This window comes from Prevotella pectinovora (assembly GCF_000834015.1).
Classification (GTDB): Bacteria; Bacteroidota; Bacteroidia; order Bacteroidales; family Bacteroidaceae; genus Prevotella; species Prevotella pectinovora.
Window position 1 is genome coordinate 115,344 of sequence record NZ_JXQI01000088.1, and the last position, 42,315, is coordinate 157,658.

Sequence of the window (42,315 nt, forward strand, 5' to 3'; positions counted from 1 at the left end):
ACTCCCACGTGGAAGCCAAGGGCTCTTCGGGTTCCATCTGCGATATCGCCGACCTTGTGCTTGACTACTGTTCCATCAAACAACCCGACGGTGCTTGGTTCAGTACACTGAATAATGCCGTGGTATTGAACGGTGAGATGGTCACCGACAAGGTGGTGATTGAGCCTTACTATGGCATCAAGATTGCCGACGTGGATGTGACAAAGAAGAACTGCAAGGACCTCAGCGTCATTGACGGTGTGGATGGAAAGATGAGCTACGATCCCGAGACTAAGACTCTTACTATGGAGGATGTTACTATTAACATAACTGGCGAAAAAGTTGGAATTTGGAATAGAGATGTAAAAGGCTTGAAGATTAATTTAGTCGGCAATAACACTATTACGACAAATGATGCATGTATTACGATATGGCAACCATCAACCATTAGTGGTTCTGGAACTCTCAGACTGAAGAGCAGTGATAATTGTGGATTATTTCTGCCCTCTTCGCTCACAGTTGAAGGCGTCACGATATATGCGGAAGGAGAATGGGGGATCTCCGGACAAATATTTCAGACATCAGGTAATGAGCTCACTATTTGCAACGCATACGTTGAGGCAACTGGCAGCTCAGGCTCAATCTGCGACCTTCAAAACCTCGTGCTTGACGGCTGCGCTATCACCCAGCCAGTGGGTGCTTCCTTCGATGCAAACAGTTACGCTGTGGTGCTCAACGACAAGTTGGTCACCGACAAGGTGGTGATTGAGCCAGACAGCTATGGCATCTATATCGCCGATAAGCCGGTGACAACACTCAACTGCAAAGACCTCACAAGCATCTACGGAGTGAGCGGTAACGCCTCTTACGACCCCGACACAAGAACTCTCACTCTTGACAACGCCACCATCGAAAGAAACACTACCGATGGAACGGGCATTGTGAACAAGCTTGTCTCCGACTTCACCGTCAAGCTGATAGGCAAGAACACCGTTACAGCCGACATGGCAAGCTTGGTATTGAATCAGACGTCTACCATCACCGGCGACGGTTCGCTCCATCTCACGAGCAAGCGATTCTGCGGTCTAGACATGGAGAGCGCTTCCGTAACCATCGACAACACCAGTCTGTTTGTCAAGGGTGGCTATGGCATAGCTGGTTATATTGGAGCAGAGACGGAGGTGCTCATCGTGCGCAACTCTTACGTAGAGGCAGAAGGCTTCGGCAGCGGATCTATCTCACTCATCGGCAAGCTCATCCTGGAGGACTGCGCCATCACACAACCCGACGGTGCTGAGTTCGACGCACAGATAAGGGCTGTGGTATTGAACGGCGAGGTGCTTAAGACAAAGGTGGTGATTGAGCCTGTCACCAACGGCATTAGCGACATCACAGTGGACGCATCAGCCAACGCAAAGGGTATCTATAGCGTGACGGGCGTGAAGCAGACCCAGCAATGGAACGAACTCCCTGCCGGCATCTACATCGTGGACGGCGTGAAGAGAGTGAAGAAATAGAAAGGTGTGTCATAACTCCATTATTATCAGCCCCCCAACCGGTGATTGTGCCGGTTGGGGGGTTACGTTTTTTTTTCTTATATAAAAGTTGTTACTTTGCCTCTGACTTCAGCCCCCACCTAGCCTCCCCCGTAGGGGAGGGACAGATACCATTGGTTACATGATTATCGTTTGTAGTTATCTGATTATCAATCGTTTATCAATAGTAATAGTAACTGTCCCTCCCCTACGGGGGAGGTTAGGTGGGGGCTGATATGATTGGCGGAAGTTAGTTGCAGAGTAACCAGTTCCTTCCCTTGGGGAAGGTTAGGATGGGTTGCCCTTTGGGAAGGTTAGGATGGGTTATCCTTTGGGAAGGTTAGGATGGGTTATCCTTTGGGAAGGTTAGGATGGGTTATCCTTTGGGAAGGTCAGGATGGGTTATCCTTTGGGAAGGTCAGGATGGGTTATCCTTTGGGAAGGTTAGGATGGGTTATCCTTTGGGAAGGTTAGGATGGGTTATCCTTTGGGGAAGGTCTGTATGGATTAAACTTAATCTTTGTCTTTTCAACTATTTTGTTTACTTTTGCATTCCGATAATTCTATATACATACACACCATATTATATATAAATACAGACGCACTATGCGAAACGATAAACTCCTACCCATGATAGTGACCCTCGTGTCACTCCTGCTCACGACGATGCTTCCGGCAGAGGCACGCAACAACGGTTCGGCAAAGATACCATATCCCGGAGGCAAGCATTATATGTACAGACTCACGCTCACCGACAAGCTGCCATCGATTCACATGATGAGCAATCCACTGTCGTTCCTCTCGGCAAAGGCACTGGAGAGACGCCGCCGACAGGGAATCAGCGTGGATACGCTCGATGTGCCCGTGGCGCAGCAGTATGTGGACGAGGTGGAGAAGCTGCCGGGGATGAAGGTGGTGAGCCGCAGCCGCTGGAGCAACACCATTGTGGTGCGCACGAAGGACGGCGAAGCCACCGGGCGCCTCTCCCTGCTGCCCTTCGTCAGCGATGTCAGGATGGTGTGGGTGTCGCCGGATTCCATCGTGCCTACACCGCCGCGCCCCAAATACCACACCGAGATAGAGCAGCGCGACACCTCGATACACGCTTCCCACGGAGTGGCGCAGCCGCAGCTGGAGATGGTGGGTGGAGTGAAGCTCCATGAGAGGGGATTCCGCGGACAGGGAATGACGATTGCAGTGATGGATGCCGGTTTTCTGAATGCCGACCTCATTCCGGCGTTCAGGGATATAAACCTCGTAGGCTATGCCGACTTTGTGGTGCCACAGTCGCGGAGCATCTTTGCCGAGATGGAGCATGGCGCCAACGTGCTCTCCATCCTGGCGATAAACAAACCGGGGGTGTATGTGGGAGCCGCTCCCGATGCCGCCTATTGGCTGCTGCGCTGCGAAGACCAGCAGTCGGAGCAGCCAGTGGAAGAGGACTACTGGGCTGCGGCGGCAGAGTTTGCCGACAGTGCGGGAGTCGACGTGATAAGCTGTTCGCTCGGTTTCAACATCTACGACAAGCCCTTCACCAACTATTACTCCTACTGGCAGCAGGACGGCAGGACGGCACTCATCTCGCGTATGGCGTCGACGGTGGCGAGCCGCGGCATGGTGCTCGTGAACAGTGCCGGCAACAACGGTCAGGACCCATGGAAGAAGATCGGGTTCCCTGCCGACGCCCGTGATATGCTGTGTGTGGGAGCCGTCACTCCGGAGCGCCGCAACGCCTCGTTCAGCAGCGTGGGACCCTCTGCCGACGGCAGGGTGAAGCCCGACGTGATGGCGCAGGGCAGTCCGACGAACATACTCTCGGAGCGCGGCACACTGACGTCGGTGATGGGAACCTCCTTCTCCTGTCCCATCGTGGCAGGTCTCACGGCATGTCTGTGGCAGGAGCACCGCGAGATGACGGCGCTGCAGATAATAGACCTCGTGCGCAGTCTCGGCGACAACTTCAGCCATCCTGACAACGTGTATGGATATGGCGTGCCGGATTTCTCGAAATGAGGTCCCGCTGGAGGTTGGATTCGTCTTGGGTGGTGTCGGGTAGTAGCACTGTTTGCTGATTTATCAATAAACATTTTGCCCGCTTATTTGTCATCTGATACCGCCGGGAAAGGGAGTGTCCCGGCACTCCCTTTTCCTGTCGATATGGAAAAAATAGAGTGATGACCATATTTAATATATTCGTAAACAAATAATCAAGTAATTTTTAGGATTGTTTAGATTTTTTCATTACATTTGCCGACGCAAGCAAGACAAGACATCTGAACAGACCCTTTGCCTAAAGAGGCTACTATGAGTCGGTCTGCCTATAGACACCATATCCACACTGGCAAACACAGAAGCGAAGCTATGCGGACAGAGGTGTGGCAAGTAAAATGAAAACTAATTAAAAAAAAACAATACTATTTATGAAAAGAACAAGATTCTCTCTTCTCGTCGCACTCATCGCGATGAGTCTTTCTGCTACGGCACAGACCGCTAGCCAAGTACTCCGAAGTCTTACATTCGATGCCCCCAAGGCACTCTATCACCCCAAAGGAAACTCTGCAAACATGAGGCAAACTCCAAGCACCAAAGCAAGGAAAGTGGCAGTATACAAAAGCTACGACCAGGGCTGGTGGCTGCCCAACGCACAAATCGTTGCCGACGAGGGCGACAACCCTGACTGGGTGAAGGCCAATGTGGAAGGTAAAACCGTTTACATGAGCAAGTCTGTGATGACAAAAGTGGTGCCGGAGCCGTTTATGGTGAACAAATGTCAGAACACGCCATATGTATGGACGACAACCGACGACCCCGACGCCACGGCAGGATGGATGGCACAGGCCATGAGCTGGCGCATAGGTAAGGTGAAAGGACAGTCGGGACTCTACGTTGCCGAGGTTACCGACTACGACGGTGCCACATCGCTGCGCCTGGGAAAGATGGTGGACAACGTGCTCGTGTTCAAATACAAAGTGTTCTTTGCAGGCGGCTCCGATTATGAGCGACTCGAAGGCGTAGGGAAATGGGTGGCAGAGAAGGAAGCCTGCCAGGACTTCCCATACAACGGAGCCAAGGTGTGCTACTTCAGATGGAGCAACGACATGCTCTATAAGGCAGATATTGACTTCGAAGACGGCGGAGGCATGATATATGAGGCCCTCGATCTTACAAAGCTCACCGAGCCGATGGTATACACTATCTTCAAAGACGAGATAGATAACGGAAGGATAAACTACTTCTATCTTACATCCTTTAACTTCACCGGCAAATGGGGACGCACATTCATGTAGGCACAGCCAACCGCCGCAACGCCTTAGCCCTACTCCTCCTTGCCCTCGCTATGCTGTTCAATACGGCAGTGCTCAAAGTGGCACTTCCCGGCACTCAACGGCAAGAAACCCATAGGCTGCAAATAGCGCCACCCGTACAAGGCAGACAGGATACACTCTTCTGAAAAGAGAAAATCCAGACGAACGCTGATGACCGATCAGGGATAACCTCAGTCCTCGCCCCCGGCACGATATGACCGGAGGCGGGGATTATTTTTTTTTATTCCGGGCGGATGGAAAGAGAAAAATCTGTAACTTTGCAGAAATACACACATATACCAGATATGCACTACACACTCTTTGAACTCAACAACCTCGTGAGGCAGACCATCGAACAGACCCTCTCGGAGGAATACTGGGTGGAAGCCGAGCTGAGCGAGGCACGCCAGGTGAACGGCCACTGCTATATGGAACTCGTGGAGAAAGACGACCTCCACAACACCCCCGTGGCTAAGGCATCGGCAAAATGCTGGCGCGGCACGTGGAGCAGGATCCTGCCCAAGTTCATGACCGTGACGGGAGCACAGCCAAGGGCAGGCATGAAGGTGCTGATGAAGGTGTATCCGCAGTTTCATGAAGCCTACGGGTTCTCATGGATAGTGACCGACATCGACCCCACATACACCCTCGGCGACATGGCGCGCCGCCGCCAGGAGATAGTGAGGCGGCTGAAAGAAGAAGGGGTGTTCGACCTCAACAAACAGCTCCCCCTGCCGCTCTTCGCCCAGCGCATCGCCGTGGTGTCGAGCCAGACGGCGGCAGGACTCGGCGACTTCTGCCATCAGCTCACACACAACGGATATGGCTTCGCCTTCACCATAGAACTCTTCACTGCCACGATGCAGGGCGAGGGAGTGGAGCAGAGCGTTGTGGCTGCCCTAAACGACATCTACGGCAGGGCAGACCGGTTTGACTGCGTGGTGATAATCCGTGGCGGAGGAGCCACAAGCGACCTCTCCGGCTTCGACTCGCTGATGCTCGCCGAGAATATCGCCAACTTCCCCCTGCCCGTGATAACCGGAATCGGACACGACCGCGACGAGACCGTTGCCGACATGGTGGCACACACCAGGGTGAAGACGCCGACGGCAGCCGCCGCACTGCTCATCGACAATCTGAAAGCCGTTGCCGACCGCATCGACACGGCGGCACGCCGCATCCACGACAACACCCGGCTGCTGATGCAGCGCGAGACGCAGCGGCTCGACCGCATCACGCATCTCATACCCACATATCTCTCGCTCGTCACCACACGGCAGACGTCGCGTCTCGACACCCTCTCCTCGCGCCTCGCCACGGCAGCCACTGCGGCAGTGGAGCGGCAGAGCGTGAGGCTGCAGATGGCAGAAGGACGTATCCGGCCGGCAGTAGACCGCCGCATGACGGCGGAGCGCCACAGGATGGAGATGATGAGTCAGCGCCTTGCCGCCCTCGATCCCCAGCTGCTGCTCAGCCGAGGATATTCGATAACGACGCACAACGGCAAGGCGGTGACCGACAGCTGCCAGCTCTCTCCCGGCGACGTGGTGGAGACGAGGCTCGCAAAGGGTAGGGTGGAGGCGAAGGCAGTGGCGGTATACCCATCCTAGCCTTCCCCAAGGACAACCCATCCTAACCTTCCCCAAGGGAAGGAACAGGTTACTCTGGATACTGCCATCAGCCCCCACCTATCCTCCCCCGTAGGATAACCCATCCTAGCCTTCCCCAAGGGAAGGGACAAGTTACTTTGGCGACTGATTTCAGTCAATCACATTAGCCCCCTCTCGTTCTCCCCCGTAGGGGAGAAGCTGGTTACCATTGTTAATGATAAACCACTGACAATCTAGTAGCTACAGACAATAATCAAAAGCCAATGGCATCTGTCCCTCCCCTACGGGGGAGGCTAGGTGGGGGCTGATGTCATTGGCTGAAATCAGTTGCAGAGTTACCTGTTCCTTCCCTTTGGGAAGGTTAGGATGGGTTGCCCTTGGGGAAGGTTAGGATGGGTTTGAGAATGAGAGGGGGCTGATGTGATTGGCAGAAATCATAGGCAGAGTAATTTGTCATGATATATATGAACCGCCTTCATGCCATCATCCCAACAAAAATAATAGTCATTTATAAATAAAAAAACATCATGTCAGAGAAGAAATTCAACTACGAAGAAGCTGTCACCCAGCTCGAAACAATAGTTCGCAAGATGGAAAGCGGAGAACTCGACATCGACTCCCTCTGCGACCAGCTCAAGACCGCCAAGCAACTGATAGAGAAATGCAAGGCGAAGCTCCAGAAGACCGACGCCGAGATAAAGAAACTGCTCGACGAATGACAGTGGGCACCGCTCCGTATGTTCAGCCGACAGCCCCCTGTACCCGTTGCAGTCAGTATATCAGATTCGCTTCCATCTGCCTTGACTTTTATCTGCCTACAGTACCCGTCCCGTTGCATTCCACAATCAGCCGGCCCTGATGCCCGATATTGATGCAAAACGGCAATTCTGTGCCCTTTGGCGAGGGTGATTTTGCAGAAAAAAAGAAATTCCCTCGATTTTTATTGCAGAGAATGAATATTCTTACTAAATTTGCGGCAGATTAACTTTAAAACGATTACAATATGAAAGATTTGGATTGGTCTAATTTAGGCTTTGGTTACAGAAAGACAGACTATAACGTGCGTTGCTACTATCGCGACGGCAAATGGGGCGAGATTGAAGTCTGCTCCAGTGAATACGTTAATCTGCATATGGCAGCTACCTGTCTGCACTACGGACAGGAGGCATTCGAGGGACTCAAGGCATTCCGCTGCCCGGACGGTAAGGTGCGCGTGTTCCGCATGGACGAGAACGCAGCCCGTCTGCAGTCTACATGCCGTGGCATCATGATGCCTGAGGTGTCTACAGAGCTCTTCGAGGAGATGGTGGCAAAGGTGGTACGCCTCAACCAGGAGTACATCCCAACATACGAGAGCGGAGCATCGCTCTATATCCGTCCGCTGCTCATCGGAACAAGCGCCCAGGTAGGTGTTCACCCTGCAACAGAGTATGTGTTCATCATCTTCGTCACACCGGTAGGTCCATACTTCAAGGGCGGTTTCTCTACCAACCCATACGTCATCGTACGCGAGTACGACCGTTCAGCTCCTCTCGGCACCGGTAAGTACAAGGTGGGTGGAAACTATGCAGCTTCTATGCAGGCCAACCATCTGGCACACGAGAAGGGCTACGCTTGTGAGTTCTATCTCGACGCCAAGGAGAAGAAATACATGGACGAGTGTGGTGCTGCCAACTTCTTCGGTATCAAGAACAACACCTACGTTACTCCTAAGTCAACATCTATCCTCCCTTCAATCACCAACAAGAGCCTCATGCAGCTCGCTGAGGACTTCGGTCTGAAGGTAGAGCGTCGCCCTATCCCGGAAGAGGAGCTGGAGACCTTCGAGGAGGCAGGAGCATGCGGAACAGCAGCCGTTATCAGCCCTATCTCTTATATCGACGACCTCGACACCGGCAAGCGCTACACATTCAGCAAGGATGGCAAGCCAGGTCCTATCTCACACAAGCTCTACACACATCTGCGCAACATCCAGTATGGTATCGAGCCTGACACACACGGATGGACTAAGGTGATTATCGACTAAGATAAAGTATAGATAATTCGATATACTCTCAAGGCAAAAATACATGAGGCAGGAATTTGGTAGATGGTTCTTGGATGTGGCGAAATATATTTTGACTGCATTGTTGTTATCTTCTTTCTTCGGAGAGATGAACAATATATACTACACAATTCTCGCTTTTTGTATTTTTGCCTTGTGTTTATTAGTAGGGGCTTTGTTGTTAAACCCAAATCTTTCATTAGGGCTTGCTTGGATTTTGTTTTTTAGAAGAGTGGATTTAGTTTGACTTTTAATGAGTAATAGCGAGCTATTGCGAATTAAAAACAAGCAAAAGACGCCTTATAAAAATCAAAAGACAACAAGCAGTAATTAAAAACCAAACTAAACGTCCTAATGATAGTTTTGGGTTAACGGAAAAGATTATGATAAAACTATTGACAGTAGGTCTGATGGTCGTTTTCGCAATAATAGTGGCCCTCGTCACAATAAAAAAAGAAGAAAAGGACCAAACGCGGACAAAGCGTTGAACACTGAACCACGTACAACATCATAAATGAGTAAAGGAAAACTACAGAAATTCGCAGAGATGGAGACATTCAAGAATGTCTTCCAGTATCCATATTCAGTAATCGAAAACGTGCCCTTTGAGATGAAGGGCAAATGGCGCGAGGAATATTTCCACAACCAGAACCCCATTGTCCTGGAGCTGGGCTGTGGCAAGGGAGAATACACCGTGGGACTGGCACGCATGTTCCCCGACGTAAATTTCATCGGAGTCGACATCAAGGGAGCGCGCATGCACACCGGAGCAAAGCAGGCTCTGGAGGAAGGACTCCAAAATGCCGCTTTCCTGCGCACCAACATCGAGATAATCGACCGCTTCTTCGCCCCGGGCGAGGTGCAGGAGATATGGCTCACCTTCAGCGACCCGCAGATGAAGAATCCGCGCAAGCGTCTCTCCAGCACATACTTCATGGAGAGATACCGCCGCTTCCTCGTAGACGGAGGACTCGTGCATCTGAAGACAGACTCCAACTTCCTTTTCACATACACCAGACTCATGGTGGAGAAAAACGCACTGCCGGTATTGATGCAGACCGAAGACCTCTACCACGACCAGTCGCTCGACGACGACACCCGTTCTATCCTCTCCATCCACACATATTATGAAAACCAGTGGATAGACCGCGGACTGAACATCAAATACCTCAAATTCCGTCTGCCGGCCGCCGGCACTCTCGAAGAGTCTGACGTGGAAATCCCGCTCGACGAATACCGCAGCTACAAGCGCACGAAGCGTAGCGGAAAGGATTCGGCAAAGTGACCCATCTATATTTTGCAGGATAAATAAAAAAACGCTAACTTTGCAGTGACGTCTGTGAGGTTGGCGCTTTTTCGTATGGCGACAGTCTGCGGCGCCTGCCGTTTCGCGGCATTCCCGGCGTGGCATCCCCGTTTAGTGTGGGGCGTGTCAGCGGCGCGGTCAGTCTGCTATGCGGTTATCTTCAATGAAAATAAATTCAAGACAGAAATGACATTATATCCTAAACTCATTACCGATGCGTTGCAGACCGTGACGTATCCAGGCACCAAGAAGAATCTCATCGAGAGCGAGATGCTCGCCGACGACGTGCGTATCGCCGGCAGCAGCGTGTCGTTCACGCTCATCTTCCCCCGCGACACCGACCCGTTCCTGAAATCCACAGTCAAGGCTGCCGAGGCTGCCATCCGTTATGCTGTGAGCCAGCACGAAGGCGACGACTCCGGCAAGGAGATGACCATCGACATCAAACTGGAATATAAGTCCAAGCCGCGCCCTGAAGTGGGCAAGCTGCTCCCGGAGGTGAAAAACGTCATCGCCGTAAGCTCCGGAAAGGGCGGAGTGGGCAAGAGCACCGTGTCGGCAAACCTCGCCATCTCGCTCGCCCGTCTGGGCTACAAGGTGGGACTGCTCGACACCGACATCTTCGGTCCGTCGATGCCAAAGATGTTTGATGTTGAGGACGAGCGTCCGTATGCCGTGCCGGTGGACGGCCGCCAACTCATCCAGCCGATAGAGAAATATGGAGTGAAGCTCCTGAGCATCGGATTCTTCGTGAATCCCGACACCGCAACGCTGTGGCGAGGCGGTATGGCATCCAATGCCCTGAAGCAGCTCATCGCCGACGCCAACTGGGGCGACCTCGACTATTTCGTCCTCGACACGCCGCCGGGCACCAGCGACATCCATCTCACTCTGCTCCAGACCCTCGCCATCACGGGAGCCGTGATTGTGAGCACTCCGCAGAGCGTTGCCCTCGCCGACGCCCGCAAGGGTATCGACATGTATCGCAACGACAAGGTGAACGTGCCCATCCTCGGAATGGTGGAGAACATGGCATGGTTTACTCCTGCCGAACTGCCAGAAAACAAATACTACATCTTCGGCAAGGAGGGCTGCAAGAAATTGGCTGAAGAGCTCAATATCCCGCTGCTCGCACAGATTCCTCTCGTGCAGAGCATCTGTGAGGACGGCGACAAGGGAATGCCGGCGGCTTGCCATCCGGAGAGCATCACCGGACAGGCGTTCCTCAATCTCGCACAGGCAGTGGTGACAATGGTAAACCGCCGCAACCGCGAGCAGCCCAAGACCAAGATCGTGCCCGTGAAGGAGTGACGGCTTCCCCACCCGGTATGCCTCGGGGCAGAAGGGAGGGGAAGTGGAATGAGAACTGAAATACTGTGCAGACAGTAATGAAAACCCGATATGCGGTCTGATGACCGTTCTATAATCAAGCAGGGAGGATACGAGATCATGACCCAAAGAAGATATCCCATAGGAATACAGACGTTCAGCAAAATCAGAGAGAACGATATGTTGTATATAGACAAGACGGAGTATATATACAACATGGCACATGCTGCCGGAACGTATTATTTCCTCAGCCGTCCGCGACGCTTCGGCAAGTCGCTTCTCGTATCCACCATGCAGAGCTATTTCGAGGGAAGGCGAGACCTCTTCAGAGGACTGGCGATAGAGAAGCTGGAAAAGGAATGGACGGAATATCCCGTTGTCCTTCTCAGCATGGCAGGGGCCAAACACATGGATGTGGAGGGACTGCAGGAGTATCTGCTATATATACTGAAGGTGAATGAGGAACGCTTCGGAGTGGAATTCCATTCCGCGGCGCCCAATCTCAGGCTGACAAACCTCATCATGGCTGTTTATGAGAAGACCGGGCGACAGGTGGTGGTGCTTATCGACGAATACGACGCCCCGCTCCTCGATGTGGCGCATGAAGAGTCACAACTCGTGGCGATGCGCGACATCATGCGCAATTTCTACAGTCCGCTCAAAGACTGCGACCCATATCTGCGCTTCGTCTTCCTCACCGGCATCACGAAATTCTCGCAGCTCAGCATCTTCAGCGAACTGAACAATATCAGCAACATCTCCATGAAGGATGACTATGCCGGCATTTGCGGCATAACGGAAACGGAACTGTTGGACGACATGCAGGACGGCATCGACGGTCTGGCTCAGGCCAACGAGCTGACGCCGCGGCAGGTGGTGGCAAAGCTGAAGGAGAATTACGACGGCTACCATTTCTCGGCGCATTCGCCGGGAGTGTTCAATCCCTTCAGCCTGCTCAGCAGCCTCGCCAACAAAGACTTCGATTCCTACTGGTTCGCATCGGGCACACCCACATATCTCGTCAATATGTTGCAGAGATTCAATGTGCAGCCGGCGAGCCTGCAGCGGATGTGTGCCAAGTCGTCGGCTTTCGACTCGCCGACGGAAACCATGAAGACCATCACGCCGCTGCTCTATCAGAGCGGCTATATCACCATCAAGGGCTACGACAAGATAAGCCAGCTATACACCCTCGACCTGCCTAACAAGGAGGTGAAGGTGGGGCTCTTCGAGAGTCTGCTGCCCAACTATCTCGACGGCTCGTATGCCGAGCAGGGTGATGTGGCGATAGCCCGGATGTCGGTGCTCATCCGTCAGAACGACATCGACGGTGCCTTGAGGCTGCTGCAGACATTCCTCGCCACGGTGCCATACTGCAACGTGACAAATCATGAGGGGCATTATCAGCAGATGCTTTTCATCATCTTCACGCTGCTCACTCATTATGTGGTGGATGTGGAGGTGCACACGCCAAAGGGCAGGGTGGATATCGTGATGCTGACTGCCGACCGCCTTTACCTGATAGAACTGAAACTCAACAAGGATGCCGATGCTGCCATGAAGCAGATAGACCTGAAGAACTATGCCGAGCGCTTTGCCCTTTCTGGCAAACTGATTACTAAGGTGGGCATCAATTTCGACTCTTCCGTCGGCAATATCACCGACTGGCGGATAGCCTGACCTGTTGTTCTTTTTACCGATTGTCGGATAGCCAGGCTTCCATGTTGTTCTATTTTTCCTTAAAACCCTATAATTTTATGTTAGTTAAATATTAAGTAACGTAATTTTTTTCAGTCGTTGCTAAAAAGAAAGTAAATTTGCAAAATGGAAAGACAGGCTTTTATTTAGTAGCAATTTAAACATCAGCAATATGAACAAGAAAGTATTGATACCATTGGTAGTAGTGGGAGTGCTGCTCCTCGGCGGAATAGCTTATCTCACGATGAGTCTGCAGAAAGAGAAACAGGCTAACAAGGCTATGCAGGAGCTCGCCGAGATGGACAAGAAAGAGATGGAGAACGAATACCAGCAGTTTGCCGACCAGTATTCGGAGATGAAGACACGCATCAACAACGATTCCATCGTGGCACAGCTCACCCGCGAACAGGAGCGCACCGAAGCCCTGCTGCAGGAACTCAAAAACGTGAAGAGCAGTGACGCTCGCGAGATAGCACGCCTCAAGAAAGAGCTTGCCACATGCCGTGCCGTAATCCGCAGCTACGTGCTCGAGATCGACTCCCTCAATCGTCTCAATCAGAACCTCACAGCTGAGAACACCCGTGTGAAGGGACAGTATGAGGAGGCAACCCGACAGATCGAAGGTCTCAACTCCGACAAGGCATCACTCTCTGAGAAGGTGGCAATCGCCGCACAGCTCGACGCCACCGGCATCACCATGGGAGCCAAGAAGAAAAACGGAGCCAAGAAGAACGTGAAGAAAATCAAGGACGCCAAGCTCATCACCGTGGGATTCACCATAACACGAAACGTTACAGCCCAGAACGGCAAGCGCCAGCTCTATGTCAGAATCACCACACCGGCTGGTGGAGTGATGGGAGCCAGCGGATCGTTCAAGTATGAAAACCGTTCGCTGCAATACACCATGGCGAAGACCATCGAATATACCGGCAACGAGACTCCGGTGACTATGTACTGGAACGTGAGCGAGACTCTCAACCCCGGCACATACAGTGTGAGCGTATTCGCCGACGGCAACCTCATCGGACAGCGCAACTTCACATTCAAATAATGAGTAGACAAGTAGACACAAGATACGAGTAAACAAGGAGTCCGCACTGCTAATTTCCTCGTCAACTCGTCAACTTGTCAACTTGTCAACTTGCGATAATTATATCATAATGAACAGATTAAAAGCAACGATAGTCCTCTCCCTCCTCACCGCAACTGCTGTGGCTCAGGAGACGGACCATCACGAAACACAACACACAATAGAGTGTGAGGCGCGTGTGGCGTCGCCCCAGGTGCAGGCAGCACGCAGGGTGATGGCCGGCGGACCGCTCTCTCTGCAGACCTGCCGCGACATGGCGTTGGGCTACAACAAGACGCTCGCATCTAAACGCGTGCAGCGAGAGATGGCGGCACAGATGAGAAAGTCGGCACGCACGAAATATCTGCCGAGCCTCGATGTGATGGGTGGTGCGATATTCTCAAGCCGTGAGATTTCCATCCTCAACAACACCCAGAAGTCCACACTCAAGAACATCGGCACCTCGCTCGGCGGACTGCTCGGCATCAGCGACCCCAAACTGCAGGGAACGCTGAACCATCTGGGACAGGATGTGGTGGACGGCTTCCGCACCAACAACCGCGCCATGTATATGGCTTCGGCAATGGTGACGCAGCCGATATATATGGGTGGAGCCATCACGGCGGCAAACAATATCGCCGACATCAACGAGAAGATGGCTGCCGTAAACGAGGAACTGGCACGCCAGAACACGCTGCAGAACATCGACCAGACTTACTGGACCGTGGTGTCGCTCCGCCATAAACTCAACCTCGCCAACAGCTTCCTGCAGCTCGTGCAGAAACTCGACGACGATGTGCAGAAGATGATCACGGCGGGAGTGGCAACCAAGGCTGACGGACTCAAGGTCAGCGTGAAGGTGAACGAGGCGGAGATGGCGGTGACGCAGGTGGAAGACGGTCTCTCCCTTGCCAAGATGCTCCTCTGCCAGACCTGCGGAATGCCTGTGGAGTCTGACATCACGCTTGCTGACGAGGCGGCTTCGGCTATCGCCATCGAAGAGGATTCGGTAAACGGTGCCGACACCGTGGCATACTGGTATCGCCCCGAACTGGAACTGCTCTCCAATACCGTGGACATCAGCCGCCAGGCAACGAAACTCGCCAGGGCTTCCTATCTGCCGCAGGTGCTCCTCTCGGGAGGATACCTCATGACAAACCCTAACGTGTACGACGGATTCACAAGGAAGTTCGCCGGCGTCTGGAACGTGGGCGTGGTGGTACGCATCCCCGTATGGCACTGGATGGACGGCACTTACAAGGTGCGCGCCGCCAAGGCTGCCACTACGATTGCCGAACTCGAACTCGCCGAGACGCAAGAGAAGGTGGACCTCCAGGTGAGCCAGTGCAGCTTCAAGCTCAAGGAGGCACGTAAGAAATATGCTATGGCGACGAAAAACGTGGACAAGGCGGAGGAGAACCTTCGCTGTGCCAACGTGGGATTCAAGGAGGGTGTGCTCCAGACCACTGATGTGATGGAGGCGCAGACCGCATGGATGCAGGCGCAGTCGCAGAAAATAGACTCCGAGGTGGAGATAAAGATTGCCCAGGTGAACCTCAAGAAAGCTATCGGACAGATGTAGGACTAACCTCAAACCCATCCTGGCCTCAAACCCATCCTTGCCTCAAACCCATCCTAACCTTCCCCAAGGGAAGGGACTGGTTACTACAGCTAATTGTCATCAGCCCCCTCTCGTTCTCCCCCGTAGGGGAGATGCTGGTTACTCCGTTTGCGGATAAGTAACTGATAATAAGGTATCTACAGACAATAGTCTGATAGCCGATGGTATCTGTCCCTCCCCTACGGGGGAGGCTAGGTGGGGGCTGTTGTTGATTTGCTGTAATCAAGATACAGAGTAACTTGTCCCTTCCCTTGGGGAAGGTTAGGATGGGTTTGAGAACGAGAGGGGGCTGAATTGATTGGCAGAGAAACTTGTCCCGTCCCTTTAGTGGAGGTTAGGAGAAGCTTCTTTTAACCCGAATCGGTCGTTAGGGCTTGCTTGGATTTTGTTTTTTAGAAGGATGGATTTTGTTTGGCTTTTAATGAGTAATAGCAAGCTATTGCGAATTAAAAACAAGCAAAAGACGCCTTATAAAAATCAAAAGACTGCAAGCAGTATTAAAATAATACATTGAACGGCCTAATGACCGTTTTGGGTTTAAGGAAAACCGATAGTGAGCTGAATTTTTGCAACATAAATAACAACAATGGAAAATAAAGCACAAAAGAAAAGTATAGCATTGGCAACCGCTGGATTCACGGCGGTTGTCGTATTGGCAGGGCTGATAGGCTATTTCACCCTCGGCAGCCAGCCCGACATCATTCAGGGTGAAGTGGAAGTGGCAGAATACAGGGTATCGAGCAAGGTGCCCGGCAGAATTCTCGAACTCAGAGTGAAAGAGGGCGACTACGTACATGTGGGCGACACCCTCGCCATCCTCGACGCTCCCGAAGTGGAGGCTAAGAAGGCACAGGCACTCGGAGCCGAAGATGCGGCATCGGCAATGAAAGACATGGCAGACAACGGCGCGCGCCAGCAGCAGATACAGGGTGCCTACGAACTCTGGCAGCAGGCAAAGGCGGGTCTCGACATCGCCAAGAAGACCTACGACCGTGTGCAGCGCCTCTTCGGCGAGGGAGTGATGAGCGCACAGAAGCGCGATGAGGCTTTCGCCGCATACAAGGCTTACGAGGCGCAGGAGAAGGCTGCCAAGAGCCAGTATGACATGGCCAAGGAGGGTGCACGCAAAGAGGAGCGCGCTGCCGCCGCCGCACAGGTGAGCCGTGCCCGTGGTGCAGTGCAGGAGGTGAACTCATACATCCACGAAACGGTGCAGATAGCACAGGTGGAGGGTGAGGTCAGCGACATCTATCCCAACGTGGGAGAACTCGTCGGAACCGGTTCGCCTATCATGAGCATATCGGTGATGAGCGACATGTGGGGAACCTTCAACGTGCGCGAAGACCAGCTCTCGGGCATGAAGGTGGGTTCTGAATTCACCGCCTATTCGCCAGCCTTCAAGAAAGACATCAAGATGAAGGTGTACTACCTCAAAGACCAGGGCAGCTACGCCGTGTGGAAGGCCACGAAGTCTAACGGACAATACGACCTCAAGACTTTCGAGGTGAAGGCGCGCCCAGTGGGCAAGACCGATGGTCTGCGTCCGGGAATGACGCTCGTGATAAAGTAATTGCCCCCCACACATCTCCCTCTCCATGTCTCTTCGGCAGCGGTGGGGGAGAAACCACAACCCGATATAAAATGACTCAGACAAAGCATACTGATCCGCTGACCGCAGAACAGGGCGAGGGCATGCAGACCCCTGCCGGACGCACGGGGTTCATTGCCGTTTTCCTGCGTGAGCTGCATATCATATTCACCACGCCGGTGTATCTGATATGCATGTTCCTGCTGCCCATGTTCGTCATGGTGTTCTTCACCACGCTCATGGACCAGGGACAGCCCAACAAGATGCCGGTGGGAATAGTAGACCTCGACAACACCGTCACCACACGCCAGCTCACCCGTAAGCTCGACGCCTTCCAGAACACCGATGTGGTGGCATACTACAACAGTGTGGACGAGGCGCGACTGGCGATGCAGCGCAACGAAATCTACGGATTCATGTATTTCCCCAAGGGAACCACCGACAAGCTGCTCGCCTCACGTCAGCCCAAGATTTCCTTCTATTATTCATACACCTCGCTCACGGCAGGCGCACTGCTCTACAAAGACCTCAAGACCATAGCGACGCTCGGTTCGGCTGGTGTCGGCTCTGCCACGATGCAGGCCAGGGGATACACACAGAAGCAGATAATGGCGTTCTTGCAGCCCATCGCCGTTGACCTACACGCCGTGAAGAACCCGTGGACCAACTATAACTTCTATCTCACCACGATGCTCGTGCCGGGATGCCTCATGCTCTTCATCTTCCTGCTCACGCCTTATTCGCTCGGCACGGAACTGAAGTTCAACCGTGCCCGGAAGCTCCTCCTTGTGGCAGGGGACGACAAATGGACGCTGCTGCTCGGCAAGCTGCTGCCGCAGACGCTGATATTCCTCAGCGTCTTCTATCTCTATTCTCTGTATGTCTACGGCATCCTCGGATTCCCACACAGTGGCGGAACATTCCACATCCTCCTGCTCGGACTCCTCGCCGTCACGGCATCCCAGGGATTCGGGGCATTCATGTTCGGACTCATGCCGTCGCTCCGAATGTCGATGAGCACCTGTTCCTTGTGGGCTGTGCTCAGCTTCTCGCTCGTCGGTACGGCGTTCCCCGTCTTCGCCATGGATCCTGCCATCGAAGGCATAGCACAGATGTTCCCGCTGCGGCATTATTTCCGCATCTATCAGACGAGCGTATTCAATGATTTCCCCCTCTCTTACGCATGGGTCAACCTCGTGGCGATGATTGCCTTCTCGCTGCTGCCGATGCTGGTGGCTGGCAACATACGCAAGGCGATGAGGGAATATAAGTATATGGAATAGTGCGTCCCGGATTCTGTGGATGTATGATTTCCGATAACGCCAAATGAATGACAACAATGAACAAGTTTTTCAACATACTGCGCGACACTTGCTATATCTGCCTGCAGGAACTCAAGAATGTGTTCCGCGACCAGGGCGTGCTCATCTTCCTCGTCGTGGTGCCGTTGGCATATCCGCTCCTGTATTCGTGGATATACAACAATGAGGTGGCGCGTGAGGTGCCCGTGGCGATAGTCGACCTTTCGCATAGCCACACCAGCCGCGAATTCACCCGTATGATAGACGCCTCGCCCGACACCCGCGTGGCTCTGCGCTGCAACAGTCTCGACGAGGCGCGCCAGCGCATTGGCCGTGGCGATGCCTACGGAGTGGTATACTTTCCTGAGGACTTCCAGACCAGGCTCAACCGCATGGAGCAGACCCACGTGGGGGTATACTGCGACATGAGCATCATGCTTGCCTACAAGGCGATTTTCCAGACCTGCGTGGCTATTCAGGGCGAACTGAACTCCAGGATTCAGGTGAAGCTCTCGGGCAACTACACCGACCGCGAGAACGAGATCACCACCCGGCCGCTCGACTTCCAGGAGGTGCCGATATTCAACAACACGGCGGGATATGGCAACTTCATCATCCCCGGAGTGCTCATGCTCATCATCCAGCAGACGCTGCTCCTGGGTGTGGGAATGGCGGCAGGAACGGCGAGGGAGAAGAACAACTACGGATTTCTCGTGCCTATCCACCGTCGCTACCGTGGCGTGATGCGCATCGTGTGGGGCAAGGCGATGGCATACCTGATGATATACGTTGTGATGGCGGCATACCTCTTGTGTGCCGTACCGTATTTCTTCAATTTCATCAGTCTTGTCACGCTGAGCCAGCTGGCTCTCTTCTCCTTGCCATATCTGCTCTCGTGCATATTCTTCAGCATGACGCTCTCGGCAATGATGCGCTATCGTGAGAACGTGATGCTCCTTGTGGTCTTCTCCTCCGTCATGCTCCTTTTCATGTCGGGAGTATCGTGGCCGCAGAGCAACATCCCGGCTTTCTGGCAGGGGGTGTCGTGGCTCTTCCCGTCCACCTTCGGCATCCGTGGCTTCGTGAGGATGAATTCCATGGGAGCCACCCTCACCGACGTCTCCACCGAATACCGTGCCCTCTGGATCCAGACAATCGTATATTTCGTCCTTGCCCACGAAGTCTACCGCTTCAATATCGCCAAGGCACGCCATGCCATCCACCACCGTCTCCTCCGCCTCCGCTTACAAGCCGTCTCTTCCTCTGAGGATAACCAATCCTGACCTTTAAACCCATCCTGACCTTCCCAAAGGGCAACCCATCCTAACCTTCCCAAAGGGATAACCCATCCTGACCTTCCCAAAGGGAAGGAACAGGTTACTCTGCTTTGTCAAAGACTTCAGCAAATCAATTCTGCCAATGAACATCAGCCCCCACCTAACCTCCCCCGAAGGGGAGGGACAGTTACTACTACTATTGATAAACGATTGATAATCAGATAACTACAAACGATAATCATGTAACCAATGGTATCTGTCCCTCCCCTACGGGGGAGGCTAGGTGGGGGCTGATGACAATTGGCGGAGTAACTTGTTCCTTCCCTTGGGGAAGGCTAGGATGGGTTTGAGGCTAGGTGGGGGCTGATGACAATTGGCGGAGTAACTTGTTCCTTCCCTTGGGGAAGGTTAGGATAGGTTTGAGGCTAGGTGGGGGCTGATGGCATTTAGCCAGAGTAACCTATTCCTTCCCTTTGGGAAGGTTAGGATGGGTTGCCCTTTGGGAAGGTCAGGATGGGTTATCCTACGTGGAATGTTAGGATGGGTTCGAGACCGAGGGTGGGGCTGATTCCATCAGACTTGTTCTCATTTTCTGTCATTATACTTGCGGTTTATCGCTCGATATGTTTGCGAGGTGGTGACGCACCCCCTCCTCTCTACACCGTTTTTTGTCCCGTTTTTGGGCAAGCACGTTGCCCAAGTGGGGCAAGCACGTTACCCAACATGGGCAAGCACGTTGCCCCACCTGGGCACATTTCCTTCTCCTCCCGTGCCCAATATCAGCCCTTTTTCATCACACCAATATCTTCCTTTGCTTCTACTGCAAAGGTTAGTGTCCTCAAAGAGATTATAAAGGAAGAAGGATATCCTATTGAATGAATCTGACAGGTGTATTTATCACTTATAAAACCGATGATACCAAGAGTAAATGGTGCCATCGGTTTTTTATATAACTAAATCTATCTGACTCTAACAAAATCCTCTTATCTTAAAATTTAATAAAATCAATATTGCCTTTCGTTGTTTTACTCTTTTTTTGATAAATTTGCTTTTATATTTAATAAATTAGAAACTATGGTAAATCTAAATAGAATTAAAGTGGTTCTTGTTGAGCAAGGCAAATCGGGAAAATGGTTAGCTGAACAGCTTAATAAGTCAACTTGCACGGTGAGCAAATGGTGCACAAATACCGCGCAGCCTGATTTGCAAACCCTTGACCAAATTGCAAAAATACTTAAGGTGGATATTAAGACTCTGCTTTACGACACAAAATTCAATGAGAATATATAATATGGAATCTTCTATACAACAATATAAACAGGCGGTAAGCGTCATTAAAGAAGCAATTTTGCATAGTCAATACAGGGCTGCAAAAATGGTTACGGGTGAAGAATTATCACTTAACTTTGGTATTGGTGCTTACGTATCAAACCGCTCACGTCAAGAAAAATGGGGGACGTCCATTATTGAGAGCATAAGCGAACAATTGCGCCGTGAGCTTCCTGGTTTACGTGGATTTTCGGCAAGAAGTATTCATAATATGCGAACTTTCTATGAGTATTGGACACAATATTTAATTTTGCAGCCATCGGCTGCCAAATTGCAACTATCTATAAGTCAAGACACTATAGATATAAAATGCTTCTCTCTTTAAAAATGCTCGCCAATGGCGAGCGAAATCAATCGTGAGGAACTAAGAAATGCTTTGCCTGATATGGACGAGATGCGAAAGTTGCTCATTAATGAAAGTGATACTGATAATTAAATAAATTTAAATTCTAACGAAACAGAACGCTGAACATGAATAAATATGAACTTGCGAAAAAAATAACGCAGCTCGAAGGATTGACAAACGAAGAGAAGGCTTCGCTTGTTGAGCTTCTTCGTTCTCAGAAGAAGTATGGCTTGGTGTGGGAGGACAAGCCGGAAGAAATAGAAACACGTCTTGTGGACGAACTGCCGGTTCTCACGGAGGTGCCAGAACGTGCCATCGTGAGCGAGTCTCCCGATGCGCCCAACCATATCCTTATCGAGGGTGACAACCTCGAAGCGCTCACCGCTCTCGCTTATACTCACGATGGCAAGATTGACGTGATATATATCGATCCGCCTTATAATACAGGCAATAAGGATTTTGTCTACAACGATTCTTTTGTAGACCGTGAAGACGGCTATCGTCATTCTAAGTGGCTGTCTTTTATGAATAAAAGACTTCAGATTGCGAAGTCTTTACTTTCTTCGGAGGGGGTAATTTTTATCTCTATTGATGAAAACGAAATTGCCCAACTTAGAATATTAGGAGATGAAATTTTTTCAGAAAAGAATTTTGTCGGCCAGTGGAATTGGTTTAAGTCTGCAACACCTCCTGCTTTATCTAAAAAAATAAAAAGAACGGTAGAATATATACTTTGTTGGAAATCTCCAACAAATGACATAACATTTCAAGGTGCTAAAAAAATTAGCAAGAGTAATGATCCTTTTACTAAACCACAAAACACATATAAGGTCCTTGCTTTCCCTCCATACTCTATATCATGTACTAAGCAATCTGGATTAATTAAATCTGGTACATATGGAACTACAAAATTTCCAAACGAGTTATTGAACGATTTGGTAATTGAAAATGGGAAAAATGCAAATGAGGTTAGATTTAGAAATCGTTTTATTTGGATACAGGAAACATTGAATAAAAATATTCAAGAGGGTATTAAGATAGAATTATCTGCAAAAGGTGTTTTGTCGTACAAGAGATCAAACTATTCTCCTGAAGTTCCACCTAATTTTATAGATGTTAATGTAGGTGTAGATACAACTGAAAATGCAGGAAGAATGCTTCTTGATATATTTGGAGGTCAGGTTTTTGATTATCCCAAACCTGTCTCGCTTATAAAATATTTAATTAATTTTACACCTGATAAAAAACTCACCATCCTCGACTTCTTTGCAGGCTCCGGTACCACTCTCCACGCCACCATGCAACTCAATGCTGAGGACGGAGGACATCGCCAATGTATCCTTGTTACCAACAACGAGAACAACATCTGTGAGGAAGTTACCTACGAGCGCAACAAGCGAGTAATCCAAGGCTACACTACACCCAAGGGTGAAGAAGTGGAAGGCTTGCACGACAACAACCTTCGCTACTACCGCACCAACTTCCTCTCTCGTGACAAGAGCGTAAAGAATATGCGCCAGCTTGTTCGTCTTGCTACTGATATGCTTTGCATCAAGAACGATGTTTATACAGAGGCAGAATTCTGCGGAAAGAAAATCAATCCTAACATTGCCCGCTATTTTGATAACGGACAAGGAAACCGTATGCTTGTCATTTACGAGGAGCGTGCCATACAGCTATTGGTGCAGCTCATGGCGCAAACCGAGGATGACGGCATCAAAACTATGGTCTACGTGTTCTCGCCAGGCGCCGACCCATACACCGACGATTTCGAAGATGTAGCCGAGCGTGTAAAGTTATGCGCCCTGCCATCTGCCATTTATGAGGCATACAAGCGAGTGCTGCCCAAGCGTAAGCCAAAATTCCTTGACGAAGCGTTGCAGGAGATGAAAGCACAGGCAGAAGCCGAAGCAAACGCACAACAGACACTCGACTTTGGAGAAAACGACAACATGAATGAGGAAGGAGGCGAAGCATGAAAGTACTGAAATATCAGCAGAAGGCAGTTCAAGAATTGGTTGATAAAACTATCAACTTACTGTCGCTTGCCGGACAGCGACACACCCTTGTTTTTGAAGCACCTACTGGTGCCGGCAAGACCATCATGGCGTCAGAGATGCTTATGCGCCTCTGCACCGAACTGACTGAGCGTGCTGACGCGCCATGCTCCGAAGTGGCATTTATGTGGATAGCCCCTAACAAGCTGCACGAGCAGAGCTATTTCAAGATGAAGACCTTCTTCACCGAAACACGCGAGCTGCATCCCGTTGTCTATGACGATATGGATCATTCTGCCAACGGATATATACATCCAGGCGAAATCCTGTTTGTCAACTGGGAGAGCATCTACAAGGACAATGCGCTTATGATCCGCGACACGGAACAGAGTGCATCGCTCTACGACCTTACCCGTCGCACCCAGATAGAACAAGAAATACCGCTCATCGTCATCATCGACGAGGAGCACATGTTTGCAGGAAGGAATGCGAAGAAGTCGGAAAAGGTGTTGCAGAATATCATGCCGAAACTGGAGATACGCATTTCTGCCACCCCTATAACGGCTCACCCTGATGAGAAGGTGACGGTGCATCGCCAGCATGTTATCGAAGAGCAGATGATCAAGGAAGGCGTGGTGATCAATCCTGCACTTGACTTCTCGACTCCCGAAATGTCGCTCACGCAGCATCTTGTAAGTTTGGCTCTTAAGAAGCGCAATGAACTTGCGGAAGCCTATAAGCGACTGGGAGTCAACATAAATCCGTTGTTGCTTATCCAGCTGCCTAACGACGGCTCTGAATCTATGAGCACCGAGGACACAAGCATCAAGGACGAAGTGACCCTGTATCTCGACACAATACACGGCATGAACACTGCCAACAATCGCCTTGCGGTATGGCTGAGTGGTGAAAAGGTGAATGTGGACGGACTGGAGCAAAACGACAATATGACAGAAGCCCTGCTTTTCAAACAAGCCATCGCGCTCGGTTGGGACTGTCCTCGTGCTGCTGTGTTGCTTATCTTCCGCAAGATAGAAAGCTTCACTTTCGGCGCTCAGACCGTTGGTCGCATTCTGCGTATGCCTGAACAGAAGTTCTATCAGGACGACAGGCTGAACAAGGGCTATGTATATACCAACATCAGCCAAAACCTGGTAAAGATAGAGCCTGAAGACATGGATTACCTATCTACAATCCATACGGTGAGAAGGGCTAACCTATGCAACGTTTCGTTGCAGTCGGAATACTGCGACCGTCCTGCCATAGGCCGCAAGCGTCTTGGCAGCGACTTCCTGCCGTTGCTCATTAAGGTGTTTGAGGAACAGTTGCAGATTAAGAACCAACAGCTATTGCTCTTCACAGAGGAAGAATTGTGTGGAACACCGTCCACTACCGATGAAGACGAATCGACACACGAAAACCAACAGTCAAAGAACAGACGGGCGGTGATGAATAAGATAGAGTTTAAAGTGCGGAGTATCGGCGTGGATATTATCGAGGACTTGAACATTACAGGAGAAGTAGGACAGACTCTCGCTGCAAACAAGGCTAAGTACATACGTACCATGCAGGAGCTTAGCGCTACCTTCAATGTGTTCTGTGCCCGACTCATCAGATCAAAATTTGAAAAAGTGAGCATTCCTACGCTTGGCATGGCTCTGAAGGAGGCAATGGAACAACTGTTCGGCTTGTTTGAAACGGATGCTGTGAAGGTGATACTCTATCACAAGAACCGCCCCCGCTTTGAAGAAATCATCTCACGTGCGCTTAATCGTTATCTCACCATTCTTACACAACGACAGAGAGAGAAGTCGGAGAAATCGTTTGTGAAATATGAATGGGAAGTGCCTGCCGACCGTCTATACAAAGAGGATAACAACGTCGTTGTAGACGATGTGAAGAACCATGCGCTTATGCCCTTCGTGCAGCTGCGCAACGCTTCGTCTCCTGAACGTATGTTCGAGGCTTACCTTGAAGCCAACACTGAGTATATTGACTGGTGGTATAAGAATGGTGACAGCGGAAAGCAACATTATGCCGTAAGTTATGTGGATGGAACAGGAGCGAAGGCGTTGTTCTATGTTGACTTCGTTATCCGTATGAAGAACGGACAGATATTCCTCTTCGACACAAAGAGTGTTGGCAGCGATGGGGACGCTCCGGCAAAACACAATGCCCTGATTGACTATATGGCAAGCGAGGAAAACCAAGGCAAGCACCTCAAGGGAGGTGTAATCATTGCTGACGGCAGCAACTGGAAATACTCACCACTGAAGATAGAAAACACTACCGACATTATAAATTGGGACTGCTTCTATCCTTCCGACTATAAAGAATAACAGCACACTATGGGAAAGGGACTTGATGGAAAGTTTATCAACTATGGTATCCGACAGGACGACTTGATGCTTATCAGCACTTTGTGCGAAAAGCATCAGGTCGACTTCGACTGGTTGAAAGAAGAAATATTGCGCAAGTTTCATGCTGCGCGAGTGGACAAAATAGAAATGAGCGATGCCGACACGCAAACTATCATTGCAGAGGCTATTGCTCTGATAAAGTAAAGGAGGACAGCTGATGATTATACGTCGTATCAAGATAAGCAACTATAAGACTTATCTGTCACTCGATCTTGACCTCACCGTGCGTCCGGATCAGCCGATCATCCTCATAGGAGGTATGAACGGTGGCGGTAAGACAACATTGTTTGAAGCTATTTGTGGCGCACTCTATGGATTGAAGATTAAGGACAAAGCTCATTTTATGGAGCTGCTTAACAATGGTGCCGTTGGCAAAGTCACTCCACAAATAATGTTGGAATTGGCTTTCGATGGTGTCGTATTGGGGCAGACGCAAAAATATATGCTTCGGCGCACATACGCTCTCAACCCCAGTGACAAGCCCGTGGAAAGCGTAACATTGAATATGAATGGCAACACGTTCGTATATGGTACTGCCATGCCTTTGCAGCAGCGTGCGATGGCTGAACAGCAAGTGAACAAAATCATAAAGGCAAACCTACCTCAGGAGTTGTCGCAATATTTCTTGTTTGATGCCATGCAGTCGAGCGAGTTGCTGAAGGAAAATGTGTTCGCCCAGATTATCAAGGATAATATCCAGAACGTGATGGGCTTCAACAAGTACATCCTGTTGAAAAATGCTGCCGAACACTTGCAGCAGGAATGGGCAGCAAGACGACTTGAAGCGCAAAAGGAGGCTGAAGAATATAATGGTCTTTGCGAGCAGCGCAACAAGATGATTGAGGAACAGAACAGAAATATAGAAGAGCAGGATAAGATATACAAATACCTGACTTCAATACAAGAGGAGTATGATGCTGCAAAAGAGGGTGCAAAGAGTTCTGCCGAAATAACCAGGAAAATAGAGGCGTTAGAGGCAGACATCAAGCAAACGAACGACTTGGCGCAGCGATACAATGAACAGCTTAAGCAAGTGGTTGACACACTGGAGATAAACGTGTTTTTCCCTAAGCTGGCGCTGGGCATAAGCAATGAGGTAAATGATATTATACGTCAGAAAGATGCTTTGAAGCTTGAACGACAAGGTGTCCTGTCGTTAGAGCAGATGCGCGACGTTACAGCAAAGATCATATCGTTCCTTAAAGCTAAGGCTTTATGCGCACCTAATGTTGATAATGAAACGGTGGTGTCGTTCCTGGTTAACCAACAGGAAAGCCTCAATGGAAAAGACGAATATGCCTTTCTTGATGATACAGAGTTTGAAGCTCTTAAGAATCTCTTGAACGCTAACTCTGTAAATGAGTTCTTGCAGCTGAATGACCTGCATTATGACTTGGAAAAGCGAATAGAAAACTATGACAATCAGCAGAAGCAGATTGACATTCTGCGTCGTAGTCTCGTAAGTGGCAATGGAGAGATTATCAAGGCTTATGAGGATAATAGCCGCCAGCTTGAAACCTTGAAGAAGGAACAAAATGACAGGAAGCTGGCTATCGAGAAGCTGGAACGTCGCATACATCAGTATGATGTGCAGATACAACAGGAGCCGGATGTGAAGTTTGATACGCTTGTCAAGTTGAAACCTCTCTTTGAGGATGTTGCAGACTCTCTGCTTAAGCGCAAGAAGATGAAGATTGAAGAGGATATGAAAGAACAGCTTAACAAGTTGCTCATTTCATACAAAGGCTGTATCGCTAAGGTGGAGCTGAGCGACTCTATGGAGAACTTTACCATACGTTTATTCCACAAAGCAGGAAACGAAATATCGCTTAATCAGCTTAACGCTGCGTCAAAGCAGATTTTTATCCAGGTTCTCCTGAAGGTTCTGCGTAACTTGGGCGACTATAATCCTCCTGTGATGATTGACACCGTGATGGGTGTGCTTGATGAAGAAAGTCGCGATGTCTTGATGGAAGAGTATTTCCCAGGACTGGCAGACCAGACCATCCTGCTATGCACAACCTCGGAGATAAGAAAAGACAAAGATTACCCGAAACTCGAACCTTTCGTGTCGCGCACATACACTCTTGTGCGTGATGTTGAATTGCAGAGTACTCATGTGGAGGAAGGATATTTTGGCACACCACTTAACGATTAAGAAGAAAGAACTATGGAAGTAGCTTTAGAAAATATACGCCAGGCAGAGGGTATAACTGAGGATATCCTGCCGTTAAAAGAATTGATGGAACGCCGTTTCAACCTTTCCCGACAAGTGAGTGGTGGCAAACAACTTGTTTTTACAATGAACAAGATTATGCGTATCTGTCTTATTGCAAGTCTTGGCTTGTCAGAAAAGCGAGATATAGATGCGCTTAAAAACATACAGTTGTCTAAAACCGGTATGCGTATTATGCCCAGCTTTTTCACTAAAGACAACAACAAATCATTGTTTTCAGCGTTGCTGAAACTGAGATACAAAGATTGCAATGTAGATTGGCAAGACTCTTCCTTGGTCAGCAGAATCGTAGCAAAGGAGATGTATCGTGGCATGAAATACCTTATGGACGAGGACAACTTGAACTCATTCCTCTTTGTTCAAAACGGTCGCCGTCGCTCATCAAACAGCATACCGCCACTTGAACTTCTTATCGGCGAATATGGCGACGACATGGAAGCGACGCTTAACATTAACGGTCGCTCGGTTGCCAATGCACAAGTGCTTGTGGCAGGTACCACTGGTTCGGGTAAGACCAATCTCCTTTCTGTCCTTATACAACAGATGCGATCGCTGTCTACAGATACGCCATATCCAGTGAATTTCCTTCTGTTTGACTACAAAGGTGAGTTCTCTGATCCTGCTAACAACAGTTGGCTGGCTCTATTTGACGTTGACCGTTCATGCATACTCGATCCAGTGCAACAGCCATTGCCGTTCTCTCCATTCAAGGATTTCAGTGGACGAAGCATCAATGAAATCAACTTGTATTCTACTGAAATGGCAAATGCTCTCTGTGCAATCGAAAGAACAAGTATTAGTGCTAACATGAGCAACCGCCTGAGTGAAGCTATCGTTGACGCATATAAGAAAACGAATGGTAAACCTGTGACGTTTGGACTGATATTGCAACATTACCAAGGCAAAATGGCTAATCCAGACAAAGATGATAGCGTGACATCTGTTTTGAAGCAATTGGTTCGCAACCATCTTTTTGCAGAGACGGACAGCGTCAGTCTTACAGACGAGTGCTTTATCATTAAGATGGATGCGTTCCCTAAAGACGGACCTATCGCTAAGGCTATTGTGTATTTTGTTATATCGAAATTAAACAACATTTATGAGCAGCTGCCGAAGCAAGCTGTGAATGACGACTATGTGCAGATACGTCATTTCACTATCATTGACGAAGCTCATTATATGTTGGACTTCGACAATCAGCCTTTGCGCAATCTTATTGCTGTTGGTAGAAACAAGGGATTAAGTATTATTCTTGCCACCCAAAACATGGATAGCTTCAAGAGTAAGTATTTTGATTTCTTGGCTAATGCACAATATCCGTTGATCATGAAGCAGCAGAGCATTTCTGATAGTATAATAAAAGACCTCTTCGGAGTTACCGGTCGAGAGTTCCAGGAAATAAAATCTGAAATTGCAGGGCTGCAGAAAGGTGAGCTTATCATTAAGGATAATACCATGGCAATGTTAGGCTTAGGTGGAAAAATGTATAAGAAGATGAAGGTCACCCACTTAATTTAATAATACAGATATGAAAAAAGTTCTTATATTAATGTTACTTGTATTTTCACCATTGTTTATGATGGCGCAGAATGACGACTATTATCTTTACAAGATTGTTACATTTTATGGCAATCTTAGCAAAGAAGGTTTAAAGGTGAATATTGATGACGGCAAATCAATTGAAAGGTTGAAAGATGCAAATGGAGACCCAATAAAATTCAAGACACCAGCAGCAGCCCTTATGTACTTTCTTTCTGAAGGATGGAATTTATACATTAATGGAACGTCAACAGAGGGATACAGTTATCAAGGAACAGGAGGATCTGTATCTACTTCATACTGGATTTTCAGAAAACCTTGTACAAAAGAAGTTTTTGAGAAAGCTGTAGAAGAAGGAATTAAAAAATAAAATATTTCTGTCTTTTTCCCATCCCATATATCGCTCATATTCTTGCCCTAAAAAGCAGAATATGGGCGATTTTCTTTTATTCACTACATCAGTTGCCCACATCCCCGGCGCCAACATATCCTTTAACGTCAGGATCTGCGATGTCGGGCTAAACCATTCTAGGGGACTGGAGTTAAGTGCACGATGATCATTCTATTCTGCCCGTCCTGCTGAAAATGACAGACAGCGTTTGTCAAATGTTCCAATCGGGGACTCGCCACTTTTGCTCCCGACTTTGATGACGGGAGCAAATCGTAATTTCAATTCCAACCGACGTTTTCCTATACATAATATATATATAGGCTGACTGCATCAAGAACCCTTCAGGCAAATCGTAGGGATTTCTCTTGATGATATAGCTGCCTGACGTGACTATTTCCATAATCCCAAATCGGTCATTAGGGCTTGCTTGTATTTTGGAATTTTAGAAGAGTGGATTTTGTTTGGGGTTTAATGAGTAATAGCGGGCTATTGCGAATTAAAAACAAGCAAAAGACGCCTTATAAAAAACAAAAGACTGCAAGCAGTAATTAAATATTTCTATAAACGTCCTAATGACCGATTGGGGATAATAGTAGTGAATGGGAGAGTGTAGTGTTCTTATTGTTACATCTTGTTAAAGAATCATTCTTTGTCTCTACTTTGTCATTAAAAATCATTATATTTGCATCTAAAGCAATATAGTGACTGTATGGAAGAATTAAATCAATTAAAACTTGTATTGGTAAAGAATAAAAAGACCAATAAATGGCTTGCGGAACAGTTGGGTGTTAATCAGACTACTGTTTCAAAATGGTGTACCAATACGACACAGCCTGATTTGGCAACACTGAAGCGAATTTCAGAGTTGCTGAATGTCAATGTAAGTGAAATCATTAACTTTGACTAAATCTATATTTATGGGAAATCCTTACTTCACTGAGAATACCAGGGTACAAGTGCCTGCAGCTCTCCATCTATGTAAGTTGGGCTATACCTACTTGGACAATATCAATGCATATGATACCAAGACTAATATATTGATAGACGTTTTTCTGAATGCAGTCAAACACAAGCGCATGTACGAATACAAGACAACGCTGAAAGCACAGTTTGAGGAGAGTCACCGTTTGGAGAAAGAGATACTAGCCCAATTGCGTTGTATGTCGTTTAATAATATTGACAAGGAGTAGCACTATGAACGAAATGATCAGGGGAAGCAACACGTTATTGCCAAATGGATATGCACAATGGCGTAAAGATATTGAACACCTAATTGATACTGCCAAACTTCATACGGCTCTTAATGTGAATGTGGGTACTTTGACCTTGTATTGGAACATTGGTAAAAGTATATTGCAGAAACAGGAGCAGGAAGGTTGGGGTAAACAGGTTATAGAGCAACTGTCGAAGGATTTGATCTCTCGTTATCCTGATGACCGAGGCTATTCTGTACGTAATTTGCGATATATGAAACGCTTTGCATCAGCATATCCCGATTTTCCAATTCTGCAAGTGCCACTTGCAGAATTAAGGAAGTTGCCAATTCTGCAAGCGACACTTGCAGAATTAGAGAACGAAGGCAGGGAGTTTGTGCAAGTACCGCTTGCTCAAATTTCTTGGTATCATCATATTTCATTGCTGCCAAAGGTAAAAGACGAAGCACAGCGTGCCTACTATATAACAGAAACAGCACAGAATGGGTGGAGTCGTGATGTGATGCTCCTTCAGATTGACAATGGATATATCCATGCAAAAGGACATGCAATCAACAACTTTGAACAGACCTTGCCGCCTCTTCAGTCCGACTTGGCTCGCTACATATTCAAAGACCCTTACAATTTCTCGTTCATCGGCACTGTTGCATTGCAAAACGAACTGGATATAGAAAAGTCATTGACAAGCAAGATTACTGATTTCTTGCTTGAAATGGGGCGTGGCTTTGCATACATAGGCAGACAATACCATATTTCGGTTGGTGGTGATGATTACTATATCGATTTGCTGATGTACCACCTCAAACTGCATTGTTATGTTGTGGTGGAGTTGAAAGCCGTGGAGTTCAAGCCAGAGTTCGTGAGCAAACTGAACTTCTATATTTCGGCTGTTGATGATTTGGTAAAGTCGCCAGAAGACAAACCTACCATAGGCTTGCTTCTTTGCCGAACCAAAAGCAACAAGAAAGCTGAGTTCTCGCTTCGTGGCATTACACAACCAATGGGTATAGCGCAATACGAAACGGAAAAACTCTTTGCTGATGTAGCATCGGCATTGCCGCAGATTGAGGAAATAGAAAATAAACTTGATGACTTGGATTTAGATAATGAGTAACGAAATACAATTTCTGCTTTACAATATGCCGGATGCCGACGGCAAGGTGCAAGTCGTAATAAAGGGCGAAACTCTCTGGTGTACGCAAAAGGCTATGGCACAACTATTTGGCGTTGGCGTGCCGGCTATCAGTAAGCATCTGAAGAATATCTTTGATGAGGGAGAACTTGCTGCGGATTCAGTTATTTCCAAAATGGAAACAACTGCCGCTGACGGCAAAAATTACACAACAACATTCTATTCACTTGATGCCATCATTGCCGTAGGCTATCGCGTGTCTTCTCTGAAAGCCACACGTTTCCGCCAATGGGCTACGAAGATTCTCAATGAGTATATAAAGAAGGGCTTCGCTATGGACGATGAGCGGTTGAAGCAGGGAACGGCGGTGTTTGGCAAAGACTACTTCCGCGAATTGCTTGAACGTGTGCGTTCTATCCGTGCGAGTGAACGCCGCATTTGGCAACAGATTACGGACATCTATGCAGAGTGTAGCACCGACTATGACAAGAACTCTCCGACAACAAAAGATTTCTATGCGATGATACAAAACCGCTTCCACTTTGCCATCACAGGGCAGACCGCAGCGGAGATTATCTATTCAAAGGCAGACCATACGAAAGACCACATGGGATTGACCACATGGAAGAACGCTCCTGACGGGCGTGTCTTAAAGTCGGACGTATCTATTGCCAAGAACTACTTGCAAGAGAAGGAAATCCGACAACTGGAGCGTGCCGTTACAGGCTTCTTCGACTATATTGAAGACCTCATTGAGCGTGAAAACACATTCAATATGGCGCAGTTCTCTGCAAGCGTCAATGAGTTTCTAACTTTCCGGCGCTATCAGATATTGCCCGATAAAGGAAAAATATCGGCAGCGCAAGCCAAGAAGAAAGCGGAAGAAGAATATGACATATTCAATAAGACGCAACGTATTGACTCTGACTTCGATAAGGAGATAAGAGGATTGCTGGGTAAGGAATGACATGGCTTGAATTTGTTTGTCCAAATTAAGGGAAGCAATTCTGCAAGTCCACTTGCAAAATTAGAAAATAATGGAATTAAAGAAATGATGTGTATATGCTGCATTCTTGATTGATTTTGCTGAAATAGTGAGGCAAACTCTCGGTTTAGTGAAATATTATTTCTATCTTTGCCATATTAAAAGTCTAAATTTATGAAACTGAATAGAATCAAACTTGTACTTGTTGAGAAAGGTATATCACAAACTCAACTCGCCAAAGACCTCGGCAAGAGTTTCAGTTCGGTAAATGCTTATTGCAGCAATCGAACACAACCGTCGTTGGATGTTCTGAAACAAATCGCAGACATTCTCTCAGTTAATATGAAGGACCTTATCGTTGATTGATAAAATACATACAGAAACAATGGCAAAAAAAGCAACAAAGGCAAAACCTACCAAAAGCATGGAGGAAGCTCTGTGGGAGTCGTGCAACAAGATGCGCGGATCGGTGGAGCCTTCCGAATACAAGCATGTGGTGCTGAGTCTTATCTTCCTGAAATATGCCGGCGACCATTTCGACCAAAAACATAAGGAGATTTGTGAGCAGTACGGCGATGATTATGCTGACATGGTGGAGTTCTACGCTCAAGACAACGTGTTCTATATCCCTGCAGAATGTCGTTGGTCGTATATCATGGAGAACGCCAAGCAGGACAATATCTTCCAGATTATAGACGACGCACTTGCCAACATCGAGAAGTCTAACAAGCAGCTCGATGGCGCTTTGCCTTCCAACTATTACAGTAATCTCGGACTCGACCGCTCCAAGTTTGCCGCCTTGCTCGACGAGATTAACAAGCTCGACACGCTCAAAGACGAGGAGAACGACATCATCGGTCGTGTCTACGAGTTCTTTCTGGGTAAGTTCGCCATTGCCGAGGGTAAGGGCAAGGGTGAGTTCTACACGCCGAAGAGCATCGTGAATCTTATCGCTGAGATGATTGAGCCATACGACGGCAAAATTTATGACCCGTGCTGCGGTTCGGGCGGTATGTTCGTGCAGTCGATGAAGTTCGTAAAAGCGCACCACGGCAACCAGAAGAATATCTCGGTCTACGGACAAGAATATACCAAGACCACATACAAGCTGGCGCGCATGAACCTCGCCATACGTGGCATCAATGCAGACATACGTCTTGGCGACACGTTCCACAATGATCAACATAAGGACTTGAAGGCTGACTATATAATGGCTAATCCGCCGTTCAACCAAAGCGGATGGCGCACAGAAAATGAACTGACCAGCGACCCTCGTTGGGCAGGCTTTGATGTGCCGCCTACGAGCAACGCCAACTACGGATGGATTCTCAACATTCTCTCTAAGCTCTCCACCGACGGTGTGGCAGGCTTTATCCTTTCTAATGGTGCTCTTTCGGCTGACAGCACGGAGTTGGCTATCCGCAGGAAACTGCTGGAGATGGGAAAGGTGGAGGCGATAGTCATCTTGCCTCGAAAGCTATTCTATTCTACGGATATAAGCGTTACGCTTTGGATTCTGAACAACAACAAGAAAGCGCGCTGCGTTGAGAAGAACGGTGAGGAACGTCATTATCGTGATCGTGAGAAAGAGGTTATGTTCTTCGATATGCGAAATATGGGAGAACCATATGAAAAGAAGTTTGTACAGCTGTCAGAGGCTGATCGAAATAAGGTGACTACCGCATATCATAATTGGCAACAAGAGGGATGGGAAACATCTTATAGCGATGAACCCGAATTCTGTAAGTCGGTCAATCTGACCAATCTCAAGGAAAAAGACTTCTCTCTTGTGCCAAGTAAATATATAGAATTTATTCAGAGAAATGGTATGGAAAATTTCGATGAAAAAATAAAGACTATTGGTGCTGAATTAAAGACTTTGAACGAAGAAAGAACGACTCTTGATCAAGAAATAAAGAAATTGTTTGCTGCTTATGGAATTGAAATATAAGTCGATTGGCAATTACATACACTTGATAGATAATAGAAATACCGATTTGGAATGTACCAAACTGGTAGGATTAACTGTGGAAAAGAAGTTCATTCCTTCTGTGGCTAACATTATTGGAACTGACTTGTCAAAATATAAAGTCATAAAGAAAAATCAATTTGCATGCAGTCTTATGCAGGTAAGTAGAGATGGCAAGATGCCTGTTGCAATGTTTAGGGAAGATTCTGCAATTATGTCTCCTGCATATCCAATGTTCGAAGTGAACGATGAGAAAGAACTGATGCCCGAGTATTTAGAAATGTACCTTTCACGCTCAGAATTTGATAGAGAAGCTGTTTTCTACGCTATTGGTGGTGTTCGTGGCTCATTGGAATGGAGCGACTTTTGCGACATGCAGCTTCCTGTTCCTCCAATCGAGGAGCAGCGCCGTATCGTGTCTGAATATCAGACCGTGGAGCACCGCATTGCAAACAACGAGGCACTTATACAAAAACTCGAAGAAACCGCACAAGCTATTTATCACCATACTTTCGTGGAAGGAATTGATGAGGAAAATCTGCCGGAGGGGTGGAGAAAAGGATGCTTAGAAGATATTGCAAACTTTTCAAATGGTAAAGCGATAAAACCTTCTGTCGGTAGTATTCCAATTTATGGTGGAAATGGCATAATTGGCTTTACAGAAGACAATAATGCTGAAAATGTCATTGTTATTGGGCGTGTAGGTGCAAATTGTGGATGTGTATATTACAATGAAGCAAAATGTTGGGTTAATGATAATTCTATAAAAGGAACATCAAGAGATGGACATAATGGATATTTGTTTTTTGTTCTAAAATCTCTTGAGCTCAATAAAGTGAGCGAAGGGTCAGGACAACCTCTATTGACGCAAACTATTTTAAATGGATTGTCGTTTTTTATACCTGATTCAAAAACTATAATTGATTTTAATAAATTTGCAACAAGAATACTTCGTTATATAGACAACCTTGCAGAAGAAAACTTCCACCTCCGCACCCTCCTCTCTCTCCTAACTTCAAAACTCTCATAGTCATATGGAAATTCAAGATGTAAGTTTCGATATACTGGTCTCACAGATTCAGACAACAGACAGAGCGTTGCAAAACAATGCCCGACTGATAATCAACCGTCACGTCACTGCAAAGGCATGGCTCACGGGATATTACATCGTGGAATACGAGTTGAAGGGTAAGGACCGGGCTTTATATGGTGAGCAGATACTGCAAAGACTCGCAGAAAAACTGCAAAACAGTAAGACTTTCAGCTATCGTAGCCTGAAGCTATATAAGCAGTTCTATCTTGCTTACAAGTCTTTGGGTGTACAGATTTACTCGTTTGTCTGTTCGCTTCCACAAATCGGGCAGTCGTTGTCTGCCCAATTATATATCGCTAATTCTAAGGAGGTTACAATTAGGCAGACAGTGTCTGCCCAATTACCCACCACTGTAAAAGCAGAGCCTGTGCTGACTACCGACCCACAGCTGCTTTTCAACAAATTGTCGTTCTCTCATCTTACTGCTATCATGGCAATTAACGATCCTCTACAACGAACATTCTATGAGACCATGGCTATACGCGGAACATGGAGCGTAAGGGAGCTACAGCGACAGATTGATTCTAATTATTATATACGTAGTGGATGGAGTGAAAAGCCGGAGGCACTTGCAAAAATGGTAAGCGAAAAGGCTGAGGTCGCATCAATAGATACTGACTTGAAGTCGCCGTTCGTGTTTGAGTTTCTTGGACTGAAAGCAAGGGACGTATGGGAGGAGTCGGATCTTGAAAGTGCAATTATCGACCACTTGCAGGAATTCATCCTGGAACTGGGTATGGGATTCTGTTTCGAAGCACGGCAGCAGAAGATGCTTATTGACGACAGATACTATAAGGCTGACCTCGTATTCTATCATCGCATATTAAAACGACACGTTATCTTTGAGTTAAAGGCTCACAGACTGGATTATACGGATGTGGCTCAGCTCAATATGTATCTGGGATATTGGAGGAAAAACGTCATGCTGCAGGATGATAACGAACCGATCGGAATTCTCTTGTGTACTGAAGTGGGACAGGAAATGGCAGAGTATGCTACTATTGGCGTGGATCCTAATATGTTTATATCTAAATATCAGCTGGAGTTGCCAAGCAAGGAGCAAATCACTGATTTCTTGCGTAAGGAAAATGTAGGACTTTAAAAATATAGCTTATGCCTTTTTTCAACGAAGCCCAATTGGAGGCATCCATCATACAGCTATTCCTCGAACAGCGCTACGACTACCGACCAGGCGAAACTATTGTCAGGAAGGACAAGACGGAAGTGCTGCAGAAGGACGACTTGCGCACTTATCTGAAGGAGCGTTATGCCGGCGAAGCAATAACAGAAATGGAGGTGGAGAATGCAATACGTCGCATAGAGCAGACCTCAGGAGGCACGCTCTATGACGAGAACCGCGACTTCATGAAACTCTTGATGAACGGTTTCTCGATGAAGCGCGAGGACCCCGCCAAGCCTAATCTCTACATCTATCCGGTTGACTTCAACCGCAAGCATAAAAACCCGGTAAACGGCAATCACGACAAGGACTACAACCGCTACAGCATCGTGAATCAGCTGGAGGTGCAGGGCGTTGAGCAGCTGCGCATACCGGATGCCATAGTCTATATAAACGGACTGCCGCTTGTTGTGCTTGAGTTCAAGAATGCTATCAAGGAGAACACCACTATTGAGGATGCTTACAAACAGCTCACCGTGCGCTATCGACGTGACATACCGCGTCTGTTCCGCTACAACGCCTTCGTGGTTATCTCCGATGGTGTGAACAACAAGTTCGGGTCGCTCTTTGCTGACTACGATTTCTTTACGTCGTGGCGAAAGGTGGAGCCGAAGGACCGCCCGATAAACGGCATTCCGTCGCTGAAGACAATGGTGGCTGGATTGTTCGACAAGGGTCGTCTGCTCGACGTGCTGCATAACTTCATCTATTTCCCCGACACTACGAAAAACGAGATGAAGGTGGTGTGCCGTTATCCGCAGTATTATGCTGCACGCGCCCTCTACGACAATGTACTTCTGCATTCTCGCCTCAATGCCGATGGCGACGGCAAGGGCGGCACTTACTTCGGTGCTACGGGTTGCGGAAAATCGTTCACCATGCTTTTCCTCAGTCGATTGCTCATGCGCAGCAAGGTGCTCTGTTCGCCCACGATTCTGCTTATCACTGACCGCACCGACCTCGACGACCAGCTTTCGAGACAGGTGCTCAACGCCAAACAATTCATCGGCGATGAGATGATTATGCAGGTGGAAAGCCGGGAGCATCTGAAGACTTTGTTGCAGGGACGTACCAGTGGCGGTGTGTTTCTCACCACGATTCAGAAGTTCTCAAAAGACATTGACCTACTGTCGAAGCGTGCCAACATAATCTGTATCAGCGACGAGGCTCACCGCTCACAGGTGGGTGTGGACGAGAAGGTGCAGATTACAGAGGAGGGAGTGAAGCGCTCTTATGGTTTCGCCAAGTATCTGCATGACTCTCTGCCAAACGCTACGTATGTAGGATTTACCGGCACGCCGATTGATGCTACGCTGCAGGTGTTCGGCGGTATTGTTGACGAATATACAATGATTGATGCCGTGACAGACGGCATCACGAAAAAGATAGTGTATGAGGGGCGTGCTTCGCATGTCATCATCGACTCGGAGAAGGTAAAGGAGATAGAGGACTACTACAACCGCTGTGCGGAGGAAGGTAGCAACGAATACCAGATAGAGGCTTCGAAAAAGGCGATGACACAGATGGAGCAGGTGCTTGCCAATCCTGATCTTATACATCGTTTGGCTGCCGACTTTGTGCTGCATTATGAACGCCGTGTGGAAGAAGGGGCTACCGTTGAGGGCAAGGCGATGATAGTGTGTGCTACCCGCGAGATAGGATATGCCATCTATAAGGAGATTGTGAAGCTGCGTCCCGAGTGGACAGAGGTGCGTCCTTGTGCTGAGGGTGAACAGCTCACTGAACAGGAAAAGGAAAAGATTCGTCCGATTGAGAAGATAAAGATGGTGTTCATACGACAAAAGGATGACCCTGAGGAACTGTATAATCTTCTCGGACCTGACGATGAACGCAAAAAACTCGACCTACAATTCAAAGAACCTAAGTCGAACCTCAAGATCGCAATCGTTGTGGATATGTGGATTACGGGATTCGACGTGCCGTGCCTCGATACGATGTATTGCTACAAACCGCTGCAGATGCATAATCTTGTGCAGACCGTGAGCCGTGTGAATCGCAACTATCCGGGAAAGGAAAAGGGCCTGATTGTCGACTATCTTGGCATCAAGAAGAACATGAACGCTGCAATGCGGCGTTATGCCAACGGCGGACAGACTGAGACACCGACCGAGGTTGTGGAACAATCACTGAAGTTGTTCCGCGACGAGCTTGACATGCTTCGCCGTATGATTTATCCATTTGACTATGCAAAGTTCTGGACAGGTTCGCCTTTGGAGCAGCTTGATACGCTCAATCAGGGAGCGGAACTCATGCAGCAGACTGACGAGAAGGAACACCGCTTCATGAAGCATGTAGGCATCATGGTGTCTGCATACAAGATGTGTCATAATGATGACAGCATCAAACAGACGGAGGTGAATGAGGCGCATTTCTTCTCTGGCGTGAAGAGTATCATATTCAAGCTCACCAAGGGCGAGGCTCCTGATGCTACAAAGATGAACAAGCGTGTGTTGAAGATGGTGAACGACTCGCTGATTAGTGAGGAGGTGGAGCTGCTGCACAATATGGTGATGGACAACGCTGAGGAGATTGATCTTCTCGCCAATAGCTATATGGCTCGTATCAACCGCTTGCCACTGAAGAATACAAAGGTGAAATTGCTTGAAAAACTGCTTCGTCGTGTCATAGACAGCGTAATTAAAGTGAACAAGGTGAAAGCCGTTGACTTTACGCAGCGACTCAATGAAATCGTGAAGCGTTATAATGACCGAACCGATGACCTCGTATTTGCTGATGAGATTATCACCGAGGTTGCTGCCCAGCTCACAGAGTTGCTTAATAAGATAAAGGACGAGTCACAACTGCCGGATGGCATTCCGGATATTGAAGTGAAGGCATTCTATGATATTCTGAAGGCTGTGGCTGAAAAATATGGATTCGCCGGCGACTTCACCGAAGAGCAGTTCAAACGTATGGCTCTGGAGATTAAGGGCATTGTTGACGACAAATGTCAGTTTATCGACTGGGACAAGCGTGAGGATATTAAGGCAAGCATGAAAGTGGCAATAATCCTGACTCTCGCCAAGGAGAAATATCCGCCTTACACTAAGGATGAGGTGTTTAAGGAAATCTTCGAGCAGGCTGAGAATTTCAAGAAGAACAGAATACATTCAGAGGTTAAATATAATATGAATGTCAGCGACGGGATAAGCATGGCTGCCGAACCTGATGTCGAAAAATAATACATCTAATAGTCTTTGAACTAAAATCTATATTTCCTTGTTTACTCGTATCTTGTCTACTTGTCTACTGCAGAGCAAGTTGGAAACTTGCATATATATTATAGGTAGACTGCATAAAGAGTCCTTATGACAAATCGTAGGGATGGAAAGCGGCTTATCAGAAGACAAATCAGTCGGCTGCACGAAATGTCAACCGGTTACAAGTTGTAACGGTTTCATTTCCTTCTTCTATTGGTATGGCGTGACTATTTCCATAATGGAAACTGTCGTAAATGGAGGTGGCACTTTTAGCAGGGTTAATGAACTTTTTACCCCTAAACTGAACTTTCTTTCAACTATAACTTTAATCAACCAACGCTAACACGCCATAACCGTAAAACTCGCCTGGGGGATGTTGTAACTTTGCAAATGTAAAACGGAACTACCCGTTGAACAAGTAACAATTATCATTAACCCTTAAAAATTTATTATCATGTCAAAAGTACAGAATGGCAAACTTTACTATCAGTTGTTCCAGAACAACGTTGCTGACTCTAAATTCTACCAGATGTGGTATGCTAAGGCGAAACACATCGACACCGTGACCTTCGACGAGCTCATCACCCACATGGCAAACCACAACGTGGGATTCCCAAGAGGTGTAGTGTCGGGAGTGATGATGTCGTTCGTGGACTGTCTGCTCGAACTCGTGGCACAGAGCAAGAAGGTGCAGCTCGGCGACCTCGGCACTTTCTACCTCAATCTCACCTCGAAGCCTGCAGCAAAGTATGAGGAGTTCAACGCCGCAGAGAATATCATGGACTGCGGACTGCGTTTCATCTCATCACAGACCGAAAACAAGGACAACCTCACCCGTTCGGCCTTCACCAAGGCGATGTCGTTCAAGAACTTCAATACTCTCATGCGTGAAAGTGACAAGATGCTCGTAGACACTGCGAACAAGGAGAAGAACAAGACTGTCTGATTCTGACTCCATTTTCCCTCTTGCCCTCATGATAGGGTGGGAGGGATTTTAGTACAACCCATCCTAACCTTCCCCAAGTGAAGGAACAGGTTACTCTGGGTAAATGACATCAGCCCCCACCTAGCCTCCCCCGTAGGGGAGGGACAGATACCCTTGCAAGTAATATTATCGTCAGTAGTCGTCTGATTATCAGTGGTTTATCAAAAGCAATAGTATCTGTCCCTCCCCTACGGGGGAGGCTAGGTGGGGGCTGATATGATTGTCTGAAGAAGTCTGATTATCAGTGGCTTATCAATAGCAATAGTAACTGTCCCTCCCCTACGGGGGAGGCTAGGTGGGGGCTGATATGATTGTCTGAAGAAGTCTTTGACAAAACATAGTAACCTTCCCCAAGTGAAGGAACAGGTTACTCTGGTTAAATGACATCAGCCCCCACCTATCCTCCCCCGTAGGGGAGGGACAGATACCCTTGCAAGTAATATTTATCGTCAGTAGTCGTCTGATTATCAGTGGTTTATCAATAGCAAGAGTAACTGTCCCTCCCCTACGGGGGAGGCTAGGTGGGGGCTGATATGATTGTCTGAAGAAGTCTTTGACAAAGCATAGTAACTTGTTCCTTCCCTTGGGGAATGTCAGGATGGGTTATCCTGCGGGG

At 48.3% G+C, this 42,315-nt stretch carries 35 protein-coding genes (1 of these 35 cut by a window edge); 34 read left to right on the top strand and 1 reads right to left on the bottom strand.

What is annotated here, in order from left to right; genetic code table 11:
* From ST42_RS12740 to ST42_RS12805, 16 genes are all read left to right on the top strand, one after another.
* A protein-coding gene (locus ST42_RS12740; protein ID WP_156139375.1) for a hypothetical protein crosses the window boundary here: on the top strand, window positions 1-1,496 show its 3' portion. 559 nt of this gene lie to the left of the window's left edge; the window shows 1,496 of its 2,055 coding nt (coding positions 560-2,055); the start codon falls outside the window, past its left edge; the stop codon is at window positions 1,494-1,496.
* Window positions 1,497-2,120: 624 nt separating this feature from the next.
* Window positions 2,121-3,527, top strand: coding sequence for a S8 family serine peptidase (locus ST42_RS12745; protein WP_044073772.1), 1,407 nt, complete (start codon window positions 2,121-2,123; stop codon window positions 3,525-3,527).
* Between the two features lie 407 nt (window positions 3,528-3,934).
* Entirely contained in the window at window positions 3,935-4,801 is an 867-nt protein-coding gene (locus tag ST42_RS12750; RefSeq protein ID WP_044073773.1) for a hypothetical protein, read from the top strand.
* Window positions 4,780-4,965 (top strand): hypothetical protein, encoded by a 186-nt coding sequence (locus tag ST42_RS13935; protein WP_044074133.1) that lies wholly within the window; start codon window positions 4,780-4,782, stop codon window positions 4,963-4,965. The genes ST42_RS12750 and ST42_RS13935 overlap by 22 nt, the downstream gene beginning before the upstream one ends.
* A 108-nt stretch (window positions 4,966-5,073) precedes the next feature.
* The gene (gene xseA, locus ST42_RS12755; protein WP_231557044.1) at window positions 5,074-6,429 is read left to right on the top strand and encodes an exodeoxyribonuclease VII large subunit; all 1,356 of its coding nucleotides are present in this window, start codon (window positions 5,074-5,076) and stop codon (window positions 6,427-6,429) included.
* 527 nt (window positions 6,430-6,956) lie between these two features.
* A complete protein-coding gene (gene xseB, locus ST42_RS12760) occupies window positions 6,957-7,148 on the top strand; it encodes an exodeoxyribonuclease VII small subunit (protein ID WP_022316289.1) in 192 nt (63 codons plus the stop codon).
* Window positions 7,149-7,432: 284 nt separating this feature from the next.
* Window positions 7,433-8,455, top strand: a complete 1,023-nt coding sequence (locus tag ST42_RS12765; RefSeq protein ID WP_022316288.1) for a branched-chain amino acid aminotransferase — start codon at window positions 7,433-7,435, stop codon at window positions 8,453-8,455.
* A 43-nt stretch (window positions 8,456-8,498) separates the two neighbouring features.
* Window positions 8,499-8,720, top strand: a complete 222-nt coding sequence (locus tag ST42_RS14620) for a DUF6722 family protein (protein WP_044065607.1) — start codon at window positions 8,499-8,501, stop codon at window positions 8,718-8,720.
* 267 nt (window positions 8,721-8,987) lie between these two features.
* Complete coding sequence (gene trmB / locus ST42_RS12770) at window positions 8,988-9,758, top strand: tRNA (guanosine(46)-N7)-methyltransferase TrmB (RefSeq protein ID WP_044065608.1); 771 nt, start codon at window positions 8,988-8,990, stop codon at window positions 9,756-9,758.
* A gap of 207 nt (window positions 9,759-9,965) precedes the next feature.
* Entirely contained in the window at window positions 9,966-11,090 is a 1,125-nt protein-coding gene (locus ST42_RS12775) for an Mrp/NBP35 family ATP-binding protein (protein WP_044073775.1), read from the top strand.
* A gap of 138 nt (window positions 11,091-11,228) precedes the next feature.
* Complete coding sequence (locus tag ST42_RS12780) at window positions 11,229-12,788, top strand: ATP-binding protein (RefSeq protein ID WP_044073815.1); 1,560 nt, start codon at window positions 11,229-11,231, stop codon at window positions 12,786-12,788.
* Window positions 12,789-12,978: 190 nt separating this feature from the next.
* The gene (locus ST42_RS12785) at window positions 12,979-13,857 is read left to right on the top strand and encodes a hypothetical protein (RefSeq protein WP_022317662.1); all 879 of its coding nucleotides are present in this window, start codon (window positions 12,979-12,981) and stop codon (window positions 13,855-13,857) included.
* Window positions 13,858-13,966: 109 nt separating this feature from the next.
* The gene (locus ST42_RS12790) at window positions 13,967-15,457 is read left to right on the top strand and encodes a TolC family protein (RefSeq protein WP_231557045.1); all 1,491 of its coding nucleotides are present in this window, start codon (window positions 13,967-13,969) and stop codon (window positions 15,455-15,457) included.
* A 625-nt stretch (window positions 15,458-16,082) separates the two neighbouring features.
* A complete protein-coding gene (locus ST42_RS12795) occupies window positions 16,083-17,066 on the top strand; it encodes an HlyD family secretion protein (RefSeq protein ID WP_044073777.1) in 984 nt (327 codons plus the stop codon).
* A gap of 122 nt (window positions 17,067-17,188) precedes the next feature.
* Entirely contained in the window at window positions 17,189-18,367 is a 1,179-nt protein-coding gene (locus tag ST42_RS12800) for an ABC transporter permease (RefSeq protein ID WP_044073817.1), read from the top strand.
* A 56-nt stretch (window positions 18,368-18,423) separates the two neighbouring features.
* Complete coding sequence (locus ST42_RS12805; RefSeq protein WP_082028664.1) at window positions 18,424-19,668, top strand: ABC transporter permease; 1,245 nt, start codon at window positions 18,424-18,426, stop codon at window positions 19,666-19,668.
* Window positions 19,669-20,441: 773 nt separating this feature from the next.
* Here ST42_RS12805 and ST42_RS13940 read toward each other — a convergent pair.
* The gene (locus ST42_RS13940; RefSeq protein ID WP_156139376.1) at window positions 20,442-20,600 is read right to left on the bottom strand and encodes a hypothetical protein; all 159 of its coding nucleotides are present in this window, start codon (window positions 20,598-20,600) and stop codon (window positions 20,442-20,444) included.
* A 136-nt stretch (window positions 20,601-20,736) separates the two neighbouring features.
* On the opposite strand from ST42_RS13940, the gene ST42_RS12810 reads away from it, so the two are divergent.
* From ST42_RS12810 to ST42_RS12895, 18 genes are all read left to right on the top strand, one after another.
* The gene (locus ST42_RS12810) at window positions 20,737-20,952 is read left to right on the top strand and encodes a helix-turn-helix domain-containing protein (RefSeq protein WP_044073819.1); all 216 of its coding nucleotides are present in this window, start codon (window positions 20,737-20,739) and stop codon (window positions 20,950-20,952) included.
* A 1-nt stretch (window position 20,953) separates the two neighbouring features.
* Window positions 20,954-21,316 (top strand): DUF1016 N-terminal domain-containing protein, encoded by a 363-nt coding sequence (locus ST42_RS12815; protein ID WP_231557046.1) that lies wholly within the window; start codon window positions 20,954-20,956, stop codon window positions 21,314-21,316.
* 146 nt (window positions 21,317-21,462) lie between these two features.
* A complete protein-coding gene (locus ST42_RS12820; RefSeq protein ID WP_052488348.1) occupies window positions 21,463-23,316 on the top strand; it encodes a site-specific DNA-methyltransferase in 1,854 nt (617 codons plus the stop codon).
* Complete coding sequence (locus ST42_RS12825; RefSeq protein WP_044073781.1) at window positions 23,313-25,673, top strand: DEAD/DEAH box helicase; 2,361 nt, start codon at window positions 23,313-23,315, stop codon at window positions 25,671-25,673. Before ST42_RS12820 ends, ST42_RS12825 begins: the two co-directional genes overlap by 4 nt.
* A gap of 9 nt (window positions 25,674-25,682) precedes the next feature.
* Entirely contained in the window at window positions 25,683-25,898 is a 216-nt protein-coding gene (locus ST42_RS12830) for a DNA modification system-associated small protein (protein WP_044073783.1), read from the top strand.
* A gap of 13 nt (window positions 25,899-25,911) precedes the next feature.
* A complete protein-coding gene (locus ST42_RS12835; RefSeq protein WP_044073785.1) occupies window positions 25,912-27,912 on the top strand; it encodes a DNA sulfur modification protein DndD in 2,001 nt (666 codons plus the stop codon).
* Between the two features lie 12 nt (window positions 27,913-27,924).
* On the top strand, window positions 27,925-29,508 hold the full coding sequence (locus tag ST42_RS12840) for an ATP-binding protein (protein WP_044073787.1): 1,584 nt from the start codon (window positions 27,925-27,927) through the stop codon (window positions 29,506-29,508).
* A 10-nt stretch (window positions 29,509-29,518) separates the two neighbouring features.
* Window positions 29,519-29,899 carry a hypothetical protein gene (locus ST42_RS12845; protein ID WP_156139377.1) on the top strand — a complete coding sequence of 127 codons (381 nt, stop codon included), beginning with the start codon at window positions 29,519-29,521 and terminating at the stop codon, window positions 29,897-29,899.
* A gap of 730 nt (window positions 29,900-30,629) precedes the next feature.
* Window positions 30,630-30,827, top strand: a complete 198-nt coding sequence (locus ST42_RS12850; protein ID WP_042520009.1) for a helix-turn-helix transcriptional regulator — start codon at window positions 30,630-30,632, stop codon at window positions 30,825-30,827.
* 10 nt (window positions 30,828-30,837) lie between these two features.
* On the top strand, window positions 30,838-31,110 hold the full coding sequence (locus ST42_RS14135; RefSeq protein ID WP_197068955.1) for a hypothetical protein: 273 nt from the start codon (window positions 30,838-30,840) through the stop codon (window positions 31,108-31,110).
* Window positions 31,111-31,114: 4 nt separating this feature from the next.
* The gene (locus tag ST42_RS12860; RefSeq protein WP_052488349.1) at window positions 31,115-32,248 is read left to right on the top strand and encodes a PDDEXK nuclease domain-containing protein; all 1,134 of its coding nucleotides are present in this window, start codon (window positions 31,115-31,117) and stop codon (window positions 32,246-32,248) included.
* Window positions 32,241-33,233, top strand: a complete 993-nt coding sequence (locus ST42_RS12865; RefSeq protein WP_044065614.1) for a virulence RhuM family protein — start codon at window positions 32,241-32,243, stop codon at window positions 33,231-33,233. Before ST42_RS12860 ends, ST42_RS12865 begins: the two co-directional genes overlap by 8 nt.
* A 192-nt stretch (window positions 33,234-33,425) precedes the next feature.
* A complete protein-coding gene (locus tag ST42_RS12870) occupies window positions 33,426-33,617 on the top strand; it encodes a helix-turn-helix transcriptional regulator (RefSeq protein ID WP_042520012.1) in 192 nt (63 codons plus the stop codon).
* Window positions 33,618-33,636: 19 nt separating this feature from the next.
* Window positions 33,637-35,202, top strand: a complete 1,566-nt coding sequence (locus ST42_RS12875; protein ID WP_044073792.1) for a type I restriction-modification system subunit M — start codon at window positions 33,637-33,639, stop codon at window positions 35,200-35,202.
* Entirely contained in the window at window positions 35,186-36,250 is a 1,065-nt protein-coding gene (locus tag ST42_RS14140; RefSeq protein ID WP_197068956.1) for a restriction endonuclease subunit S, read from the top strand. Before ST42_RS12875 ends, ST42_RS14140 begins: the two co-directional genes overlap by 17 nt.
* A 4-nt stretch (window positions 36,251-36,254) precedes the next feature.
* Complete coding sequence (locus ST42_RS12885) at window positions 36,255-37,415, top strand: PDDEXK nuclease domain-containing protein (protein WP_044073793.1); 1,161 nt, start codon at window positions 36,255-36,257, stop codon at window positions 37,413-37,415.
* A gap of 11 nt (window positions 37,416-37,426) precedes the next feature.
* Window positions 37,427-40,696, top strand: a complete 3,270-nt coding sequence (locus tag ST42_RS12890; RefSeq protein ID WP_044073794.1) for a type I restriction endonuclease subunit R — start codon at window positions 37,427-37,429, stop codon at window positions 40,694-40,696.
* Between the two features lie 472 nt (window positions 40,697-41,168).
* A complete protein-coding gene (locus ST42_RS12895; RefSeq protein WP_022315554.1) occupies window positions 41,169-41,660 on the top strand; it encodes an HU family DNA-binding protein in 492 nt (163 codons plus the stop codon).
* Window positions 41,661-42,315 lie beyond the last annotated feature (655 nt).

What these genes read in the sequence shown, in the direction of transcription:
- ST42_RS12745 (WP_044073772.1), top strand. Translation starts at nt 2,121, where the DNA reads ATGCGAAACGATAAACTCCTACCCATGATAGTGACCCTCGTGTCACTC.
- ST42_RS12750 (WP_044073773.1), top strand. Translation starts at nt 3,935, where the DNA reads ATGAAAAGAACAAGATTCTCTCTTCTCGTCGCACTCATCGCGATGAGT.
- ST42_RS13935 (WP_044074133.1), top strand. Translation starts at nt 4,780, where the DNA reads ATGGGGACGCACATTCATGTAGGCACAGCCAACCGCCGCAACGCCTTA.
- xseA (WP_231557044.1), top strand. Translation starts at nt 5,074, where the DNA reads ATGGAAAGAGAAAAATCTGTAACTTTGCAGAAATACACACATATACCA.
- xseB (WP_022316289.1), top strand. Translation starts at nt 6,957, where the DNA reads ATGTCAGAGAAGAAATTCAACTACGAAGAAGCTGTCACCCAGCTCGAA.
- ST42_RS12765 (WP_022316288.1), top strand. Translation starts at nt 7,433, where the DNA reads ATGAAAGATTTGGATTGGTCTAATTTAGGCTTTGGTTACAGAAAGACA.
- ST42_RS14620 (WP_044065607.1), top strand. Translation starts at nt 8,499, where the DNA reads ATGAGGCAGGAATTTGGTAGATGGTTCTTGGATGTGGCGAAATATATT.
- trmB (WP_044065608.1), top strand. Translation starts at nt 8,988, where the DNA reads ATGAGTAAAGGAAAACTACAGAAATTCGCAGAGATGGAGACATTCAAG.
- ST42_RS12775 (WP_044073775.1), top strand. Translation starts at nt 9,966, where the DNA reads ATGACATTATATCCTAAACTCATTACCGATGCGTTGCAGACCGTGACG.
- ST42_RS12780 (WP_044073815.1), top strand. Translation starts at nt 11,229, where the DNA reads ATGACCCAAAGAAGATATCCCATAGGAATACAGACGTTCAGCAAAATC.
- ST42_RS12785 (WP_022317662.1), top strand. Translation starts at nt 12,979, where the DNA reads ATGAACAAGAAAGTATTGATACCATTGGTAGTAGTGGGAGTGCTGCTC.
- ST42_RS12790 (WP_231557045.1), top strand. Translation starts at nt 13,967, where the DNA reads ATGAACAGATTAAAAGCAACGATAGTCCTCTCCCTCCTCACCGCAACT.
- ST42_RS12795 (WP_044073777.1), top strand. Translation starts at nt 16,083, where the DNA reads ATGGAAAATAAAGCACAAAAGAAAAGTATAGCATTGGCAACCGCTGGA.
- ST42_RS12800 (WP_044073817.1), top strand. Translation starts at nt 17,189, where the DNA reads ATGCAGACCCCTGCCGGACGCACGGGGTTCATTGCCGTTTTCCTGCGT.
- ST42_RS12805 (WP_082028664.1), top strand. Translation starts at nt 18,424, where the DNA reads ATGAACAAGTTTTTCAACATACTGCGCGACACTTGCTATATCTGCCTG.
- ST42_RS13940 (WP_156139376.1), bottom strand. Translation starts at nt 20,600, where the DNA reads ATGGCACCATTTACTCTTGGTATCATCGGTTTTATAAGTGATAAATAC.
- ST42_RS12810 (WP_044073819.1), top strand. Translation starts at nt 20,737, where the DNA reads ATGGTAAATCTAAATAGAATTAAAGTGGTTCTTGTTGAGCAAGGCAAA.
- ST42_RS12815 (WP_231557046.1), top strand. Translation starts at nt 20,954, where the DNA reads ATGGAATCTTCTATACAACAATATAAACAGGCGGTAAGCGTCATTAAA.
- ST42_RS12820 (WP_052488348.1), top strand. Translation starts at nt 21,463, where the DNA reads ATGAATAAATATGAACTTGCGAAAAAAATAACGCAGCTCGAAGGATTG.
- ST42_RS12825 (WP_044073781.1), top strand. Translation starts at nt 23,313, where the DNA reads ATGAAAGTACTGAAATATCAGCAGAAGGCAGTTCAAGAATTGGTTGAT.
- ST42_RS12830 (WP_044073783.1), top strand. Translation starts at nt 25,683, where the DNA reads ATGGGAAAGGGACTTGATGGAAAGTTTATCAACTATGGTATCCGACAG.
- ST42_RS12835 (WP_044073785.1), top strand. Translation starts at nt 25,912, where the DNA reads ATGATTATACGTCGTATCAAGATAAGCAACTATAAGACTTATCTGTCA.
- ST42_RS12840 (WP_044073787.1), top strand. Translation starts at nt 27,925, where the DNA reads ATGGAAGTAGCTTTAGAAAATATACGCCAGGCAGAGGGTATAACTGAG.
- ST42_RS12845 (WP_156139377.1), top strand. Translation starts at nt 29,519, where the DNA reads ATGAAAAAAGTTCTTATATTAATGTTACTTGTATTTTCACCATTGTTT.
- ST42_RS12850 (WP_042520009.1), top strand. Translation starts at nt 30,630, where the DNA reads ATGGAAGAATTAAATCAATTAAAACTTGTATTGGTAAAGAATAAAAAG.
- ST42_RS14135 (WP_197068955.1), top strand. Translation starts at nt 30,838, where the DNA reads ATGGGAAATCCTTACTTCACTGAGAATACCAGGGTACAAGTGCCTGCA.
- ST42_RS12860 (WP_052488349.1), top strand. Translation starts at nt 31,115, where the DNA reads ATGAACGAAATGATCAGGGGAAGCAACACGTTATTGCCAAATGGATAT.
- ST42_RS12865 (WP_044065614.1), top strand. Translation starts at nt 32,241, where the DNA reads ATGAGTAACGAAATACAATTTCTGCTTTACAATATGCCGGATGCCGAC.
- ST42_RS12870 (WP_042520012.1), top strand. Translation starts at nt 33,426, where the DNA reads ATGAAACTGAATAGAATCAAACTTGTACTTGTTGAGAAAGGTATATCA.
- ST42_RS12875 (WP_044073792.1), top strand. Translation starts at nt 33,637, where the DNA reads ATGGCAAAAAAAGCAACAAAGGCAAAACCTACCAAAAGCATGGAGGAA.
- ST42_RS14140 (WP_197068956.1), top strand. Translation starts at nt 35,186, where the DNA reads ATGGAATTGAAATATAAGTCGATTGGCAATTACATACACTTGATAGAT.
- ST42_RS12885 (WP_044073793.1), top strand. Translation starts at nt 36,255, where the DNA reads ATGGAAATTCAAGATGTAAGTTTCGATATACTGGTCTCACAGATTCAG.
- ST42_RS12890 (WP_044073794.1), top strand. Translation starts at nt 37,427, where the DNA reads ATGCCTTTTTTCAACGAAGCCCAATTGGAGGCATCCATCATACAGCTA.
- ST42_RS12895 (WP_022315554.1), top strand. Translation starts at nt 41,169, where the DNA reads ATGTCAAAAGTACAGAATGGCAAACTTTACTATCAGTTGTTCCAGAAC.